Below are 54955 nucleotides of genomic sequence, written 5' to 3'. Positions count from 1 at the left end.
CGGCATCAGGATCACATCTCCGGTGCCCAGCGCGATCGGCGCACCGGCGGGTGGCACCAGCCAGCACGAACCCGCGAGTACCACGTGGAATCCTGTGCCCGGCACCAAGGGGTAACCGCGACCCCAGGGGGCGTGCCGAATGAACATGCCGCAGGTGGGGGCGCCTGTACGGATGGCGGTGATGGTTTCGCTGAGCACGTCCACGCCGCCAATCTACTGATCGATCGACCGGTGAGTCATTCGGACATCGGGGTGAGCCGGTGAGCCATTCAATCGTCACCGGGTTCGCCATAACTTCGTACTCATGACAAACACCGCGAAGCACTCGAACCCCCACCGCCCCGCCATCGCCGTGTATGGAGCCACCGGCCACACCGGCGGATACGCCCTGCACGAACTTCGCCGTCGTGGCATCACCCCGATTCTGGTGGGCCGCAACGAAGCCCGTCTGCGCGCGGCGGCCGCCGCCGCGGGCTTGCCCGACGCCGAAGTCCGGCTCGCCGACCTGGATGACTCGGCCGCTCTGACCGCCGCGTTCGCCGATGCCGACGTGGTCATCAGCACCCTGCCTGCCTACGTCACGTTCGGCGAACCGGTGCTGGCCGCCGCCATCGCGAGCGGCGCGCACTACACCGACACCTCCGGCGAGCAACTGTTCCTGGAGAAGGCGTTCCACGAGTACGGTCCACGTGCTGAAGCCGCCGGTGTGACGATCCTGGGCGGCATCACCAACAGCAACCTGCCCGGCGACCTGCTCGGTCACCTGGCCGCGCGGCAGGTGGCAGCACCGGCCGAGGTTGTGATGAGCCTGGTCACCCGGGGCGAGGGCGGAGGATCGCGGGGCAGCGCGGAAACCGTTCTGGCCGGGATGGACTGGTTCCGCTCGGGCGGCTGGCACTACGCGGACGGCGCGCTGCGCACCGGCCCGATCGATCGGCATACGCTGATGACCTTCCCCGGCGACGCGGAGCCGACCGTGGTCGCCAAATTCCAACAGCCCCCGGTTCTCACCATCCCCCGCCACACCGACGTGTCCTTCGTGGCAGGCGTCGTCGAAGCCGACATGCTCGCCCAGCTCGCCGGTTTCACCCCCGAACTACTGGATGCACTGCCCGAGCCGAGCACCGACCTCCGCTACGAGCTGGTGCTCGACGCCATCGGAGCCGACGGCACCACGGTGCGCGGCGTGCTCACCGGCCCGGACGCCTACCGCGACACCGCGATCATGGCCGTGGAGGCGGCCACACGCCTCGCGGCCGACGACTTCAAACCCGGCGCACTGGCCCCCGCCGAAGCCTTCGACCCCACTGAGTTCCTGAATTCCCTGGCCGTTCACGCCATCACGTGGCAGATCAGCCCAGTCCGGTAACCACCCGACTTCCGCTCACCTTGGATGCCAGCTGTTCACGCCGACAGTTGGAGTGCGTCGGGGATGACGGCGAATGACTGGTGCAGGCGTTCGAGGAGATCGGCTCGGCCCCCACTCGCGTCGGCGGCGACCCAGCCGCGGCCGGCGATGCTCCATGCCGTGGTGGTCAGCTCGGCGAGGACCCGGGGGCGCAGGTCGCTGCCGGGGAGGGCCAGCTTGTCCGATATCCTTTGGGCGACTTGGGTTTCCAGGCCGGAACGGGTGTAGTCGACGTGACCGAGCAGGCTGGGGGCGGTGAGGACCAGTTTGCGGGTGGCAACGTAGCGGACGTCCCAGTCGTCCGGGAGCTCGGCGACCGCGCCGGTGAGGATGTCGCGTAGGGCGGCGAGCACCGGGCCAGCGAGGTCGTGGGCGGTCAAGGCGTCAAGATAGCCAGCCCACAGCTCGGTTTCGGCCTCGACGGCCACGGCCTCCTTGGTGGGGAAGGCCCGGAAGAACGTACTGCGCGAGACCTCTGCCGCATCGACCAGTTCCTCCACGGTGGTCGCGGCGAAACCTTTCTCGGTGAACAGCCGTAGCGCGGCGTCGGCCAGAGCGCGGCGGGTGCGGAGCCGTTTGCGTTCACGCAGCGGTAGAGCGCGGTCGTCGATGGACATGCCGGAATCCTAGCTCTATACGAACCTCATGCACGAAAGAAACTCAGTTTAAATTGACGCTTGCACACGTATGGTACTGAGTGTCAGAATCATCCATGTCAACGAGCATCACCCCGCACAAGGAGAATCGCAATGAACACCACCGCCCCGGCCACCCTGAACCCGTCGGTCATCGGCCAGGCCGAGAAGCACCACACCGCGGTTCTGACCCGCGCACTGGCCGGTACCACGCTGGACGAAAAGCAGTGGATCGTACTCAACCAGGCCCTGGCCGCCGGTAGGCCGGTCGATCCGGCCGCCCACATCACCCGCGTCGCCGCCATGACCCAGTGGAATCCCGCCGACGCCGGGAATGCCCTGACCACACTGCTCGAAAGCGGCCTGCTGCGAGCGACTTCCGGTGATCTGGTCGAGCCCACCGAGGACGGTACGGCGCTCGCGGGCAAGGTCCGCGCCGAATCGGGCGCGATCGTGGCCGCCGCCTACGGCACGGTTGCCCCCGAGGATCTGGCCACCGCCGCCCGGGTGCTGACCACCATCACCGCCCGAATGGCTGAGGAACTGGCCCGTGCCTGAACCGAGATGCCGCCTCCGGTCCCCGTGACCCGCGCAGGTGCCGCACTAGGCGGCACATCAATCACTAAACGTCTCCACCACACCGACGAAAGAGGATGCCATGTCCACCCCTAGTTTGACCGCCGATCGCATCGAGATCGCCGACCTGTTCACGCGCTTCGCCCGCCTGCTCGACGAGCGACGGTGGGACGATGTCGGCACCGTCTTCGCCGACGATGTGAAAATCGACTCACCCCGAATTCAAGTCCGCGGTGTCGACAAGGTCGTCGACTACATGCGACAGGCTGAGGTCGATGGGGAACACACGCAGCACACGACCACTGACCTGCTGGTGAACGTGAACGGCGACCAAGCCACTGCCTCCTCGAACTCGGTTGTGTACTACTACCGCGACAGCCAGCCACCCCACCAGACAGGAAGCCTCCGACAGACCTGCACTGCCATACGGACGACCGCAGGCTGGCGACTCAGCGAGATACGAATCACGCCCGCCTGGATCCGCAAGGATTGACCACAGCCTCACCGATTGCAGCCGCGCAGAGGTGTTCCGCGAACCGGTCCGGTTCTTGCGGGTGGTGCCGGAGAAGCCCTTGTCGATGAAGGGTTCCTAGCAGGCACTTCCCGCGCACGGCTTCTCGCCGGCGAAGAGCTTTGCGATGAACGGGGTGCTGTCCGGCACCGAGGCGGCTACCGTGCCGCCGTGGTCGGTGGGGTAGGTGCGGAACGCGAAGTCCACCCCGTTCGCGGTCAGATCGGCGACCAGCTTCAGGGTCAGCGGGATCGGGACGTCCATGTCATTGAGCCCCTGCGCGATGAGCAGCGGTCGGTCGTAACCGCTGGTGGGGACAGAGATCATCGAGCGGCCCGCGTCCATCAACTCGGGTGTGTTCACCGACCGCGACAGCAGTTGCCCGATCGAGACGTCGGCGTACTTCGTGCGCGCTTCGCCGTAACAGAGCGAGGTCTCGATGTCGGCGAGCACGCTGCGGCCGAGGGGGCTGAGGTACGAGTCGATGTCCACGTCGGGTCGCGCCGCACGCAGCCCGACGAGGGCGTTGGCGATATAAACCGTGGTGCCCTTGAGTGGCAGCTTCGGGAACGCCGGTCCCCCGAGCGGCAGCAGCAACTCGATGTTCGAGGGCGCCCCGGTGGTCACCGCGCCGCGGTAGTCCAGCTCCGGGGCGTAGCGGGTGGCGATGTTCGCGGCGAACAACGTCGCATGACCGCCCTGCGACTGCCCCGTGGCGACCCAGGTCCGCGACAGCTCGGGCGTGGTTGTACGGGCCGCCCGCACCATGTCGATCACGCTGTGCGCAGCCGAGCGACCGTCCAGGTAGGGGTGCACGCCGGGGGTGCCGAGCCCGACATAGTCGGTCGCAACCACCGCGTAGCCCTGGGACAGCCAATGGCCGAGATGGGTCACCGCCCGCTCGGTGGGCGGATTGGCGCTGGGTGCGCACTGATCCGCGACTCCAGTGGTGCCGTGCGCATACGAGATCACCGGCCAACCGCCCGCGGGCGGAGTTCCCTCGGGCAGGTAAACGGCACCGGTGCTGAGCATCGGCTTGTCCAGAGGTCCCTGGGACCAGTACGTCAGCAACGACGACGTCGCAGCGCCGGGCAGCCAGCGATCCGGTGGAAGGTCCTGGCTACTCACGACAGATCCCGGCGCCATGTCCGCGTTTGCGGCGGGCGCGGCCACGGCGGGCGCCGCGGCCGACGCGGCGGCGACCAGCATCGCGCTCGCGGCAACCAGCAGGGTACGTAGTCGGTGGGTCATCACCATCTCCTCACGCCAGTGCGCCCGATCACAGTCGGCCCCGACCTCAGGACGATAGGTCAGATCGGATGATGCCCTCGCGTTGCCCAGATGACCTCGGCGTGTCGATCGTCTGCCGCCTCGGTGCAGCAGCGACGTGCGGAGACCCCGACGCGTTGCCGATCTGGCACTCGGTGATCTACCCGAGCGACTCGTCACAATGTCAGCCCATCGGGTCGTCGGGCCCGGCGCTGGCGAAGGGCTCGAACGGCGGCACCAGCAGCCCCCACCGGACGCATCGCCAACCCCCGCCCGCGGTCGGCACCAACTCCACGGTCTGGGTGTTGTCCAGATGCGTGTTCGCCGAGAACGCACCGTTGACACCCGCGAGGTGCGCCGCGACCAGTCGGATCGCGGCGCCGTGGCTGACCACCAGGACGTCGCCGGAGTCCGCCTCGGTCGCGTCGTCGTCCGGCCCCTCGAGGAACTCCTCGCGCAGCGAGCTCAGCACCGGCACGTAGCGCTCGAGGATGTCGTACCCGGACTCTCCGCCCGGCACCCGCACGCCCAGGTCGCCCGTATGCCAGGAGTGAAACACCCTCATGAAGAGCTCGTGCGACGCGCGGTCCGAGCGGTCCTCGAGTTCCCCCGCCTGCGCCTCGTGGATGCCCTCCCGCACCTGCACCGCGACACCCGATTCCAGCTCCACGAACCCGGCGGTCTGCCGGGCGCGCAACGCCGGGGACGCCACCAGCGCGCGCGGCGCCCGGCCTGCCAGCGCGACACCGAAGGCCTGGGCCTGACCCTCGCCGAACTCGGTGAGCCGAGCGCCGGGCAGCCGGGTGTCCAGGCGGCGCTCGACGTTCGCCTCGGTCTGGCCGTGCCGGACCAGGATCAGCTTGCCCGCCATCGCTATCGACGCCCTTCCGGCTCGCCGGACCGGATCCGGCGCAACCATTCGGTCGCCTCCTCATCCGACGGCGGTCGCTCCCCGCCGGGGGTCGCGGCGGGCCACGACCCGAGGAAGCGCACGTCGTGCTTGCGGTGCAGTGCCTTGAGGGCCTCGGCCACGGCGGTGTCCTCGATGTGTCCGATGCAGTCCAGATAGAAGCGGTAGGTGCCGAACTCGATTCGGGTCGGCCGGGATTCGATCCGGGTGAGATCGATTCCGCGGGTAGAGAACTCGGACATCGCGCTGACCAGTGAACCGGGTTCGTTGTTGAGCTGGAGCACGACCGCGGTGCGGTCCGCCCCGGTCGCTGCTGGGGTCGGGGCCGGACGGGTGACGAGCACGAATCGCGTTCGCGCGCCGTCGAAGTCGGCCACCGAGCCCGCGAGAACACTCAGTCCGAGCCGTTCACCCGCCAGCGCGGTGGATACCGCGGCATCGGCGATCCCCGCCGCGACATCCTCGGCCGCGCCGGCATTGGAGGACGCGGACTGGACATCGGCGTCCGGCAGATTTCGCTCGATCCACATCCGCACCTGCGCACCCGCCACCGGATACGCGCGGATGGAGCGCACCGCGTCGAGGGTGGTTCCGGCACGCCCCAGGATCGTAAAGCTCACGTCCAGTTCGGTTTCCGCGACGATCTGCAACCGGTGGCCGACCGCGAGGGCGTCCAGGGTCGGCGGCACCGGCCCCTCGACCGAACTCTCGATCGGCACGACCGCCCCGTCGACGAGACCCTCATGGACCAGCGCCAGCGCGGCGGGCGGGCTGGGAGCGGACACTCGCTCGACCGGACCGTCGAAGACCCCGTCCGATTCCATCTGGGCGAGGGCCATCTCGGTGAAGGTTCCGGATGGTCCGAAGTAGGCGATACGAGGCACACGACAAGGTTACGCACCCGTCGCGGCGCGAGCCCGGGTTCAGGGCAAGGCGGTGGCCGTGATCCCGTTGGCCGCGAGGTGATGCTCCGCCTCCTCGGCGTCCTCGACCTCGATGCTGAGCAGCACCGTGCGAAGCGCCTCGGCGGCGTCCTGGTTCAGCCCGGCCACCCGGACCGGGTCCGGGGCGACGAACGCGGTCCGCACGTCGTCCCCGCGCAGTGCCGCCACCGTCGCGGCGAGGATGGCGAGCGCCTCCGCCCCGGAGTTCACCCTGGCCACGAAGCCCGCGTCGGAATGGGCGAGCACCGCCAGGAAGTCGGCTACCTCGTCGGGGGTCGGCCCCGCGCGCAGGCCGGGGTGCGCGCCCGCGTCGGCGATCCGGGTGGCCACCTCGGCCGCCCAGCCCGCGTCGGCGGGTTCGTCGGGGGCGACGAACACCGCCAGGGGCGCCGTCAGCGGGCGTGGGTTCGATTCGCCGGCTTGCGCCAACTCGAGGGCGTCGTCGAGTTGGTCCATGCTGCAGTCGATTTCGAAGCGCGCCACCCCTGGCCCGTCCGAGCCGATGGCGTCGGGCGCGACGTCGAGCCGCACGACGACAGGATCATCGAACGAGCCCGAACCGAGTGCGCTCGCCGCCACCACCGGGGGTCCGAAGATCGCACCGGGACGCCTGCGCGCCGCCGCCTCCGCGTCCGGGCAGCGCTGCGAGAGCAGGCCGGCAAAGGGTGGCCGCCGATCGTTCGACGTCGGCGGATGCAGCGTGAGCAGGGTGGACACGGCCTCCACCGTAGCCGCAGGCGAAGACCTTGCGGGCCACCGGGCGGTGACGTAACTTAGGCATGGCTAACCTACTGTGATCGGCATCTCCATTGCCGCAAGTCAAAGGAAACGAGCGACACATGACTGCTGCCACCTCCACCCAGGGTCCGTCGACCGCGGAGCGGGTCCGCAGCGCCTGCGCCCGGGCGCAGCAGGCGGTGCTCGCCATCGACGGCAGCGATCCCGTCGAGGTGGACGTGCACCACCTGAGGGCCTGCGGCGACGTGGTGCTCACCGTCCGCACCGACTCGGTGGCCACCGCGCTGACCTGGCAGGCCGGCCGCGCCGGGCTGCCCGCGGTGCTCGAGCTCACCGACCTGACCCCGCTCTCCCTGCGGGAACCGGTGCGGTCGCTGGTCTGGCTGCGCGGCGCCCTGCACCCGGTGCCCGCGGAGGCCTCCCGCGCCCTGGCCGCGGCCGTCGCCGACGAGCGCCCCGACCCCGCGCTGCTCGACGTCGGGCACACCACGACTCTGCTGCGCCTGATCCTGGACTCGGCGGTGGTGGCCGACTCGCACGGCGCGGAACCGGTGCCGGTTGACGCGCTGCTCGCCGCCCGCCCCGACCCGTTCTGGGCCGTCGAGGGCCCCTGGCTCGAGCACCTCGAGTCCGACCACGGCGAGCTCGTCGACCAACTCGCGGGCCGGTTGCCGCGGGCGCTGCGCACCGGCCGCGTCCGGCCGCTCGGCATCGACCGGTATGGCATCCGGCTTCGGGTGGAGGGCGAGACGGGCGACAGCGACATCCGGATGGCGTTCACCGAGCCGGTCGACGACGCCGCCGACCTGAGCCGGGCGCTGCGCCTGCTGGTGGGCTGCCCGTTCGTGAACGGCCTGCGCGCCAGGCACTGACGCCTCAACCGTGCGCGTGTTTCACCCCGATCGGGGTACGACACGCGCACAGGCGGCGCAGCCGCGAATACCCTGAGCCGGTGACCCGGTTCGACGCCTGGCTCCGGCCGCCCCCGCACCCGCAGACCGAACCGCCGCTCGATGCCGCCGGCCGCCGCGCACTGTGGTTCGAGATCACCATCGTGCTGCTGGTCACCTTCGGACTCAGCGGGCTGTCCGGCATTCTCTCGCTGGTCGAGGACGCGCTCGCGCCCGGCGGACTCGCCGACCAGACGGTGGCGCTGAACGTGTCCCGATCCGAGCACGGCTGGATCGACCTCGGCCGCCAGCTGCTCGGCATCGTCAAGCTCTGCGCCTGGGCCGCGCTCGGCCTGTACCTGCTCTGGCGCAGCGGCCTCGGCCCGGCGAAGGTCGGGCTCGGCCGCCCGCGACCCCGCCCCGACCTGCTGCCCGGCGTCGGCCTGGCCGCGCTGATCGGGCTGCCCGGCCTCGCCCTCTACCTCGTCGCCAACGCGGTCGGCGCGAACCTGACCGTGCTGCCCAGCACCATCGAGGAGCACTGGTGGCGGCTGCCAGCGCTGCTGCTGTGGGCGTTCGCGAACTCCGGCGCCGAGGAGGTGCTGGTCGTCGCGTACCTGATCTCGCGGCTGCGCCGGCTCGGCTGGAGCGAGAACTCGTCGCTGCTGGCCTCCTCGCTACTGCGCGGCAGCTACCACCTCTATCAGGGCCTCGGCGGCGGAATCGGCAACGTCGTGATGGGTCTCATACTCGGCCGGTACTGGCAGCGGACCAACCGGCTGTGGCCGCTGATCGTCGCGCATTGGCTGATCGACGCGGTCGCATTCGTCGGGTACACAGCGCTGCGTGGCCACGTGTCCTGGCTGCCGTGACCCGTAGAGTCGAGCCGTGAACGGCGACAATCCCCAGTACCGCGACCCCCGCGACCCGCGGGCAGGCCACGGCGGGTCGTCGCGCAATCCGCAGCCGCCGCATCAGGGTCGTCCGGTGCCGCCCCATCAGCCGAGGCAGGGTCGTCCGGTCCCACCGCAGCAGGGTCATCCGGTGCCGCCGCGCCGCGTCCCGCCGCCCCGCCCGGGCCGGCCGATGCCCCCCGCCGAGGGCACCCAGGTGATCCGCCGCGACGGCCGCCCCGTGCAGCCTCCGCAGTCCCCGCGCGCGTGGTCGCAGGCTCCCGAACCCGGCCAGCGCGGCACCCGCCCGGCCGGACCGCAGCAGACCAGGGCCTACCGTCCGGAGGACCGCAACCCACGTTCGGCCCAGGGCGCCTCCCCCTACGCACCGACCCAGACGCCGCAGCCGTACGCCGACCCGCACCGCAGGCAGGCCGGACGCGCCGCCCCACCGGCCGCGCCGCCCCGCACCAGCCCGGCGGCCCCTCCGCAGCAGCCGCCCCGTCCCGCGAGGACGGGCCGAAAGCCGCACTGGGGCCGACGGATCGGACTGGTCCTGGTGGCGCTGCTGCTCATCGCGGGCGGCTCGGTCGTCTATCTGGACCGTGGCCTGAACCGGATCGACGCGCTCGCCGACTATCCCGGACGGATCGGCGACACCCCGGGCACCAACTGGTTGCTGGTCGGATCGGACAGCCGCACCGGCCTCACCCCCGAGCAGGAGCAGGAGCTGGCGACCGGCGGCGAGCTCGACTCCAAGCGCACCGACACGATCATCGTGGTGCACATCCCCAAGAGCGGGAAGGCCACGATGGTCTCCATCCCGCGCGACTCCTACGTGACCATCCCCGGCTGGGGCCAGGACAAGATCAATGCCGCCTTCGCGATCGACGGCGGCGGCCCGCAGCTGCTGGTGCAGACCGTCGAGGGCGCGACGGGCCTGCGGATGGACCACTATGCGGAGATCGGCTTCGGCGGATTCGCGGGCATCGTCGACTCGATCGGCGGCGTCAACATCTGCGTGCCCTATCCGATCGACGACCCGCTCGCGGGCATCAACCTGCAGCCCGGCTGCCAGGACCTGACCGGGGCGCAGGCCCTCGGCTTCGTGCGCACCCGGGCGACCCCGATGGCCGACCTGGACCGGATGAACAATCAGCGGGCCTTCATGTCCGCACTGCTCAAGAAGGCGACGAGCGTCGGCACGCTGATCAACCCGTTCCGGCTGTGGCCGATGGCGACCAAGACGGCGGCCTCGCTGCAGGTGGACGAGGGCGACCACCTGTGGAACCTCGCCGGGCTGGCCTGGGCCATGCGCGGCGATCCGATCACCACCACCGTGCCGGTGGGCGGCTTCGAGGTCGTCGACGTCGGCGACGTGTTGTTGTGGGACAGCGAGCGCGCCTCGGCGTTCTTCGAAGCCCTCGCCGAGGATCGTCCGGTGCCTGCGGAGTTGTTGACGACGAACTGACGGCGTGGTTCAGGTCCGCGCGCCGGTAATCTTCACGACCATGACCAACTCCCGGCAGCGCAGCGAGTTCCACGACCTTCTCCGCGAACAGGTGCGCAACGAGTTCACCGCCTCGCAGCAGTACATCGCGGTCGCGGTCTACTTCGACGGGAACGACCTCCCGCAGCTGGCGGCGCGCTTCTACGGGCAGGCGAACGAAGAGCGCAACCACGCGATGATGATGATTCAGTACCTGATCGACAACGACCTGGAGGTCACGATCCCCGGAATCGGCGCGGTGGTTACCGAATTCGAGTCGGTGCGGGCGCCGGTCGAGTTGGCGCTCGAGCAGGAGAAGCAGGTCACCGACCAGGTCACCAGGCTGGCCCGCACCGCCCGGGACACCGGCGACTACCTCGGCGAGCAGTTCATGCAGTGGTTCCTCAAGGAGCAGGTCGAGGAGGTCGCCTCCATGTCCACCCTGCTCACCATCGTCGACCGGGCGGGCGACAACCTGTTCAACATCGAGGACTTCGTCGCCCGCGAGATGAACTCGCCGGTGGCGGCGGATTCCGGCGCACCGAAGCCGGCGGGCGGCGCCATTTAGGCTCGACTCATTTAGGTTCGGCTCAATTAGGGAATACTGCCCTCAATAAGGCTTGACTTGGATGACATGCCGCCTGACCAGCGATATTGTCGGCGGCATGAGCGATTCCGCAGATACTCATCGGACCAAATTTCACGCGCTTCTGCATGATCAGATTCGCAACGAATTCAACGCCTCGCACCAGTACATCGCGACGGCGGTCTTTTTCGACAACGCGGATCTGCCCCAGCTGGCCAAGCATTTCTATTCGCAGGCCGTCGAGGAACGCAACCACGCGATGATGATCGTCCAGTACTTCCTGGATCGGGACATGACCGTGGAACTGAGCGGCGTCGATGAGTCGAAGACCCACTTCGGGGACACCCGCGAGCCGATCGCGCTTGCGCTCAAGCAGGAGAAGCTGGTCACCGACCAGATCATCCAGCTCGCGAGCACCGCCCGCGAGGAGGGCGACTACCTCGGCGAGCAGTTCATGCAGTGGTTCCTCAAGGAGCAGGTCGAGGAGGTCGCCTCCATGACCACACTGCTGGCGATCGCGGATCGTGCGGGCAACAACCTGTTCAACCTCGAGGACTTCGTCGCCCGCGAGATGAACACCGTGAAGGACACCGCGGGCGCGCCCCCTGCCGCAGGCGGTTCGATCTAAACGGTTCGAAGCGGACGCAGCGTCGCGGCCGAATGCGTGTGCCCCGCACACACATTCGGCCGTTCCTGTTTCAGTGCTGCCGGTCGGCGTCGTCGAGCGCCCGGCACAGCGCGTCCAGCACCCCCGTGAACGCATGCTCGGCGGGGGCGCCGTACCCGACGACCAGACCGTCCCGGCGCGAAGCGCTCGCGTCGGGATGCCGGAACGTCGACAATGAACCCACCGCAAGGCCTTCCGCGGCCGCGGCCGACAGGACCCGGCGCTCGGTGCCCTTCGGCAGTTCGAGCACCGCGTGCAGTCCCGCGGCAATGCCCGTCACCCGCACCCACGGCGCCCGCTCGGCGAGTGTCGCCACCAGCTGGTCGCGGCGACGGTGGTACCGGCCGCGCATCAGACGGATCTGGCGGTCGTATCGACCGGAGGCGACGAAGTCCGCGAGGGTCAGCTGGTCGGGCACGCTCACCCATCGTTCCCAGAGGCCCTTGGCCTCGAGCACGGGGTCGACGAGACGGTCGGGCAGCACCATCCATCCCAGCCGCAGGGCGGGCGAGAGGCTCTTGCTGACCGAACCCAGGTACACCACCCGATCCGGGTCCAGGTCCTGCATCGCCCCGACCGGCTGCCGGTCATACCGGAATTCGCCGTCGTAGTCGTCCTCGAGGATCAGCCCATCCGAGCGGCGCGCCCAATCGACCGCCGCCGCACGGCGTTCCGCGTGCAGCGGTCCACCGATCGGGAACTGGTGGGAGGGCGTGAGCAGCACGGCGCGCGCGCCGAGCGACGGCAATTCGTCGACCCGTGCGCCGTCCACGTCGACCGTCAGCGGCAGCGTGCGCACCCCCGCCCCGGCCAGCAGGTCGCGGTGCACGTGCAGGCCGTGGCCCTCGACCGCGATGGCACCACCGAGCAGCGGGGCGAGCAGAGTCAGCGCGTGCGCGACCCCCGAGCAGACCACGATGCGGTCGGGGTCGGCGCGCACGCCACGGGCGCGGGACAGGTAGTGCATCAACGCATTTCGCAGCTCGGGACGCCCTCGCGGGTCTCCCGGGCCAAAGGCGTCGCTTGGCGCCGCGGTCAGGGCGCGCCGCACCGAGGCCAGCCACGCGGCCCGGGGAAACGAGGCGGCGTCCGGCGATCCGGGCATCAGGTTGTGCGCCGGCCGGGCCACATGGGCGGGCCGCGGCGTTCCCTGGTGCGTCGGGGACGCCGCCCGCGGGGCCACCCGGGTGCCGGAGCCGCGGCGGGCGGTCAACCAGCCCTCCGCGACCAGCTCCGCGTAGGCGTCCGCGACGGTGTTGCGGGCGACGCCGAGGTCGGCGGCGAGCGTGCGCGAGGGCGGCAGCAGTGCGCCAGGCGCCAGCCGGCCGGAGCGGATGTCCTCGCGGAGGGTGGCCATCAGAGCCGAGCGGAGGCCACCGCGACCGCGGAGGTCCAGGTGCAGATCCAATCCCGAATTGGCCCATGATTCCACTGCTGAATTGAACCATTCAACCGGACCATTGTGCACCTAGAGTCGTTCCCATGACGACAACCGAGACCGCACAGCGAGTGAACATCTTCAAGCAGTCCCCCGAGGTCTACCAGGCGATGATCGCGCTCGACGCCGCCGCCAAGAAGGACCTCGACCCGGTGCTCGTCGAGCTCGTGCTCACCCGCGCCTCGCAGATCAATCACTGCGCCTGGTGCCTCGACATGCACACCCAGGACGCCCGCAAGGTGGGCATCAGCGAGCAGAAGCTCTATCTCCTCAGCGCATGGGAGGAGACGGTCGGGCTGTACACCGATCGGGAGCGGGCCGCGCTCGCCCTCACCGAGGCGGTGACCGTGCTGACCGACGGCTTCGTCCCCGACGCCGTCTACGAGCGGGCCGAGGAGCACTTCGACGACCGCGAGCTGTCCCAGCTGATCAGCGTCATCCTCACCATCAACGCCTGGAACCGGATCGCGGTCAGCACCCGCCGCGTCCCGCCGGTGCGGTAGGCAGCTCCGCTGCCCGTGCGCGTTTGACGGGTCCCTGGACCCGTCAAACGCGCACGGGTGCCGAAGGCGCCTAGCGGCGCACGCCCTCGTAGTAGCCGCGGATGTGGTCGACGATCCGGCTGCCCGCCAGGTCCGGATCGCCCGCATCGACCGCGTCGACCAGCCCGCGGTGCTCGTGCCGCAACCGCGTGCAGGTGGTCGGCCAGCTCGACGCGTCGACGCCGCCGACGACGTAGCTCTCGATCGATTCGCGCAGCCCGGCCATCATCGCGGCGATCACCTGGTTGCCCGCCGCGTCGGCCATCGCGACGTGGAACTGGGCGTCGAGGATCAGGAACTCGTTGGCCGACAACGCCGGATCGTCCATCGCGTCGAGCAGTTCCACCGCGACGGCCAGGTCCGGCGCGGGGCGGCGCATGGCCAGCGACCGCAGCACCTCCTCCTCCAGCACCAGGCGGGTCGCCACCACGTCCGACACCGGAAACCCCTGCGCCGCAACCTGCATCCGCATCAGCATCGTCATGCCGCCCGTCGGGCGCGAGACGATCATGGCGCCCGCATTGGGCCCGGACCCGGTCTGCGCCCTCAGCAGGCCGAGCGCCTCCATCACCCGCAGCGCCTCCCGCACCGAGGACCGCCCGACGCCGAGGTCGACGGCGAGGGTTCGCTCGCTCGGCAGACGCTGGCCGGGCAGTACCTCGCCCGAGACCAGCATCTCCTCGAGTCGGCTCAGTACCTGCTCCCAGGCTCGGGGGCTGGGCTGAGGCGAGCGCGACTGCGGTGACATGAGAGGTGAGCCTAGGGCGTGGGCCCGGGCCGCTGGATCACGGCAGCATCCAACCGAGGACCGGCGTGGACTGCAGGTACACCAGGGTGCACAGGAGCAGCAGCATCGCCAGGCTGTAGCCGATCACCTTGCGCAGCAGGATCGGCTCGCTGCCGGGCTGGCCCACCGCGGTCGCGGCGATGGTCAGGTTCTGCGGGCTGACCAGCTTGCCGACCACACCGCCCGAGGTGTTCGCGGACACCAGCAGGGTCGGGTCGATGCCCGCGGTCTGGCCCGCGGCCTGCTGCAGCTTGGCGAACAGCGCGTTGGCGGAGGTGTCCGATCCGGTCACCGCGGTACCGAGCCAGCCGAGCATCGGCGAGAAGAACGCGAAGATCGCCCCGGTGCCCGCCAGCCAGGTGCCGATCGCGACCGTCTGGCCCGACTGATTCATCACGTAGCTCAGGCCAAGCACGGTGGCAACGGTCGCGATCGCCAGCCGCATCTTCACCAGCGTCGTCCCGAACGCGACCAGGCCCATCTTGACGGTCATCGGGAACCGGCCGGCGCCGGTGAACAGGGTGTAGACGATGGTGACGATCACGCCGCAGATCAACAGCAGCGAGCCCGGGTTCGAGAGCCAGGAGAAGTTGTAGACCGCGCTGCCCGCCGGCTCACCGCTGCCGGTGAGCAGGTTGCCGTACAGCCCGGGCCACTGGACCTTCCGGTCGGTCCCGCTCAGCCACTTCGGCAGGTCGAAGCCGATCGTCCACAGCTTGGCGACGCCGAACACGACGACCACCAGCAGGTACGGGAACAGCGCCATGAACACGCGGGGGGCGTCGAGCGGCTCCGGTTCGACCTTCGAGCGCTGCTCGTCGGGCGTCGTGGGCGACCAGAAGCGGAGCATGATGACCGCGGCGGCCAGGCCGGCGAGGGAGGCGACGACGTCGGTGAGCTCGTAGGAGAAGTTGCTCGAGCACCAGAACTGCGCGAGGGCGAACACGAAACCCGTGACGAGCGCGATCGGCCAGGCCTGCTTCATGCCGCGCTTGCCGTCCACCAGGAACAGCAGCAGCAGCGGCACGAACAGCGCGAGCACGGGCGTCTGGCGGCCGACGACGGCGGCGATCTCGGTGGCGGGGATGCCGGTCAGGTTTCCGGCGGTGGTGATCGGAATCGCCATGGCGCCGAAGGCGACCGGGGCGGTGTTGGCCACCAGGACGGTGACCGCGGCACGGATCGCGGGCATCCCGAGGGCGATCAGCATGGCGCCGGTGATCGCCACCGGCGCACCGAAGCCGGCCAGGGCCTCGAGCATGCCGCCGAAGCAGAACGCGATGAGCATGGCCTGCACCCGCATGTCGCCGCGGCCGATCGAGTTGAACACCCGGCGCAGGTCCTCGAAGCGACCGCTGACGACGGTGAGCTCGTAGAACCAGATCGCGGTGACCACGATCCACATCACGGGGAAGAGCCCGAAGGCGATGCCCTGCGCCGCCGACAGTGCGGTCAGCGAGGCGGGCATGCCGAACCCGACGAACGCGATCACCGCGGCGGCCGCGAGCGCGCCGAGACCGGAATACCAGGCCTTCAGCTTGAAGCCGGCGAGCAGCACGAAGAAGGTCAGCAACGGGACGAGTCCGACAAGCGCCGACGCGGTGAGGTTGTCCGCCACGGCGGTCGTGGAGGGGGTGAAGGTCACCGCGAGTTGCTCGGTTGCCACATGTATCTCCTGTGAATTGCGCCGCTGCCGGCGGCGGTTCCCTGACGCCTATGTGGTCAGACCACAGGAAGGTACACCATGACCCACGTCACAATCCAGAGGAAACCGAAAGTTCACCCCTTGCCGTTGATTCTGTGTCGTACCGCACTGACCATGGGTTACTGTGGTCAGACCACAGAATCGATTTCGGAGATATCCCATGCGAATCGCACTGTTCGCCACCTGCATCGGGGACACGATGTTCCCGAACGCGGCCAAGTCCACCGCGTTGCTCCTCACCCGACTCGGCCACGAGGTGGTGTTCCCGCCCGGCCAGACCTGCTGCGGCCAGATGCACATCAACACCGGATACCAGCCGGGCGCGCTGCCGCTGGTGGAGAACTACGCCGAGAACTTCGGCGACGCCTCCATCGACGCCGTCGTCGCGCCGTCGGGCTCCTGCGTCGGCTCGGTCCGCCATCAGCACGAGATCGTCGCGTCCCGCTACGGCAGCGCCGGACTCTGCGGGCGGGTCGAGACCGTCAAGGCCAAGACCTACGAGCTCTCCGAACTCCTCGTCGACGTGCTCGGCGTGACCGACGTCGGCGCCTACTACCCGCATCGGGTCACTTACCACCCCACCTGCCACTCGCTGCGGATGCTCCGCGTGGGGGAAAAGCCGTTGCGGCTGCTGCGCGCGGTCCGAGAGATCGACCTCGTCGAGTTGCCCGCGGCGGACGAATGCTGCGGCTTCGGCGGCACCTTCGCGATCAAGAACGCGGAGACGTCGACGGCCATGCTGGCCGACAAGATCCGCAACGTCTCCGACACCGGGGCCGAGTTCTGTTGTGCGAGTGACTCGTCCTGCCTGATGCACATCGGCGGCGGCATGTCGCGCCTGCAGATGGGCACCAAGACCGTCCACCTCGCCGAGATCCTGGCGTCGGTGGAGACGCCGGTCGAGGCGCGGGCATGACGGGCACGAGTCTGGGCCTGCCCGCGTTCCCACCGCGCGCACCCAAGGGCGCCGGCTTCCTGCGCGGAACCGAGAAGTTCCCCGACGCCGCCCATCACGAGCTGGCCAACGCGCAGCTGCGCCGGAACATCGGCAAGGCCACCCACACCATCCGGGCCAAGCGCCTGCACGTCACGGGCGAGCTGCCCGACTGGGAACAGTTGCGCGACGCCGGATCCGCGATCAAGACCGATGCCATGAACCGCCTGCCGGAGCTGCTCGAGCAGCTCGAGACCGCGGTCACCGCGCGCGGAGGCGTGGTGCACTGGGCGTCGGACGCGAACGAGGCCAACGAGATCGTCACCCGGTTGGTGCGCGCGACCGGCTCCCCCGAGGTCATCAAGGTCAAGTCGATGGCCACCCAGGAGATCGCCCTCAACGAGCACCTCGAGGAACAGGGCATCCACGCGCACGAGACCGACCTGGCCGAGCTGATCGTGCAGCTCGGCCACGACAAGCCCTCGCACATCCTGGTCCCCGCGATCCACCGAAACCGCTCGGAGATCCGCGAGATCTTCCTGCGGGAGATGGCGGGCGTCGACCCCGCCCTCGACGACAACCCGGCACACCTCGCCGCGGCCGCACGAAAGTTCCTGCGGCACAAGTTCATGACCACCCCCGTCGCCATCTCCGGCGCCAACTTCGCGATCGCCGAGACCGGCACGCTCGGGGTGGTGGAGTCGGAGGGCAACGGCCGGATGTGCCTGACGCTGCCGCAGACGCTGATCACCGTGATGGGCATCGAGAAGGTGCTGCCGCAGTACTCGGACCTCGAGGTGTTCCTGCAGTTGCTGCCGCGCTCGTCGACCGGGGAACGGATGAACCCGTACACCTCGATGTGGACCGGTGTCACGGCCGGTGACGGCCCGCAGGAGTTCCACCTGGTGCTGCTCGACAACGGCCGCACCGCCGCCCTCGCCGACAAGATCGGCCGGGAGGCGCTGAACTGCATCCGCTGCTCGGCCTGCCTGAACGTGTGCCCGGTCTACGAGCGCACCGGCGGCCACGCCTACGGCTCCACCTACCCGGGACCGATCGGGGCCGTGCTCACCCCGCAGCTCGCGGGCATGGAGGACAGCGACGATCCCAACTCGACGCTGCCGTTCGCGTCGAGCCTGTGCGGGGCTTGCTTCGACGCGTGCCCGGTGAAGATCGACATCCCGTCATTGCTGGTGGAACTGCGGCACCAGAAGGTGGAGAAGTCCGGGTTCGGTGCCGAGGCGGCCGCGATGAAGGCCGCGTCGTTCGCGATGTCCTCGTCCGGTCGCTTCACCGCGGCACAGAAGGCCGCGGGGCTCGGGCGCCTGATCGCGGGCAAGAAGGGCAAGATCTCCACCCTGCCGCCGCCGCTGAACGGGTGGACAGCGGCCAGGGACATCCCGGCGCCGCCGCAGCACACCTTCCGGCACTGGTGGGACTCGGACGAGGGCCGCGCGGAGATCGCGGCCGCACGACCGGAAGGAAAGGGTCAGGCATGAGCTCACGTGAGGTGATCCTCGGTCGCATCCGGGACGCGCTGACGCTGGCACCACCCGCGGCACAAGAGATTCCGCGGGACTACCGGACCGGCCGCACCCTGCCCGACGACGAGCGCCTGGACCTGCTGGTGGACCGCCTGGAGGACTACAAGGCGCGGGTGTACCGGTGCGACGCCGCCGGACTGCCCGCCACCATCGCCCGCGTGCTCCACGACAGCGGCGCCGCGCGGGTGGGAGTGCCTGCCGGACTGGATGATTCCTGGCTCGCGGAGTTCGACGGCGAGATCGTCGTCGATTCCCCCGACGTGCCCGCGCCGGAACTGTCCTCGCTGGACGCGGTGGTGACCGCCTCGACCGTGTCCTGCGCGGAGACCGGCACCATCTTCCTCGACGGCAGCCCGGACCAGGGGCGCCGGGCGCTGACCCTCGTGCCGGACCTGCACGTGTGCGTGGTGCCGCTCGCGACCGTCGAGGTCGGCGTGCCCGAGGCGATGGCACGGCTGACGCCGGAGCGGCCGACCACGATGATCAGCGGCCCGTCCGCGACCTCGGACATCGAACTCGAACGCGTCGAGGGCGTGCACGGTCCCCGCAACCTGCACGTCGTGATCGTGCGCTGACGCGCCCGTGCGCGTTTAACGGGTCCAGAGACCCGCTGAACGCGCACGGGCAGCGGAGCTGCCTAACGCAGGGTGACCTGGCGGCCACGCAGACCGTCGCGCGAGCGAATCTCCTCGGAGGTCAGCGGCGCGTCGACGGCCAGCGCGTCGGCCAGCCGCTCGCCCAGCTCGGCCGTCGCGGGCGCCCATTCCTGGGCGTGCCGCTCGGGGTCGAGGTCGAACACCGGCACCAGCAGGCCGTGGGTGCGGAAGGAGCCGGCGTACCGGGACCCCTCACCGAGGTGCAGTCCGCCGGCCGCGTGCACCCGGGCCAGGGCCAGCATCAGCTGATCCTCGTCCTCGGGGCGCACCCAGCGCAGGTGCGCCTTCTCGCCCGCGTCGACCCACCACGCGGCGACGACGCCCTCGCTGTCGAGACGGGCCGACGGCATGATCACCGAGTTGGCCTGCTCGACGGTGGCGGCGACCTCAGGGGCGGGTGTGACGCCCTCCGGGATCCACCAGTTGAAGTCCTGGTGGACGCTGATCTCCAGCAATGCTCCCGTGTCGATCAGGTCGCCCAGGCGCGGCCCGTCGGGCTGCGCGTCGGCCGCGGCGAGCGACTGCCCCGGCTCCGCGGTGACGGCCCAGTTGACGGCGGCGGCCAGGTCGGCCGACAGATCCGCGGACTGTCCCGGCACCTGCAGGCCCACAAAGCCTGTCGCGGCGGCGGTGCCGCCAGATGACGCGGCGGCGGCCTCGTCGCGGACCAGTCCGGCGACCGCGCCGGGCAGCACCGTCGCGGCAACGACGGTGCGCTCACCGCCGGTCAGCGGCAGCGTCGCCGTGGCGGACGGGACGAACTCGCGCATCGCGACCAGGTCGCACTCGGCTGCCAGGCCCTCGAACGGCCGCGGCACCGTGGACGCCGCGGCGCTCTCCTGGGCGGCGCGCCTCTCGGCGAGCTTGGCCGCGCGGTTGCTGCCGGGCTTCGGACCACTGTTTCTTTTGCTCTTACCCACGTCGGGAAACCTACACGCCGCCACTACTGCGCGAGCCACTCCTTGGTCCGGCCCGGATGGTTGGTGGCGATCCAGCCGACGCCGAGCTCCCGGCACAGCCGCACGTCGTCGAAGTCGTCGACCGTCCAGCAGTAGGTGGCCCGGCCCGCCGCGGCCGCCCGGTCCACGATCTCCGGGTGCTCGCGCAGCGACTTGATGGACGGACCGACCGCGGTGGCACCGACGGTGGTCGCCGCCCCGCCGCCCAGGTACCGGGACGACTCGCCGAGCAGCACCGTGGGCAGCAGCGGGGCCGAGCGGCGGATCCGCCAGACCGCGGCCGCCGAGAACGACATGATGACGGCGCGGGAATGGTCCGCGGAGGCGGGTGCGGAGAGCCCGAACCGGGACAGCTCCGCGAGCACCTTGCTCTCCACCAGCCCGCCGTAGCGGACCGGGTGCTTGGTCTCGATGAACAGCTTGGTCGGGCGGCTGGTGTGGTCGAGCACCAGTGAGATCAGCTGGGCGAGGGTGAGCACCGGCTCCCCGTTGGCGCCGAACTCGAGTTCGCTGAGGTGCCGGAGCGTCATCTCGCTGACCAGCCCGGAGCCCGAGGAGGTGCGGTCGACGCGACGGTCGTGCACGCAGACGAGGTGCCCGTCGCGGGTCAGCCGGACGTCGCATTCCAGGCCATCGGCGCCCTGCTCCAGGGCCAGCTCGTATGCGGCGAGGGTGTGTTCGGGCAGGGCCGCGGACGCGCCCCGGTGCGCGACCACGCGGGGACCGCGGTCGGAGCTCACGGCGCCGCCGCTTCCACGCGTTCCGGCGCCGAGATTTCGGGCGGCCGGGTCGCCGATGGCCGGGCAGCCTCGGGCACCGCGACCAGCCAGCGGGTCAGCTCGCGCGGCTTCCCGGTCGGGCTCAGACCGTCGACGCGGCGGATGATCAGCAGCGTGAGCGCCGCGACCGCCACCGCCACCAGGTCCGTGACCGCCGCCAGCAGGACGCCGTCCGCCTGGGCCTGCAGGGAGTCGCGCATGCGCCACAGCAGGTTCACCGCGAACAGCGCGCCGCCGCAGGCCCAGGTGACCCACCACACCCGAATCAGCTTGCGCGTCTCCGGGTCCGGCTCGTTCAGCTCGGTGAGGAACACCCCCGGCATCGCCAGGTTGACGACCGGGACCAGGCAGCCGAGGGCAACCGTCGACGGTCGGCGCGGGTCGACGTGCCCGGTGCGGGCGTAGGCGCGGCGCCGCGCCCCCACCAGCCAGGCGACGACGGCAACGGCCGCGCACACCGCGACGACCGGGGCGAGCAGACCGGCCGCGGCCACCAGCCCGTCGGAGACGGCGAGCAGCCCCGGCCCGATCAGCGTGGTCCGGTTGCGCAGCAGCAGCGCGTAGCGGAACAGTTCGGCCAGCGCGCCCAAACCGAACAGCACCGCGGCGGCAGCGAGCAGGGCCGGGGCCAGCTCGGCCAGCCGCTCGCGGCGGCCGGGTTCGGGTTCGGACGCCGACGCGGGGGGCACGTCGAGCAGGCCCCAGCGCGGGATCTCGCGGTAGGCAGGCGGGGTCGGGCCCCGCGGCGGGCGGGACGGACGCACCCGGGACGACGGTTGCCCGGGCGTGCGGGCGACCCACCGGAAGTTGCGCCTGCTCGGCGGTTCCGGACGGTTCGGGTCCGTCGGTGAGAGCAGGACGCCGTGGCAGCGCGGGCACCATTGCGCCGGGCCGCCGACGACCGGCCATCGGGCGGCGCATCGCGCGCAGACCTGAACGGTGCTCATCTAGTAGATCTTCGCCGACCCGCCGCCATCGACGGTCAACGGCCGGCCGCACTTCTGCCAGGCCACCATCCCGTCGCTGACGTTCACCGCGTCGAACCCGGCCTGGTTGAGGTACTCGACGACCCGGAACGACCGGCCGCCCGAACGGCAGACGACGTACACCTCCGCGTCAATGTCGATCTCCGCCATCCGGCCAGGCACGTCGACCATCGGGATGTGCAGGGCGCCGGGGGCGTGCCCGTCCGCCCACTCGTCGTCCTCACGCACGTCCAGCAGGATCACCGAGTCGGACAGCTCGGCCGGCACCTCCGCAGCGGGCACCGAGGGCACATCACCAAAGCTCACACCACCGATACTGTCACGTTCGGCCGCACCCCGTCGGCGGAGCCGCGCTCGGTTTCGACATGCCTTCGCGCCGCGACCGCTCATGCGGCAGGCTGGCACACATGGAGCTGAGAATCTTCACCGAACCCCAGCAGGGCGCCACCTACGAGCAGCTGCTTCGCGTCGCGCGGGCCGCCGAGGACCTCGGCTACGGCGCGTTCTTCCGATCCGACCACTACCTGGCGATGAACTCCGAAGGGCTGCCAGGCCCGACCGATGCCTGGATCACCCTGGCGGGCCTCGCCCGCGAGACCTCCACCATCCGGCTCGGCACGCTGGTCACCTCCGCGACGTTCCGCTATCCCGGGCCGCTGGCGATCGCCGTCGCCCAGGTGGACGCGATGAGCGGCGGCCGCGTGGAGTTCGGCCTCGGCGCCGGCTGGTACGAGGAGGAGCACCTCGCCTACGGCATCCCGTTCCCGTCGCTCAAGGAGCGGTTCGACCGGCTCGAGGAGTCGCTCGCGGTGATCACCGGCATGTGGGAGACCCCGGTCGGCGAGACCTTTTCCTACGAGGGCGCGCATCACCGCATCCTCGATTCGCCTGCCCTGCCGAAGCCTCATCAGCACCAGGGCCCGCCGATCGTCATGGGCGGCATGGGCAAGAAGCGCACCCCGGCGCTGGCGGCCCGCTACGCGGACGAGTTCAACCTGCCGTTCGTCTCCCTCGACGACACCTCCACCCAGTTCGAGCGGGTGCGCCAGGCCTGCCGTGCGATCGACCGCGATCCCGCCGAGCTCGCCTACTCCAATGCCCTTGTCCTCTGCTGCGGCCGCACCGAGAGCGAGCTCGCCGCCCGCGCCGCGAGCATCGGGCGCGAGGTCGCCGAGTTGCGGGAGAACGGCGCGGCCGGTTCGCCCGCCGAACTCGTGGACAAGATCGGCCGGTACGGCGAGCTCGGGGCGAGCCGGATCTACCTGCAGACCCTCGACCTCGACGACCTCGACCACCTGGAACTGGTGGCGACCGAGGTGCTGCCGCAGCTCCGCTGAACGTCGAACGGGCGGTTGCCGGGGACGTCACTCGACGGTCTCTCCCGGCAACCGCCCGTTCGTCGCGAGCGCGGGATCAGTGCGGCGGCAGGATGTCCTTCTGCGCGGGCACCTCGTCCTGCTTCAGCAGGCCGATCGGGCAGCTGACGCCGGTGGCGTGCACCGGGCAGTACCCGCCGGGGTTCTTCGCGAGGTACTGCTGGTGATAGTCCTCCGCGTAGTAGAACTCACCGAGCGGGGCGATCTCGGTGGTGATCGCGCCGTATCCGGCGTCGGCCAGGCGCGCGCCGAACGCCTCCGCGGTTGCGTCCGCGACCGCGGGCTGCGCGTCATCGGTGGTGTAGATCGCCGACCGGTATTGCGAGCCGTGGTCGTTGCCCTGCCGCAGGCCCTGCGTCGGATCGTGGTTCTCCCAGAACCGTTGCAGCACACCCGCATAGCTGATCACCGTCGGATCGAAGACGACCAACACCACCTCGGTGTGCCCGGTCCGGCCCGAGCAGACCTCCTCGTAGGTGGGGTTCGGGGTGACGCCGCCCGCGTACCCGGCCGCGGTGCTGTACACGCCGCCCTGTTGCCAAAACTCCTTCTCGGCGCCCCAGAAGCAGCCCATGCCGACGACCGCGGTCTGCATTCCCTCCGGGAACGGCGGGGTCAGCGGGTGCCCGTTGACGTGGTGGGCGTCGGGGACCGGCAGCGGCTGCACCCGCCCGGGCAGCGCCTCCCCCGCCGCCACCATCACGGATTTCGCGGCCGCGCGGCCGAGGATGTCGTCGTACCAGGACATGATCCGATGCTACGCGCGGACGCCGCGGCGACAGTTTCTGTGGTCGATCCGCCGACTCGGCACCCGTGCCCGTCGGTAAGCTCGCCGGTGCAGTGGGGGGACCATCCGTGGCAGGAGGCCCAGATGTCATCCAAGGAACCGATGTCACCTCGGGAACCCGAAGGCGACGGACAGCGGTCTCCGTTCCCGCCGCCGTTCAAGTGGAGCGCCCCCCAGCCGACGCAGAAGCCCACGCAGCGGCTACCCGGGCAGCCGCGGCCCGCGGCGGTGCGAACCCAGTCGCCGCCCGACGTCCCGCGGCCCGACGCCCCGCAGCCGCCCGACGTCCCGCGGTGGACCGCGCCACCGAGCCCGCCGGCGCCCAAGCCGAGCCAGCCCGCACCGCCGAGCCCGCCCCCGACACCGGCCGCAGCCGCGACCCCGACAGCGGCGCCCGCGACCCCGCCGCCCGACTCCGAGTTCGGCGCGCCCCCGGTCAGTCCGCCCTGGCTCGCACCGGAACCCACCGCCGTGCGCGGGCAGCAGGTCCGGCGCGGGCGTCAGTCGGTCGCGCCCGCGGTGCTGATCGGCCTACTGGTCCTCGCGATCGTCGGCATCGTGGCAGTCGTCGTGCTCTGACCGGACGCTCCGAGGCGGCGCGACTGCTCGCCGATCCACCGGCTCGATGGCACCTCCACGAACCGGTACAGCAACTCCGCGGCCCCGGCCGTCACCAGTAGGAACGCGAGCACCGCACCCGTCGTCCCCAGGTAGCCGACGGCGTTCTCGTACACCCGGTAGAGGATCAGCGTGTGCAGCAGGTAGATCGCGTAGCTGCGGGTCGCGGTCCAGCGCACCAACGGCAACCGGCCGACGTACCCGTCGTACCTCACCAGCGCCAGCACCGCGCAGCTGACCACGAACATCGTCCACAGGTAGCGATCGCCCGCCCAGTACACGTGGCTGTCGGTGGCCAGCCGCACCACCTCGGCCTGCGCCAGGGTCGCCACGAGCAGCCAACGCCAGCTCGCCAGCCGCGCCCAGCCGAGGTAGATGATCTGGCCCATGAACACCGCGGGCAGGGTCGCGGCGACCTTGGAGAGCATCGGGACCGCGTAGGGCTGCGGCACGTAGAGGTTGTAGAGCAGCACGGCGCTGCACAGCGCCGCACCGGCTAGGGGCACCGCGATCGGGATCGACCTGAGCAGCGGTCGGGCCGCGACGCAGTACAGGTAGAACAGGACCTGCACCACCAGGGTCCAGGTCACCCCCAACACCGCGACCTCGGGCGTGAGAAAGAACCCGCCGAGCACGAAGCTGAGCGCCGCCTCGGAGTTCGAGATGCCGTCCTGGCCGCTGAACATCCCGTTGACGCCGAGACGCACCAGCACGATGGCGAGCAGGATCGCCACCCAGAGCGCGGGCAGCAGTCGTCCGATCCGGTTGAACAGGAAGCGCCCGGGGGTGTGCCTGGTGGCCGAGGCGGTGAGCATCAGGCCCGTGAGCGTCATGAAGATCGCGACGCCGACGAACGAGAGGTGCTGGTTCAGTCCCGCGCCCTTGACCAGCGCCGCATAGACGCCGTCGATCAGCCACCAGCCGGTACCGAGGTCGTCGATCAGGTAATACGAGATGTGCGAGTAGATGACGGCGAGCACCGCGATCGCGCGCAGCAGGTTGGCCCCGGCGAACTCGATCCGGGGCCGCGAGGACGCGCGCACGGGAACGTGTTGCAGTCGGAGCACTGCGCAATATTAAGGTTCTGTTCACCCGCCGGACGAATCGGTGTCCGAATTTCGGCGTCCGTGGTGGGTCACTCGCATCCGCGCCCGCGTGCTCGCAAATCTTGCGGACGGTGTACGAATGAGATTGGGTTATGCCCGAGAAGGATCGACCCAAAATCGACTTGGTACACGCCGGGCGTGCGCGCCCGTAAGGAAGGGACCCTCGTGTCTGTCTACTCGCTGCCTGAACTGCCCTACGACTACGCCGCCCTCGAGCCGCACATCTCCGGCAAGATCATGGAGCTGCACCACGACAAGCACCACGCCGCCTACGTCGCGGGTGCCAACGCAGCCCTCGACAAGCTCGCCGAGCTCCGCGCCGCCGACGCCGTCGCCCCCGTGGTCAACCTGCACGAGAAGAACCTCGCCTTCCACCTCGGCGGCCACACCAACCACACCGTCTTCTGGAACAACCTCAGCCCCGACGGCGGCGACAAGCCCGAGGGCGAGCTCGCCGCGGCCATCGAAGACCAGTTCGGCGGCTTCGACGCCTTCCGCACCCACTTCAACGCCAACGCCAACGCCATCCAGGGCTCCGGCTGGTCCATCCTCGCCTGGGACTCCATCGGCCAGCGCCTGATCATCGTCCAGCTCTACGACCAGCAGGGCAACATCTCCATCGGCCTGACCCCCCTGCTCATGCTCGACATGTGGGAGCACGCCTTCTACCTCGACTACCAGAACGTCAAGGGCGACTACGTCAACGCCTTCTGGAACATCGTCAACTGGAACGACGTCTCCGCCCGCTTCGACCGCGCCCGCACCCAGACCGCCGGCCTGATCGTGTAGCGCGGCTTCGCCCCGTGCGCGATTTGTACCCCGACCGGGGTAAGAATCACGCACAGTCCGACCACTCCGCCGCGCCCGACAATCGGGCGCGGCGGAGTCGTTTCCGGCGAACGGTCGTATCGTTGAGGGATGGACACCCTCATCGAGGGTCTCGCGTTCCCCGACGGGGCACGCTGGCACGACCGGCACCTGTGGTTCTCGGACACCCACGCCGGTGAGGTGTTGGCGTACGACCCGTTGACGGGCGCGCTCAACACGATGGCCGAGGTGCCCGGTCGACCCGCCGGCCTGGGCTTTCTCCCCGACGGACGGCTCCTGATCGCCTCCACCCGCGACCTGCTCGTGCTGCGCCGCGAATCGGACGGCAGCCTGGTCGTGCACGCCGATCTCTCCGGCATCGCCACCTGGCATCTGGGCGACATGTGCGTCGACCGCCTCGGCCGCGCGTACGTCGGCAATGTCGGCGACGGCAGCGATCCCCCGCGGGCGCCGCGGCCCGCCGACCTGGCGATGGTCGAACCCGACGGCGCCGTCCACGACGTCGCGACCGCGATGGTGCTGGCGGGCGGCATGGTCGTGACCTCCGACGGCACCACCCTGATCGTCGCCGAGACCCGATCAACCCCCGGCCGGTTGACCGCCTTCACGATCGAACCCGACGGCAGTCTCGAACAGCGGAGGGTGATCGCCGAGTTCGACGCCACGGTGTGCCCCGACGGCCTCACGATCGACGCCGAGGACGGCGTCTGGGTGGCCTCCCCGTTCGGCGACGAGATCTTCCGCGTCGACGCGGGCGGCGCCATCACGGACCGCCTGCCCGCCCCGCACCCCTACTCCCTCGCGCTGGGCGGGTCCGACGGCCGCGACCTGTTCGTCTGCGCGTCCGAGACGTGGATTCCGGAGGAGGCCGAACGCGACCGCAGCGGTACCGTCCGGCGGATCCGGGTGCAGGTCCCCGCCGCACAGGCGTAGCGCACGGCGGTCCCGCTGGCACTCGATCCCGCTTGTCTGCCAGCCGAGTTCGGCGCATCCTGGAGTTGTCCCCGGTGGAACTGCCGGGGCGTCGTCGCACGGAAGGGGACGGACATGACCCAGCACGGTCACATCGGCGTCGCACCCTTCCATGCCGCGGGCGCGCTGCGCGGGTTCATCATCTCCGGCCGGTGGCCCGACACCACCAAGGAATGGGCTCAGCTGCTGGTGCTCGCCGTCCGCATTGCCTGCGTACCCGGATTGCTGCCCACCTCAACGATTTTCGGCGCGCACGAGGATCTTCCCGACGATCCGGAGCCCGGCACCGTCGGACTGGTGGTGGCGGAGGGACCGGTTATCGGCGAATCCGCGGTCACGCCAGGATGTTTCGCGGAACATCAGCCTCCGGCCCTGCTGGTGCTGCACCCGCCGTCGGAGACCATGCCCTCGTTGCCGGAGTGCGTGGGCGCGGCCTCGGGCTGCCTGCTGCTGCCTGGCGTGCCGCACCTCGGGCTGGACCACCGGGCCGCCTGGGTCGAGGCGGATGCCGACGGCACCGTGACGTCCATGGTCAGCCGGATGAGCCTCGATCCCAATACGGACCCCGACACCGCTGTTTTGGCCATGCTGCTGGCGGCCTGACGCAAACCGGAAGATCAAAGTTTGGTCTCCCAAACTTGTTGTGCGCTTTGCGATCTCGCGAACCTCGGGTAGTCTTACGCACAGCGAAGGGGAGTAGCCCCCAATCGAGCAGTCGACATACTGGCCAGCATCACGAGATTTGATGCGCCCGGCTGCCCGAACCGGCGCCGTCGTTCACGCGACACGCACCGGTGGGCGAGACCTTCGGCTGTCGACGTCCAGACGTCGGCGGCCGGAGGAACAGTTCCCAACATCCTCCGAAACCAGATATCGGAGGAGGTCCGCATGCTTGCCGCGCTGCTGCTCAGCTTCGGCGTCATCTTCGTCGCCGAACTCGGCGACAAGTCCCAGCTCATGGCGATGACGTTCGCCCTGCGCTACAAGTGGTGGGTCGTCGTCGGTGGCATCACCGTCGCCACCACCATCGTGCACCTGGTCTCGGTCGGCGTCGGCCACTCCCTGGGCGCCGCCCTCCCCACGAACCTGATCAGCATCGTCGGCGGCATCGCGTTCGTGATCTTCGCCCTGTGGACCCTGCGCGGCGACAGCCTCAGCGACGACGAACAGAACAAGGCCGCCCGCGTCGGCACCTCCGCATTCCTGGCCGTCGCGTCCGCGTTCTTCCTTGCCGAGCTCGGCGACAAGACCATGCTCGCCACCATCACCCTGGCCGCGGACAACGACTGGGTCGGCGTCTGGATCGGCTCCACGGTCGGCATGGTCGCCGCGGACGCGCTGGCCATCGTGGTCGGCGCCGTCCTCGGCAAGCACCTGCCCGAACGGTTCATCCAGCTCGGCGCCGCGACCCTGTTCCTCGTCTTCGGCGTGATGCTGCTGCTCGAGGGCCTGTTCCCGGGCACCGCTGCCGGCCCGATCGTGGGCGGCGTGATCCTCGCGGTCGCCGCCGCGGCGGGTGGGGTCCACTGGGCGCGGTCCCGGCGGGACGCCGCCCTACCTGTCGAGGGGACTCCCGAGCCCCTCGACAGGTAGGCGCCGGACGACGATCAGGAACCCGTGCTCCCGGTACCACCGCCTGCCGGGAGGACCCGGGTGTTCCCACTCGCAACCCACCCATCCGACGCGGGGACTCCAGTGCCGGTGAAGGTGAATCCATTGGCGCCGTCGAGAGCCTTGTCGGGTGCCTTGTACTCGAACACGAGACTGACGCTACCGCCTTCGAACTTGCCTCCGTTGCGCCCCGGCTGCAGCGCCCAGCCCCCCTCCGGCGCCGTGACCGTGACCTTCCCGGTGACGGGATCCACCGCCACTGTCGAGGGCAGGTCCACCAAGGGCCCCGGAGGCGTTTCTGTCGGTGTATAACCGGTCACCTTCACCCCCACGAACTCAAAACCCTCTGGCGGAAGGTGGGTAACACTCGTGACGTCCACGTTCACTTCCGGTGCGGCAACCTGGAATGCCGCCTCCTGGGCGACGACGACTGCGGTGAACGTCGCGTCGGCACCCGGATCGACCTCCTTGACACCGAAGTACGCGCCCTTGTAGTTGCCGAGCATCCCGGAATCCGCGAAGCCATTGCGGTAGCACGGCCCCAAATCCGGGAATTGCGGGCTGTGGTCATTGCAAGGGCGCACCAGGTTCTGCCATATCTCGTCCGCCCACCACGTCTGCCCGGCCGCGGTCCCCGCACCCATCAGCGCCCCGCCCGCGACGATGGTCAGCGCCGCGAGCACCGACCCACCCGCACGCACCAGATTTCCAGCCATCGACAATGTCCCCTTTCCATGGAGAGCCGGCCCATCGCCCGCCCCAATAGCTCGCCCAGCGTAGGGGGCGTCACACCACACCGCGCCGGAATCGCACACTCGTTTTGCGCAGGTCATAGGGTTAAACGCTGCCTTCGACGGCTACTCGCCGACCGACGTCCGGCGACCTGGCGCGACCGTCGCGTTCGTGCGAGCACCCGCGGTCAGACGGTGCATCAACCGCCACCACCCGGGACCACGACGGAACAGGAGGGGATCGCCCGGACCCCGTGGACGCAGTGCAGGTACAGCGGGCGCGAACGTCTGGTACCCGGTCGACGGAACCGGACCGACTTGTCCCTGACGGAAGCAACCGCCGCGGTGAGGTGTTGTATCGGGCATGACCAAGTCCGCTGCCGCCACCGCTCGCCACAGGATCGCGGCCGAGCAGGCCGCCACCGTGCACCGGATCGAATCTCTGACCGCCCGGTTGGCCGACATTCTGGACGGCTCGGAGCTGACCGTGAACGACGACGAGCACGACCCGGAGGGCTCGACGATCGCGTTCGAACGGGCCCAGGTGGCCTCGCTGCTCGCGGACGCGCGGCAGGACCTCGACGAACTCACCGGGGCCGAACACCGTCTCGACGCCGGCACCTATGGTGCCTGCGAGAAGTGCGGGCGCCCGATCGGCGACGAACGGTTGGACGCCCTCCCCGCCGTGCGGCGGTGCATCGACTGCGCCTGACGCACCGCCGCCAAGTGGTCAGGAGCCGGGGCTGCCGACCGAGATTCCTGTCAGTTGATTCTCATGGCGTCCGATCCGGTCGGGGTGCAACCTTTGGCCGTACATCCCGTCTCGCTGGAGCCGGCCTGAATCAACAGGTCATGCAGCGCTAGAAGAAATACATCTCCAGGGCTGACGCCGGCCGCGAGAGCCGCCGACGCGGTGTCCCCGCCGAGATCCTCGGCCGACGCCGTGCCCCCGCCGAGTGCCAGACCGCCACCGAGCAGAGCGGTCGCAAGAAGGAGGGACGCGCCGCGACGCGCCAGTGTTCGCAACATTCAGCTTCCTTTGTTCGATTTGTGTGTTCGATTTGGTGAAACGGGGCGACCTCACCCATCCGGCGCCCTCGACCGCGTCGCATAGGAACGGCCGGCCTGCGCGTGAGCGAATCCGACTACCCATTTTTCGCAGGTCAAAGCGTCATACGGAACCCGCCCGGCACCGGGCGACAGGGTGTCCCGCCCAGCACCGGGTCGACGACCGCAGCTACGGGGTCTGCGTTATGTGCGGACGCCCGATCGGCGCCGAACGACCGCTCCCGACAGAGCCGAGCTTGACATTCCGCTGAATCCGATAGATGCGGTCAAACGGGTCCTGACCGACAATCAGCACCTAGCCACGGACGGGGGGAAACGCTGTTGCCGGATCGATCCCCTGCAACCACGCGGTGAATCTCTCCAAATTGGACGGCGGGGTTGCGGGGCAACTCCATCCCGCACATCCGATCCAGATGTCGCTCTGGTCGATGGAGCCGCCCACAATCCCGAGCGTGATCACTCCCCCGAAGAAGACCTCCTCGACGGAGCCGACCGCGCCACCCGCGAGATCGTCGGCCGACGCCGTGCCCCCGCCGAGGGCCAGACCGCCGCCGAGCAGAGCCATTGCGGCAAAGACGGACGCGCCACGACGCGCCAGAGTTCGAGACATGAAGATTCCTTACGAAGGAGTGTGATGACGGGGCGGCGACACCCGTCGGACGCCCCCCGACCGCGCCAGCATAGGGTCCGTCCACCCCTCCGACTGCCGAATTCGAAAATCGGTGTCTTCGCAGGTCAAACGTTATACACAACGGGTGCGCCCGAGGGGATCGACGCCACGATCGCCCCATTCGGTGAACCGTCGTTAACCAGACTCACGGCCGGGCGCTATCGTTGCGGTCACGACCGGCCGGCCAACGGTGGCCGCCAGAAAAGGGGATCGACTGTGGAAATCCAGGGAACCGCTGCACTGGTCACCGGAGCTGCCTCCGGCCTCGGCGCCGCCACCGCCAAGCGCTTCGCGGACGCGGGCGCCACCGTCTTCGGGCTGGACCTGGCCCAGTCCATCGAGCGCGCCGGCGACAGCGTGCCTGCCGGCGTCACCCTCATCCCCACCGATGTCACCAGCGGCGACGAGGTCCAGGCCGCGGTCGACCAGATCGTCGCCTCCGGCGTGCCGCTGCGCACCGTCGTCAACTGTGCGGGCGTCGGCTGGGCCGGCCGCATCCTGTCCAAGAACGGCCCGCACGACCTGGAGCTGTTCCGCACCGTCATCACCGTCAACCTGCTCGGCACCTTCAACGTGATGCGCCTGGCCGCCGACGCGATCGCCAAGACCGACACCGTCGACGAGTCCGGCCAGCGCGGCGTCGTGATCAACACCGCCTCGGTCGCCGCGTTCGAGGGCCAGATCGGCCAGATCGCCTACTCCGCATCCAAGGGCGGCGTGCATGGCATGACGGTCCCGGCCGCCCGCGACCTGGCGCAGTTCGGCATCCGCGTCAACACGATCGCCCCCGGCATCATCGACACCCCGATGCTCGCGGGCGTCACCGACGAGTACCGCAAGGGCCTCGAGGCCGGCGTGCCGTTCCCGTCCCGCCTCGGCAACCCGTCCGAGTACGCGCAGCTCGCGCAGATGATCGTCGAGCACGACTACCTCAACGGCGAGACGATCCGCATGGACGGCGCGCTGCGGATGGCGCCGCGGTAGGAAGTCGCTACGCGCGGTGGTGCGCTCGCGGAGGTCAAGGCCTCCACAAGCGCGCCACCGCCGCCTCTTTGCAGACTGCCGCGGACCGACTAAGAACCGAACAGCGACGACATCCATTCGGTAAACGTCACTGGACCGTTGCACTGTGGAGGCAACGACGACGTACATCCGGTAGTGATATCGAGCGAGCCAGTCAGTGGCGATGACCCGAACACGCCGCCCGGGAGTTCCTCGGCCGTCGCTGCGCCCCCGCCAACGGCCAAACCACCGCCGCACAGCGCCGCGGCAATGAGGACGGACGCGCCGCGGCGCGCCATGGTTCGAAACATGCAGACTCCCTCGTTCAAGGCGTGATGACGGGCGCTCACCTTCATCGAGCGCCCCAGACCGCGCCAGATTACTTGCCAGTCCCCCCACCGTCTGCCGAATCTGAAGTCGATGTTTCCCCAGGTCAACCGTTATACGCAACCCAAAATTCGGTCGGATCGACGAGGTCACTCGCAGTCAGCCCTGAACCTGGCGGGAACCTCATGCACGCCGCCTGCCGGTCGAATCCGCCTGGCATCATCGACCGCGGCATCCCGTCGGCGCGGCCGCCCCACGACGCACCAAATCCCTCGACGTGCATCCTCTCACCTCGAAAAGCCTTGCTGGATAGGCTCTTCCGGACAACCACGATGCCGCACCGTCGCCAAGGTGGGTGGTCGCGCCAATGCAGCGCGACTACCCACACCGGTCAGGAGGAGAAGTACGGCAGAATGCCTGTGCGATAGACGTCCGCGAGGAACTCGCCGACAACCCCCGGGAAGATCGGTGTGTCGTTGGCACATCCACCATTGCCATCCTCGATGCAAGCCGCATTCGCGGTCCCCGCCCCGACGACCCCACCCGCGACAACCCCACCGACCACGATCGCGACGGCACCGATCATCGACGCACCCCGACGCACAATGTTCTTACCCACGAAGGAACTCCCCGTTCTCCGAGCAATGATGAGCGCCCAACCGATTGGACACCCCAGACGGCGGCACATTAGCGCCCACCGCCCCCACCCACACCGGATATCGGAGAATCACATACTCGCAGCTCAAGCGTCTAACGCAACCCTTTCGCCTCCTCGGCAACAGGCAGCGAAGCTACCCGTGCGCGGTTGACGGGTCCAAAGACCCTTCATCCGCGCACGGGTGCCGCAGGCGCCTACAGGTCCGCGGCCAGCGGCACCTCGGCCACGGCGCGGTCGGTCATCCACTCCCGCAGCACCCGCGTCGCCTGCACGTCGTCCTCGTTGTAGACGTACAACCGCTCACGCTGAGTGAGATCGGGCTCCCCGTCGTAGCCGACCGCCTCCCGGTACCAGCTCATCGACGCCTCGCCGCTCGCGTCCGCGTCCCGCCAATGGAATCCGGCCACCGGTGCAATCTTCTTGAGCCCCTTGCCGTTCGGGCAGATGAACTGGTCGCTCACCGCCTGGTAGACATCCACCCACTCCGGGCTGTCGATGAAGGCGCGGATCTGCGCGACCGTCGGGATGCCCGGCATCCCCGCGAACCGGGTCGCCGAGTCGAGCAGCCACTTGTCTTCCGCCGCACGGGAATAGCAGTACGCGGCGAAGGTCTTGCCGTCGGCGACGGTCGCGTCCCGCACCCCCATCAGCCAGCCCCAGAACTCCGCGAATGACCGGCCCTCGTCCCGGGTCGGCAGGGGGTCCCAGGTGACGAACGGCCGGTACGGCTGGGTGACCCCGTCCGCGGTCAACAGCGTGCCCCACAGGTAGGCCCCGTGCTCCTGATAGCTCTCCATGTCCACGTCGACCTCGACATCCGCCCGGCGCACCGTGACCTCGGACTGCCGCCGCACCAACGGGATCCCGCCCAGCCAGGCCTTCGCGATCACCACCACGTCCGCGAACCCGTTGCCCTGCCACTCCTCCGGCGGCGGTCCGTCCCAGTCCGCCAGGTCGTCGATGGTGTAGACCCCGGCCGCCCGCAGCGCCTCGGCCCGCGAGCCCGTCGCGACCAGGCTGACGTCCCGCGCGGCGGTGAGGTTCTCCTTGCATCGCGTCCACCAGGGGCAGGACCGGCACTCGCCGATCTGCGACGGGGAGGTGAAGCGGTCGCCGCGCGCGACGGCCAGGCGGTCGGCGAACCGCTCGTCGTACACGTCCATCACCGCGGCCAGGTCGTGCACGAGGAAGCGCTCGCCGCCGTACCCGATCACCCCGCCGAGCATCGACGGGCTGGCCACCCCCTGCGCCTGCAACATCCGGTGCAGGTGCGCGAGGCGAAGCTGATCGCGGAGCTGGGCGCGCACCTTCCGGTCCGGGTCGACGCCCGGCGCCCAGTCGTCCAGGCTGGAGGTGACCGCGCCGCTGCCGGGGTCGGTGACCTTGTGGTTCACCACGATCGCCGGGATGTACCCGCCGCGGTCCGCGTCCCGGATCAACAGCTCGGCCCGCCCGCGCCTGCCGGTGTCGAACTCGAGCGGCAACACCGCGCCCCAGATCCGATCCGCCCCGTCGGCGCACGCCCGCAGCGTCGCCGCCGCCCGCTCGCGTGACGGTCCGGACTGATCGATCAGCACCCAGCTGTGTCCGCCGGGCGCCATCAATCGTCGGAGCATCGCCTCCCGGTGCGCCTGCGCCGATTCGCGGCGCTGCTGAACTCCGATGTCCTCCGGCGCCGACGCGATCATCTCCGGGTAGGCCGAATCGAGATGGACCCGGTGGCGGCACGTGGTCAGCGTCCTGGGATCGATGAGCACCGGCCGAGTGCCGTTGCGGCTCGGCTCGTCTTCCTGGTGCGGATCCCGAGGGTCCTGCGAATAATTCACGATGTCGAGATTATGGTCCGTCGCACCGACAACCCGCACCGCGCTGGCCGATACCGTCGCGGATAGGCTGTCGGGGACGGGTGTGCCGGAGCTCGAGCGCCAAGATGAGGGGCCTTACGCATGGGTTTGTTCAGGAAACGCAAGACACGCGCGACCCGGCGTGCCGAGGCGAAGGCCCTCAAGCACAAGGCCAAGGTGGAGGCGAAGCTCGGCGCCCGCAACGACCGCAAGAAAATGCGGACCGAGGCCAAGTCGGCGAAGAAGGTCGAGAAGGCTCAGCTCTCGACGCTGAAGGCGCAGGAGAAGGCCGCCACCCGCGGCAAGCTGAGCGTCGGCCAGGTCCGCAAGTACCTCGGCATCGCCCGGCTCCTGACCCCGGTGCTCGCGCCGCTCGTCTACCGCGGCGCAACCATGCTGCGCGCGCAGCTCGACCAGCAGCGCGCCAACAAAATGGGCATCGCCGCCGAGGAACTCGGCACCTACACCGGGCACGGCGCCCAGCTCAGCGCCCGGATCGCCGGAGCCGAACGGTCCGCGAACACCATCGCCGCCCAGTTCCCCGACGCCGAGACCGCCCGGTTCACCGCCGCGGTCCTCGGCCGGCTGGCCGAGCTCAGCACGGCCGTCCGCGCCTCCGAGCAGATGCCGGCCGCGCGCCGCAAGGCCGCCCACCACGCGATCTCGGCCGAGCTGGACGGCGTCGAGGCCGACCTGCTCGCCCGCCTCGGCGTCCGCTGACCCCAGCCGCACCCCCGCCCCGATGCCGACCACCCGCCCCGACCACGCGGCCCGCCTGCGACATGCGGCGGCGCCCGCGGCCCGCCTGCGCGGCGCCGCGGTCGGCGCGCTCACCGCGGCGCTCGCCGTCGCCGGGCACGGGGTCGCGGGCGGCGGATACCCGGATTCCTCGGCCCTGACGCTGCTCGTGCTGTGCTGCGCCGCGGTCGGCGCGGTCACCGGCAGCCTGCGCGGCGGGCGGGTCGCGCTGCTCGGGGCGCTGGCCGCCGGGCAGCTCGTCGGCCACCTCGCGCTGTCCACGGCCCTCACCGCGCACCAGCCGCACGGTCCCGAGCTCTCGCCCCGCGGGCTGACGATGCTCGCCGCACACGCCGCCGCGACGGCGGTGTGCGCGGCGCTGATCCTGTCCGCCGAGGCGCTGTACGGTCCGATCACCCGGGTGTTGCGGACCCTCACGCGCCGGTGGAATCCACTGCCGCGCATCGACTTCTCGCTCCGCATCGCGCCCGCCGCCGCCGTCCCGACGGCCGCGCCGCTCGACTTCGGCATCTCGAGACGGGGACCGCCCACAGCGGCGTCCGCCTAGCGGGCCTCGGCGACCCGGGCCCGCCTCCCCCACCTCTCGAGAGAAACGAACCACACATGACCACCCTCTTTTCGCGTGCCCTCCTCACGGTCGGCGCCACCGGCGGCGTGCTGCTGCTCGGCACCGGCATCGCCGCCGCGCACGTCTCCGTCAGCGCCCCCGGCGCCGAGCAGGGCGGTTACACCGTCCTGAACTTCAAGGTGCCCACCGAGTCGGAGACCGCGGGCACCACGAAGCTGACGGTGACGCTGCCGAACCTGAAGTCGGCGCGCACCGAGCCGATGCCGGGCTGGACCTCGCAGGTCACCAAGGACGCCGCCTCCGGCGAGGCCACCTCGGTCACCTGGACGGCGGATCCCGGCGTGAGCGTCGGCCCCGGCCAGTTCCAGCAGTTCGTGCTGTCCGCCGGGCCGCTGCCCGCGCAGGACGAGGTGTCCTTCGTCGCGGCCCAGACCTACAGCGACGGCCAGGTCGTGAACTGGGATCAGCAGCCCGGCCCCGACGGCAGCGAGCCCGACAAGCCGGCGCCGGCCCTGACGCTGGCGCCTGCGTCCGAATCCGAGGACGGCGGCCACGGCGCCGCGACCGCGGCCGCCACGTCCACCGACAGCGATGGCGTCGACACCACCGCCCGCTGGCTGGGCGGCATCGGCCTGGTGCTGGGCGCGCTCGGCGCAGCCCTCGGCGTCGGCGCGACCGTCCGCGGTCGGCGCTCGTGAACACCCGGGTCCGCGTCCTGGTCGTGACGATGATCGCGGCGGCTGCCGCGCTGCTCGGCACGGGCGTCGCCAGTGCGCACGCGGTGGCGACCGGGTCCACCCCGGCGGACGGCTCGTCCGTCGCGGCTGGTCCGGAGCTGGCCGTCGTCACGTTCAACGAGCCGATGCAGTCCAGCTTCGCCACGCTCACCGTGGTCGGCCCGGACGGCAACCTGTGGTCGAAGGGCGAGCCCACCGTGCAGGGCCCCTCGGTCAGCGTCCCGGTCGGCGAGCTCGGCCCGACCGGCGTCTACACGGTCGCGTACCGGGTGACGTCCGCGGACGGCCACCCCGTCAGCGGCACCCGCACGTTCACCCTGACCGAACCGGGTTCGGGCACGCCCGGCCCGAAGCCGGGTGGTGACGCGGGCGCCACCGAGGGCGGCGACGCGGACGGGCTGCCGATGTGGCCGTTCATCGTCGCCGGGGTGCTGGTGTTCGGCGGCGGACTGGCCTTCGCGCTGCGCAGGCCGCGCGAGCAGGGCTGACGACGGTGGGTGCGGCGGGCGGGGCGACGCGGTGGCGGATCACGCCGCCCGCGCTGCTGCTCGCCGCGCCCGCCGGCCTCGCCGGGGTCGGGTTGGCCTGGCTGCTGGCCGCTCCGGCGGGCCCCGACCCGTCGAGCCTCATCCGGGTGCTCGCCGTCCTCCTGGGGTCGGCGGTGCTGGGGCTGGCCGCGCTGGAGTGGCTGCAACGGTCGGACCGGCGACCGGTGATCCCGCGCGCCGAACTCTGGCGACCGGTCGCGGCACTGGCCGGGGCCTGGACGCTGGCCGAGGTCGCCCTAGTGGTCGCCGCGGCGGCGGAGACCACCGAGACCGGGGCGGGCGCGCTCTCCTCGACCACGTTCGGCAGGTTTCTCGGCGACATCAGCGCGGGCCAGATCGGCGCGGCGACCGTGGCCTGCACGGCGGCGATCGCGGTGATCGCGGCACTGGCGTTCCGGCGGCACGCGGACTGGCCCGTCACCCCGGTGGCGGTGCTCGCCGCGGTGGCGCTGGCCGCCCGTCCGGTCACCGGACACATGGCGACGCAGGTCCTCGGGTCGCTTCTGGGTGCCGCGCACGCCCTGGCCGCGGCGCTGTGGCTGGGCCCGCTCGTCGCGATGGCCCTGCTGCTGCGGGCGCGGGGCGCCTGGGCCACGCTGCTGCCGCGCTACTCCGACCTCGCGTGGCGGTGCGTCGCGGTGCTGGCGGTGACCGGCGTGATCGACGCCGCGGTCAGGCTCGGCGGCCCTGGCGCGCTGGTCGGCACTGGCTACGGGCGGATCGTGCTGGCCAAGGCCGCGGCGCTGCTCGCGCTCGGGGCGCTCGGCTGGTGGTGGCGACGGACCTGGGTGCCCGCGGCGGGCGCGCACCGCGTGCAGGCCGACGACTCGCTGCGCCGTGCGGTGCTCGAGGTGCTGGCGATGGCGGTCGCGTTCGGCCTCGCCGCAGCGCTCGCCACCACCGCCTGACGCGGCTGCGCCGCCCGTGCGCGCGTCGTACCCCTATAGGGGTGAAAATCACTCACAGCCGCCGAAGGCGCTATAACGGTTCCATGCCCTCCGAACAGGATGTTCGCGCGCTGATGCTGGCCCTCCCCGAGGCGGAGGAGATCGTCGTCGACAACTGGGGCAGCCAGCCGACGTTCCGGGTGCGCAGGAAGATGTTCGGAATGGTCGGTTACGGCGCCCCGACGGTGTGCCTGAAGGCGACCCGCGACGACCAGGCCGCGCTGCTGGAGGAGGACCCCGAGACCTTCCTGGTCGCGCCGTTCTTCGGGCGCTGGGGCTGGATCGACGTCGTCCTCGACCGGGTGGATCCGCAGGAGCTCGCCGAGCTGGTCGAGGAGGCCTGGCGGCTGACCGCGCCGAAGCGGGTGGTCGCGGCCTACGACCGGAAGCACGATCCGATCTGAGCGTCGGGCCTGCGCCGAGGTCGGACCATCACGACACGCGGCCGCGCACCAGCCTGGCGTAGGCATGGTTGACGTCGCCCTCGGCGACCAGGCGGAGCCGGTCGCCGACGACGGCGCGGGGGGTCCACACCTCCGGACGAGCCCGCCCGGCGTGGTCGGCGATCAGTTCGGCCGCCCGATCGGCGCACCGGGCGGGCTGCGGCGTGCGGCCGACACCGAGACCGCCGAGGATCACCAGGTTGCCGGGCGTGCGCCCGTTGACACCCAATGACCAGCCGAAGTGCCGGTTCCAGGCGAGCACGGCCTGCTGGCCCGGGAAGTGGGCGATCTGGCTCGGCAGCGTCACGACCGCGTCGAAGGCGCCGCCCTCCGGCCACTCGACGGATTCGGCGCCCAGCGCCGTCGCCACCGCGCCGACGTAGTCATCGACGTCGCAGGTGGCACTGGCCGCACTGTTCATCCTGCTCCCCCTCCGCAGTACCCGTGGGCCGGGAATCCGACACGCTGGGGAAATCGCGTCTCCGGCCGGCTTCGTTACGGCGAGTTGGCCGAGAACGGTCGAAGCCGGCGGCGTGGGTGCATCCCACACCGCCGGCTTCGGCTGGTGACCGCTCCCGCGGTCGTCCGGGTCAGCGCCCGGGGACGTACTGCAGCACCTTGATGAACGGCGCCAGCACCTTTGCCCACACCTTCGGCGGAAGCCCGCGGGGCCCACCGAGATTGAGCAGCCGTGTGGTCGCGACGGTCTGCGACTCCGTGTACTTGAGCATCCCGTCGACACCGTGCCTGCGGCCGACGCCGGAGACGCCCATGCCGCCCATCGGCGCGGCGGTGCTGCCCCAGGCCGGACCGTAGCCCTCGTCGACGTTGACGGTGCCCGCGAGCACCCGGGCCGCGATGGCCTCGCCCTCGGCCTTGCTGCCCGCCCAGACGCTGGCGTTCAGGCCGTACTCGGTGTCGTTGGCGCGCGCGACCGCCTCCTCCACGTCGGCGACCGGGTAGATCGACACCAGCGGGCCGAACGTCTCGTTCCTGGCGCACTCCATCTCGTCGGTGACGCCGGTGAGCACCGTCGGCTCATAGAACAGCGGGCCCAGGTCCGGGCGCGCCTTGCCACCCGCGACCACCGTGGCACCCTTGGCGACCGCGTCGTCGACGTGCAGGGAGACGGCCTTGACCTGGGCCTCGGAGACCAGCGAACCCATCTCGATGCCGAACTCGTAGCCCGGAGCCAGGGTCATCTTCTTGACCCGCTCGCCGAAGAGCTTGGTGAACTCGGCGGCGACCGGCTGCTCGACGTAGATCCGCTCGATGGAGATGCACAGCTGTCCCGAGTTCGAGAAGCAGGCACGCACGCCAGCGTCGGCCACCTCGCGCAGGTTCGCGCCCTTGGTGACGATCATCGGGTTCTTGCCGCCGAGTTCGGCGGAGAAGCCGATCAGCCGGCGGCCTGCCTGTTCCGCGAGCAGCTGCCCGGTGGCGGTGGAACCGGTGAACATCAGGTACTCGGTGTTCTCCACGATCGCGGTGCCGACCACCGACCCCTGCCCGGGGACGACGGCGAACAGGTCCCGCGGCAGCCCGGCCTGGTACATCAGCTCCACGCACGCCAGCGCGCAGTACGGCGTCTGGCTGTCCGGCTTGATCACCACCGCGTTGCCCGCGAGCAGGGCGGCGATCGCGTCGGAGACGGCGAGCGTCATCGGGTAGTTCCACGGCGAGATGACGCCGACGACGCCCTTCGGGTGATGCCGGACGACGGTCTTGGTGAGACCGGGAAGCATGCCCTGCACGCGCTTGGGCTTGAGCGCCTTCGGGGCGAGCCGGGCGTAGAAGCGGGAGGTCATCGCGATGTCGAGGACCTCCTCCAGCGCGGCCGCCCTGGACTTGCCGGTCTCGGCCTGGGCCATGTCCATCAGCGCGTCACGGTTCTCCAGCACCAGCTCGCGGTAGCGGTGGAAGATCCGGGCGCGGTCGGCCGCGGGGCGCCTGGCCCACTCCCGCTGGGCGACCCGGGCGCGCTCGATCGCCGCCTTCGCGTCGTCGGCGGTGCCGACCGGGACGGTCGCCAGCTCGCGGCCGGTGAAGGCCTCGACGACGGATCGGGTGGGTCGACTCGCCGCGTCCGGGATGGCGATGAGGTCGGCGAGCCGCGCAAAGGTCGCGGTGGACGGAGCAGGCATTTCGTACCCCTACTGGTGAGTAGTTCTTGCAGTTACACACAACCTACCCGGTCCGTGTCCGGGGTCACAGTGGCAGGAGCGCTACGGCGTCACCGGGAGTCCGGTGGTACCGATGACCGCACCGTCACCGACCGGCACCAGCCCGTCGTCCGCGAGCCGTGCGCCGAAGTAACCGACCTCGTCGTCGCGCACCACCACCCGCTCGTCTCCGCGCCCGCGCAGCACCGCGCCGATCAGTTCGTCCATCGGTGCCCTCGTGGAGCCGGCGATCTCCACGACGCCGCGGGGCTCTCCGGCCGCCACCTCCGCCACCAGCCGCGCGACGTCCGCGGCGGCGACGGGTTGGAACAGGATGTGCGGCAGGTGAACACCGTCGTCCCGCGTCCCGACGTCCGCGATCGTCGCGATGAACTCGTGGAACTGCGTCGCCCGGAGGACGGTCGACGGGACCGGGCCCGCCGCGATGATCTCCTCTTGACGGACCTTGCCGTCCAGGTAGCCCACCGTGTCGGACGGCACCAGCCGGTCGACCCCGACGATGGACAGAGCGACATGGTGCCGCACTCCCGCGACGGACTCGGCGGCGATCTGGTTGGCGGTCGAGCGCGCGAAGAAGTCGACGACGACGGGTCCGTCGTACGACGGCGGGCCGGTCACGTCCACCACCACGTCGGCGCCCGTCAGCACCTGCGCGAGCCCGTCTCCGGTCACGGTGTCCACTCCCGTCGACGGTGCCGCCGCCACGACCTCGTGCCCCTGCTCTCCGAGCAGGTCCACGACCTGACGGCCGATGTGCCCGGTTCCTCCGACGACGACTATTCGCATGATCCTGCCTCTCGGTGGATCTACCCGGATACTTCGAATCCCGGCTCGACGATACTCGGCGGGAATCCATTGAGCGGCACGAGCGGATCCTCTTTTCGGGCGAGATGGTTCGCGAAGCCAACCACGAATGGTGTGTTCGCCGAGCCGAATTCGTGGTCGCCGTCCCGTTTCCCGCACGATCCGAGCAGCGCACCCCGATTCACCTCACCGCGGCTCAGCGGCGTCGGGCAGCCCAGGCCGTCCGGCTGCCGCGGAACCTGAGGTCGGTGCGCCGCTGCAGCGAGCCGGGGTGGTCACCCGCCAGGAGCTGGTCGAGGGCGTCGAGGTCGTCGGCGGCGAGACTGTCACCGAGGGAGGCACGGACGCGAGTCAGGAAGGTGTGCGCGTACCGCGCCATGCTCGCCTGCGCGGGACTCGCATCGAAGATGAACGTGCGCTGCTCGGCGATCTCGAACCCGGCCGCCTCCAGGTGCGGCCGCCAGTCCGGGTGCGCATTCCAGTTCGCCAGGGCGATGGCCTCGTGGCATCGCGATTCCAGTCCGGGTCGGCCCACACCCACGTCGTCGGGCAGGAAGCGCGGCAACGCGTCCATCTCGACGACCGCCAGCAGGCCGCCCGGGTTCAGTGCGTCATAGATGTCGCGGAGCACCCGGTCCGGGTCGGCGACGTGATGCAACGACAGCGCGGCCCAGGCGACGTCGACCGTGCCGACCGCGGGCCACCCTGCATCGAGGTCGGCCTGCACGACGCGCAGCCGGTCGGCCAGACCGCCCCCGCGTGCGGACGCCAGGAGGCGCTCGAGCATCACCTCCGACGAGTCGATCGCGATCACCTCGGCCTCGGGGAACCGGCGGGCGAGCGCCAGGGTGCCGGTGCCCGTCCCGGCACCGATGTCGGCGACCGCACGCGGGGCATCGGGGGCGTGCCGGCCCACCCAGTCCGTCACCTCACCCAGGGCGGCGGCGTGCACCTCCGCGTCCAGGTCCAGCATGTCCGCCAGGCCCGCCTCGTCGTGGTGTCCGTGGTGGTGTGCGTGGCGATGGGAGTGCTGTGTCATCCCTCCACTCTAGGGCGATCATGCTCTCAGGGCATACAGTCTTGCTCATGACGCAAGAAGTCGCGATGGACGCCCTGATCCGCCAGCGCATCCGCGGCCTGCGGCTGGCCCGGGGCTGGTCGTTGGACGCCCTCGCCGCACGCTGTTTTCTCAGCCCCTCCACCCTGAGCCGCATCGAGACCGGGCACCGCAGGATCGCCCTCGATCAGCTGGTCCCCATCGCCCGGGCCCTGGGCACCACCCTCGACCAGCTGGTCGAATCGGCCGACGACGAGGACGTGGTGATCCGTCCGCAGCCCGAGCACACGCGGGGGGTGACGACCTGGCTCCTCTCCCGCGATCGCGCCCTGCCCGGTGTGACCGTGGCGAAGATGCGCATCACCCCGGAACGGCCGACCGGAGCGCAGCAGCTGGGTGTGCACCCCGGCCGCGACTGGTTCACCGTGCTGTCCGGCACCGCCCGGCTGCACCTGGGCGAGCGGACACTCCTGGTCCAGGCCGGCGAGGCGGCCGAGTTCTCCACCATGGTCCCGCACGCCATCGGGGCACACGAGGGTCCCGTGGAGATCCTCACCATCTTCGACCGGGACGGGGAGCGCGCCCACCTGCACGGCGCGGCCGATTCACCGCACGCGGAATTCGTGACTGGCTGACGCTCCCGCCAGCCCGTCTGACGCGACTAAGCTGGGCAAATGGACCTACCGGTCACCCGGTACGTCGACCGAGACGGCCACGCTCTCGCCTATCAGGTGATCGGCGAGGGCGGCGCAGATGTGGTCTGGTTCCTCGAGATCGGGCTGCACCCCGACCTGATGTGGACAGACCCACACCTCCACTACCTGTTCGAGCGGATGACGACCTTCGCCCGAAACGTGGCGTTCCAGCGCCGCGGCTTCGGGCTGTCCGAGCCCGTCGATCACATTCCGACGCTCGAGCAACAGGCCGACGACGTACTGGCGGTGATGGACGCCGTCGGGATGGACCGTGCCACCCTCGTCGGCATCGGCAGCACCTGCGGCGCGCTGGCGCTGGTCGCGGCCCGGGCGCCCGAACGGGTTGCCGGCCTGGTCCTCCAGGAGCCTTTTGTGGAGGGTGTGCTCCGGGAGCGCGATGGCCTGCCGCACGGCTGGGACGAGCCGGGCCGGGATCGGTGGGTCGAGGGGTGGCGCAGCGTCTACGACCACTGGGGATCGGGCGAAATCCTGGAAATGTGGGACCCCACCCAGGACTCCCCGTTCAACCGACGCCTGATGGCGCTGCTCGAGCGCTGCTCCGCGACCCCCGCCGCCGCCCGCGCACACCTCGAGTGGCTCTTCCGGATCGACTTCTCCGACACGCTGCCCTCGATACAGTGCACGACGCGGGTTCTGCACGCGGCCGCGTCCCCGGTCCCCGAGGGCGTCGCGCGGTACGTGGTGGAGACGATCCCGCATGCCAGCCTGCACATCCTGCCCCCTACCGCACCCGGATCCTCGCTCGGCGAGGCGTGGATCCCGGTGGTCGACCACGTCGAGCAGCTCGCCACCGGGGTCAGCAGGCCGGTCGACGCCGACCGCTTCCTCGGCTGCGTGCTGTTCACCGATGTGGTTGATTCGACGGTGACGCTGGCCCGGATCGGCGACGTCGCCTACCGCGACGTGCGGGCCGCCCACGAGCACCAGGTCCGCGACGAGGTCGAGCGGGCCGACGGCCGCCTCGTCAACGTCGTCGGAGACGGCACCTTCAGTGTCTTCGACGGGCCCGCCGAGGCGGTCCGCTGCGCCGCCCGCATCTGCCGGTCCGCATACGGCCTCGGCATCGAGGTGCGATCCGGGGTCCACGTCTGCTCGGTAGAGCGCAGTGGCCTTGACCTGACCGGGATGACCGTGCACATCGGCGCCCGGATCGCCGCCGCCGCGGGACCGGGCGAGGTGCTGGTCTCGCGCACGGTCCGCGACATGGTGGTCGGGTCCGGGCTCTCCTTCGTCGACCGCGGCGACCACGAGCTGAAGGGCGTGCCCGGGCGATGGCCGCTGTACGCCCTGATCGACGGCGACCACACCACAACGGCCGCTTTCCGAAAACCGCTGAACCTCAACGCGATCGACCGGGCGATTCTGCGGACGGCTCGCCGCGCACCGCAGGTGCTCCGGGCTGCGGCCGGCATGGCGAATGCCAGGCAGCGCCGACAGTCCCGCCGTCCCGGGTGACGCGACTAGGCTGGGGAAATGGACCCGCCGGGGACCAGGTACGTCGAGCGCGACGGTCACGCGCTTGCCTACCAGGTCGTGGGCGAGGGCGGCGTCGACGTGGTCCTGTACCTCGAGATGGGCCTCCATCCGGACCTGATGTGGACCGACCCGCACATCAATCATCTCTTCGAACGCGCTACCACCTTCGGCCGCTCCGCGTGTTTCCAGCGCCGCGGGGTCGGCCTGTCCGACCCCGTCGACCGCATCCCCACCCTCGAGGAGCAGGCCGACGACGTCCTCGCCGTCATGGACGCGGTCGGTATTCGCCGCGCCACCCTGGTCGGCATGGGCAGCACCTGCGGCCCCCTGGTGCTGCTGGCCGCTCGCGCGCCGGAGCGGGTGGCCGGGCTGATCCTGCACCAGCCGATCATCGAGGGCGTGCTCCGCGCCGGCCCAGACATTCCGCACGGCTGGGACCCCGACACCCTGAGGCGCTATGTCGCGGGGTGGCGCGCCGTCTGCGAGAACTGGGGGTCGGGCCTGCTCATGTCGATGTGGGATCCCAGTCAGGATTCGCCGTTCAACCGGCGGCTGCTGGCGCTGCTCGAGCGCAGCGCGGCATCCCCCTCGTCCGCCCACGCCCACCTCGAGTGGCTGTTCCGGATCGACTGTTCCGACGCGCTGGCCTCCGTTCAATGCACCACGAGGGTGCTCCACGTCGCGGCGGGTTCGATGCCCGAGGCGGTCTCGCGGTACGTCGCGGACACGATCCCGCACGGCGCGCTGTACACGCTCGCCCCCTCGGCACCCGGCTCCTCGCTCGGCGAGGCCTGGGTGCCGATCGTCGACCACATCGAACAGGTCGCCACCGGCGCCGTGCGACCCGTCGACGCCGACAGACGACTCGCCTCGGTGCTGTTCACCGACGTGGTGGGGTCCACCGAGATGCTCGCCCGGATCGGCGACCACCCGTACCGCGACCTGCGGGCCACCCACGAGCGGCAAGTCCGCAACGAGGTCGAGCTCGCCGGCGGCAGGCTCGTGAACGTCGCGGGCGACGGCACCCTCAGCGTCTTCGACGGCCCCACCGCCGCGGTCCGGTGCGCGCGCACCGTCTGCCGCCAGGCGGCGGACCTGGGCCTGAACCTGCGGGCGGGCGTACACGCCGGCGAGGTCGAAGGGGTCGGTGCCGAACTTACCGGGATCACCGTGCACATCGGCGCGCGGATCGGCGCCGCGGCGGGCCCGGGCGAGGTGCTGGTCTCACGGACTGTGAAGGACCTGGTGGTCGGGTCCGGGCTCTCCTTCGCCGACCGTGGCCCGCACGAACTCAAGGGGATCCCCGGCCGGTGGTGGCTCTACGCGCTCGCCGCCCCGGGTGCCGCCGAGGACGCAGAGCCCTGCCCCGTCACGCGGAAACACTTGGACCTCAATATGATCGATCGTGCCGTCCTAAGAACGGCGCGCCGAGCCCCGCAGATACTCCGGACGGCGGTCGGTATCGCCAATGCGCGTCAGCGGCGCCGATCCCGGCGATGAGTCACGGGCCAACCGCGACTCATTGCCAGGCTCACTTGCCCTCTCGAAGCGTGATGGAGGTGATGGCGACGCCGGTCGGCGACGCCGGATCCGCCGCGGTGGTGAAGGTGTGGCGGTAATGATTGGCGCCGTTGTCGGGCCGCCGATCGAACACGTCGACCACGTACCTGCCCTCACCCATCCGCTTCGCGAGCACGCAATGCGTTGTGCCGACGGGGATCTGGGCGATGCCCTGCCCGATCTGCTCCGCGCTGGCGACGAGTGCGTTGGGCGCGACGTAGGTGCGGGCGAGGACACCGTCGCGGGCAACGTAATACGCATCCTCGAATCCGGCGATCGCGGCCGCGCCGCGATCCGACGAGTCGGGGGTGACCAATTCACCGTCGGCGAATCCGTCACACCACGTCGGATCGTCGGGCTCGTCGGCCGCGGCGGACGAAGGGCCCGGCGAGGCCGTGGCGTCCGACGACCCCCGGTCCGCCAGCAGCAGCGCGGTCGCCGCCCCACCCGCGACGACCACCGCCACCGCGGAGGCCAACGCCAGATCCACCCGGTGCCGCCGCAGCCACCCCGGCGGGGACTGCGGCGGGACCCATCCCGTGTCCACGACCGGCGGCGCACCCTCGTGCGGTTTGTCGAACCAGGAACCGGGTGCGTCGGGGTCGGCGGTGCCCGGCTTCGGACCGGCTATCGGGACCCACGGGGGCGGACGACGCTGATCGGACGACTGATCGCCGAACCGACCGCCGGGCGGCGTCTGTCGTGTGCCCACGGTGTCGGACCTCCTGTTGCCGGTGCGCTGGCTGCACAGGCGACCCTAGTGCCTCCCGCCCGAAGTCCATTGAGGACTTCGGGCGCGCGAGACTAGACGGCCAGGCCGTCCCGGCCTGCGGCCAGCGCCTCGCCTGCCATGCCGGCGACGGGACCGAACGCGTGATTCAGCTCCACCGCGGCGGCGTCGAGCCCGGCGATGACCTGCTCGCCACCCGGCTGGGCGAGGGTGGCCTCGCGGGCCGCGACCGCCTGGCTGGTGACCTGGTCCGCGAGCTGCGGGGCCGCGACGACCGCGTCGACAACGGCAGCGGCCGCGGCGGGCTGCTCGATCGCGAGCCGGGCGTACTCCTCGGCGGCCCGCAGCTTCAGGGCCGCGGCGTCGGGCTCGGTGACGTTCGGCAGGACGAACTCGGTCGGGGTGCCGAGGCTGTCGCCCGCGCCGAACGCGGTTCCGGCGAAACCACCGGCCACGCCACCGACGACGGCGCCCGCCGCGGCGGCCGGGATGCCGACCGCCGCGGCACCGACTCCCGCCCCGATCGCGGTGCCGACGGGACCGGCGGCGACCCAACCGATCCCGGGCACGAAGGCGTTGCCCACGCCCACACCGATGTTGCCGCCGATGGTGCCGCCCACGAGGCCGCCGACGGTCGCGACCGGGACGCCTGCAACGAGGGCACCCGCGACCGCACCGGTCGCCGCGCCGCCCACGGTGGCAGCGGCGATCCGGTCGCTGCGCTCGGCGTCCACGCCGATGGACTTCCAGAACGTGTTGACCTGCGCCTCGATCACGGCGGAGGTGTTGTTGGTGCGGTCGAGGTACTCGTCGGAGAGCCAGTTCGGCTGATCGGAGACGAAGTCACCGATCCGCAACCGCTCCTTCGGCGCCTCGATCGGGGCCACCACCTCGACCGCGACGGGCAGGTGCAGTTCCTGGATCTGGACCGGCGCGACGGGCTCGGTGTAGTCGTAGGTCGGCACCGGCCGGGTGGGCACCTCCGCGTACTCGACCGGCGGGGCGATCCAGTACGTCTTCGGCTCCTCGACGACCGGCTCGGCCTCGGGCGCGGGCTCGGGCGCGGCCTCCGCCACCACGCCGGGCTGCTCCGCCTCCGGCACCACCACGCCCGGCTGTGCGAACGCCGGTCCGGCGCAGGTGATCGCGATCGCCAGCGGGATCACTCCCACCACCGTCGCGCGCTCGCTGCGCGCGCGATGACGGGCGCCTGTGTGGTGCTTCATGGGTCTCCTTCAATCTTTCGTGGCGTTAGCGCCACCACCTGAGGTCGCGCGCGGCGCCGTCGATCGGCGTGGCCGCGGTTGGATGACGTGGGTTCGGGTCAGCCAGGAAGAGTGGAATCCGGCAGGCGGAAGGCACGAGCCTCAACCGCGCGTCGCGGGAAGCTGTGGATGACGTGCTCCGGCGCCAGGCGCGCGGCGATTCCCCCGACGTACATATTCCCCCCGGAATACGGTGCCGGCTCCCAGGCGGAGCCGGACTTGCTGCTGTGGTGTCTCCGGGGCCGCCACACCAAGCCGCCGGATCTCCCGGATGGGAGCAACTCAGAAATTTAGGACACGTACCGGTCGGTATGCAAGTTGCTCCCGCGATCTCATTTCGGGCGCGCCGGGTTTCAGCGCCGAGATCGCGGCGCCCACGCATGACCCGTGCGGCCGTTCGGTTCGGGCCGCGAGTGCCCTACCCTGTGACCATGTCCGACCAGCGCAAACCCACCTTCACTCAGTACCTCGGCTACCTGTTCGGACGAACCCTGCCCGACTCCATGCGGGACTGGGTTCGCAATGACCTGGTCGGCCCCGGCGCCTCGGTGCGCTATGTGCTGCGTTTCACACTGCCGCTGATCCCGCTGTTTATGGCGTTCTACTTGCTCATCCCCGGCGAGCGCTGGATTCCGCTCGCGATGATGGCGCTGCTGCTGTTCCCGGTGCTGTACTTCGCGATCGCGCTGATGAACATCTACCGCAGGCACCGGCTGCTCGCCCACGGACTCGACCCGGCACTGCTGGGCGAGAAGGCGCAGCGCCGGGCGGACAGCACCCGCGACGACTATGAGCAGCGCCACGGCCGCGGCGGGTCCGCGGCGAACTAGGCTGTTTGCGTTCAACACACGAAGGGAAGAACAGATGACTGAGCAGGTAGCGACCGCAGATCTGGCCGACGAGATCGGCCCCGACATCCGCAGCTGTGACACTCAGTTCATCCAGTTCGGCGGCCGCGCAGTGTTTTCCGGCCGCATCACCACCATCAAGTGCTTCCAGGACAACCTGCTCGTCAAGCAGACCCTCGGCGAACCCGGCAACGGCGGCGTGCTCGTGGTCGACGGCGACGCGAGCGTGCACACCGCGCTGGTCGGCGACATCATCGGCGGCAAGGGCGTGTCCAACGGCTGGGCGGGCGTGATCGTCAACGGCGCGGTGCGCGACTCGGCGATCCTGCGCACCCTCGAGATCGGCATCAAGGCGCTCGGCACCAACCCGCGCAAGAGCACCCAGACCGGTTCCGGCGAGAAGAACGTGCCGGTCTCCTTCGGCGGCGTCACCTTCAACCCCGGCGAGATGGTCTACAGCGACGACGACGGCGTCGTGGTCCGCGCCGAGGCGTAGTCCCCGGCCCCACGCCGAGTGTGCAGTTTTCGGGGCATCGGCCGAGTGCGCCGCCGACACCTGCACTCTCGCCATCCGTTCAACCCGAAGCGGCGCCCGTGACGACAGTTGTGGGCGCCGCTTTGTCGTCCCGTCGCTGAAACCGAGTCCTGCCAGGGCGAATCACCAGGGCCCCGATCCGCGACCGATCGCGCGATAGCCCCGCGGCCACGCTTCGCACGTGGTAGAACGTGTTCCAGTTTCAGCGTCGCCCATCCGGCGGCCGCTGCCAGGAACGCGGCCCAGCGCCGGCCGCTCGCGTGATGAAGGATCTCGATGCACTGGTACACCGGGAACACCGCCTACGACACCGTCCTGACGATCGCATTCGCCTTCGCGGCGTTCGTCATCGTCGGCGGCTTCTTCGCCCAGAGTTCGTACGGCCGCTTCAGCTCGACGAACCTCGGGTTCAACCTCAACCCGAAACTGGGGTGGTGGCTGATGGAGATCCCCGCGACGGTGGTGTTCGCCGTCTTCTACCTGACCGGCCCGAACCGGTTCGAGCCCACCTCGCTGGTCCTCGCCGGGATCTGGCTGCTGCACTACGCGAACCGTGGCTGGTTCTTCCCGCTGTCGATCAGGCAGGTCCCCGGCAAGCGCAGCACCTTCAACATCTCCGTCATCGGCATGGGCATGCTGGTGACCTGCATGCACGGCTACCTCAACGGCGCGTTCTTCAGCCAGGACTACCTGGGCCAGTACGGGACCGAGTGGCTGACCGACCCCCGCTTCCTGATCGGCGTGGTCATCTACCTGTTCGGGTTCGCCCTGCTGGTCTCGTCCGAGTCGATCGTGCGCAACCTGCGCGACAAGAAGAACCCGGGCACGACCGAGTACAAGATTCCGTATGGCGGCGGGTTCCGGTTCGTGACCAGCCCGGCGTACCTGGGCGAGCTGATCGCCTGGGCCGGCTTCGCGCTGCTGACCTGGTCGCTCGCCGGCCTCGTCATCTTCCTGATCACCGCGGGCAACCTGATTCCCCGGGCCATCGCGACCCACAAGTGGTACCGCGAGAAGTTCTCCGACTACCCCACCGACCGCAAGGCCCTCGTCCCGATGGTCGTCTGATCGCCTGCTTCATCGCCGAGAGTGCAGTTTTCGGGGCATCGCCCGAGTGGGGTGCCGACAACTGCACTCTCGGCGCGTTGCCGCGGTGACACAAGCTGAACCCCTAGCGCGACACCCGCACGCTGATCCCGCCGAGCTCCACCACGTCGCCCTCGTGCAACTGGCGACCGCGCCGGACCTCTTCCTCGCCGTTCACGCTGACCAGCCCGTCGGCGATGACGGCCTTGGCGTCGGCACCTGATTCGATCAGGTTCGCCAGCTTGAGGAACTGGCCGAGGCGGATCGACTCGTCGCGGATCGGGACATCTTCGGGCGCAGGCACGCGTTCATCATCCCCCACGAGACCGGAGAACCCTTCACACTGAGTTGATGACGCCGACCACCACGACCGAGACGTCGCTCGAGTCCGCTCATCCACCGGCCCGCGCGCTGGCGCGCCCGACCAACGGACGCCTGGCGCAGGTCCCCCACATCGCCGGCCTGATCCTGGGCATCTTCGCGACGCTGGTCTTCCTGTGGAGCCTGTCCCCCGTTCTGCGGCACCTCATCCGGGTACCGCGCGAGTACGTGGACACCTACTACTTCGACGCCCCGGACACCAGCTTCGCCTGGGCGCTGGTGGTGGGTCTGCTCGCCGCCGCGATCGCCAGCCGCAAGCGGATCGCCTGGTGGTTCCTGACGATCTACCTCGCGTTGTTCGCTCTGCTGAACCTCGCCGAGGTCGTCGCCGAGCGCAACGTGCACGCCGCGGTGGCACTGGTGGTGCACCTCGCCGTACTCGGCCTGCTGATCGCCGCGCGCAAGGAGTTCTACACCCGGGTCCGGCGCGGGGCCGGCTGGAAGGCGCTCGGCGTCCTGATCCTCGGCCTCGCCGTCGGCGTCCTGCTCGGCTGGGGCGTCGTCGAACTGTTCCCGGGCACGCTCCCCTCGGAGCAGCGGTTCCTCTGGTCCCTCAACCGCGTCGCGGGAGTCGCGGCGCTCGACAACGAGCAGTTCGACGGCCGCCCACACGGATTCGTCAACACCCTGCTCGGCCTGTTCGGCGCCCTCGCCCTGCTGGCCGCGGTGGTCACCCTGTTCCGGTCCCAGCGCGCGTCGAACGCGCTCACCGGCAGCGACGAGTCGGCGCTGCGCGGCCTGCTCGCGCGCTCCGGCGCCGACGATTCCCTCGGCTACTTCGCCACCCGCAGGGACAAGGCGGTCGTCTTCGCGCCCAGCGGCAAGGCCGCGGTCACCTATCGGGTCGAGCTGGGCGTCTGCCTGGCCAGCGGCGATCCCATCGGCGACGAGGAGGCCTGGCCGCACGCCATCGACGCCTGGCTGGAGCTGGCCTCGACATACGGCTGGACCCCCGCGGCGATGGGGGCGAGCGAGCTCGGCGCCACCGCGTACAACCGGGCCGGTCTCACCGTCCTGCAGCTCGGCGACGAGGCGATCCTGCGCACCCGCGAGTTCAACCTGAACGGTCGCGAGATGCGCCAGGTCCGGCAGGCGGTGAACCGGGTTCGCAAGCAGGGCATCACCGTTCGGATCCGACGGCATCGCGACATCCCGCCGGAGGAGATGGCGCAGGTGATCGCCCGCGCCGACGACTGGCGCGACACCGAGACCGAACGCGGCTTCTCGATGGCGCTCGGGCGGCTCGGCGATCCCGCGGACGGCGACTGCCTGCTGGTCGAGGCCGTCGAGGAGCACGACGACGGCGACACCCCCGGCGACGTGCAGGGCATGCTGTCGCTGGTGCCATGGGGCGCGACCGGCGCCTCCCTCGACCTGATGCGCCGAAACCCTCAGGCGCCCAACGGCGTTGTGGAGCTGATGGTGTCCGAGCTCGCCGCAGGCGCCGATCGGTTCGGCGTCAACAAGGTCTCGCTCAACTTCGCCGTGTTCCGCTCCGCATTCGAGGAGGGCAGCCGCATCGGCGCGGGCCCGGTGCTCCGGGTCTGGCGCGGAATCCTGCTGTTCTTCTCCAAGTGGTGGCAGCTCGAGGCCCTGTACCGCTCCAACGTGAAGTACCAGCCGGACTGGGAGCCGCGGTACCTGTGCTTCTCCGACAACCGGGTACTCCCGAAGGTCGGCATGGCGTCCGCGGTCGCCGAGGGCTTCGTGACCCTGCCGCGGCTGCGCCGCCACGACATCAGCAAGCACACCGGCACGCACGTCGCGGTGCCGCAGTCGGTGACCGCGGCCGGGCTGCTGCACACGGACGGCAGTGCGCCCGACGACGTCGCCGCGCTGCCCGCCGACAGCGGCGGGCCCCGTCGCCCGGAACAGGTCCGGGTGCGGATGGACAAGCTGGGCCGGATGGCCGAGGAGGGCATCGACCCGTACCCGGTCGCCTATCCGCCGACCCACACCGTCGCAGGGGCGGCGGCGTCACCGGAGGGCACCCGGGTCCGAATCTCCGGGCGGCTCATGCGGATCCGCGCCTACGGCGGCGTCGCGTTCGCCGAGATCCGCGACTGGTCCGGCGACCTGCAGGTGCTGTTCGACCGGACCGCCGTCGGCGACCGGCTCGACGAGTTCACCGCCGACTTCGACCTCGGCGACCTCATCGAGGTGAGCGGCACCATCGGACGCAGCCGCAAGGGCGAGTTGTCCCTGCTCGCGGCCGAGTGGCGGATGAACGGAAAGTGCCTGCACCCGCTGCCGGACAAGTGGAAGGGGCTGTCCGACCCGGAGACCCGGGTGCGCCAGCGCTATCTGGACCTCGCCATCAACCCCGAGGCCCGCGACCTGCTCACCGCCCGCAGCGCGGTGGTGAAATCGCTGCGGGACTCACTCACCTCGCGGGCGTTCCTGGAGGTCGAGACCCCGATCCTGCAGCAGGTGCACGGCGGCGCGAACGCCGCGCCGTTCATCACCCACATCAATGCCTACAACCTGGACCTGTACCTGCGCATCGCTCCGGAGCTCTACCTGAAGCGGCTGTGCGTGGCGGGCATGGAGCGGGTCTTCGAGATCGGCCGGGTGTTCCGCAACGAGGGCGTGGACTTCAAGCACAACCCCGAGTTCACGATCCTGGAGGCGTACGAGGCGCACAGCGACTACGAACGCATGATGGTGCTGTGCCGGGAGCTGATCCAGGCCGCGGCGGTCGCGGCGCACGGCCGGGAGATCGTGCTGCGTCCCGGACCGGACGGCGAGCCCGTCGAGATCGACATCTCCGGCGACTGGCCGGTCAAGACCATGCACGGCGCGGTCGCGGAGAAGCTGGGCGTCGAGGTGACCCCGGAGACCCCGCTGGAGGAGCTGCGGCGGCTCTGC

At 70.3% G+C, this 54955-nt stretch carries 60 protein-coding genes (2 of these 60 only partly in view); 33 read left to right on the top strand and 27 right to left on the bottom strand.

Going from position 1 to position 54955, the window contains the following annotated elements; all coding sequences use genetic code 11:
* Window positions 1-204, bottom strand: the start of a protein-coding gene (locus ACFXMV_RS02955) for an AraC family transcriptional regulator (RefSeq protein WP_378502591.1). Its footprint begins 711 nt before the window's first position; 204 of the gene's 915 nt are visible here — the first part of the coding sequence; its start codon is at window positions 202-204; its stop codon lies beyond the left edge, outside the window.
* A gap of 100 nt (window positions 205-304) precedes the next feature.
* On the opposite strand from ACFXMV_RS02955, the gene ACFXMV_RS02950 reads away from it, so the two are divergent.
* Complete coding sequence (locus ACFXMV_RS02950; protein ID WP_378502592.1) at window positions 305-1369, top strand: saccharopine dehydrogenase NADP-binding domain-containing protein; 1065 nt, start codon at window positions 305-307, stop codon at window positions 1367-1369.
* A gap of 35 nt (window positions 1370-1404) precedes the next feature.
* On the opposite strand, the gene ACFXMV_RS02945 is transcribed toward ACFXMV_RS02950, so the two are convergent.
* Window positions 1405-2025, bottom strand: a complete 621-nt coding sequence (locus ACFXMV_RS02945) for a TetR/AcrR family transcriptional regulator (RefSeq protein ID WP_378502593.1) — start codon at window positions 2023-2025, stop codon at window positions 1405-1407.
* Window positions 2026-2157: 132 nt separating this feature from the next.
* Between ACFXMV_RS02945 and ACFXMV_RS02940 the strand changes: the two genes are divergently transcribed.
* Both ACFXMV_RS02940 and ACFXMV_RS02935 read left to right on the top strand, forming a co-directional pair.
* A complete protein-coding gene (locus ACFXMV_RS02940) occupies window positions 2158-2601 on the top strand; it encodes a hypothetical protein (protein WP_378500310.1) in 444 nt (147 codons plus the stop codon).
* 100 nt (window positions 2602-2701) lie between these two features.
* Complete coding sequence (locus ACFXMV_RS02935) at window positions 2702-3112, top strand: nuclear transport factor 2 family protein (protein ID WP_378500309.1); 411 nt, start codon at window positions 2702-2704, stop codon at window positions 3110-3112.
* A 96-nt stretch (window positions 3113-3208) separates the two neighbouring features.
* On the opposite strand, the gene ACFXMV_RS02930 is transcribed toward ACFXMV_RS02935, so the two are convergent.
* From ACFXMV_RS02930 to ACFXMV_RS02915, 4 genes are all read right to left on the bottom strand, one after another.
* Window positions 3209-4381 (bottom strand): lipase family protein, encoded by a 1173-nt coding sequence (locus ACFXMV_RS02930; RefSeq protein ID WP_378500308.1) that lies wholly within the window; start codon window positions 4379-4381, stop codon window positions 3209-3211.
* Between the two features lie 202 nt (window positions 4382-4583).
* On the bottom strand, window positions 4584-5270 hold the full coding sequence (locus ACFXMV_RS02925; protein WP_378500312.1) for a histidine phosphatase family protein: 687 nt from the start codon (window positions 5268-5270) through the stop codon (window positions 4584-4586).
* A 2-nt stretch (window positions 5271-5272) separates the two neighbouring features.
* Entirely contained in the window at window positions 5273-6193 is a 921-nt protein-coding gene (gene pheA, locus ACFXMV_RS02920; RefSeq protein WP_378500307.1) for a prephenate dehydratase, read from the bottom strand.
* 39 nt (window positions 6194-6232) lie between these two features.
* On the bottom strand, window positions 6233-6970 hold the full coding sequence (locus tag ACFXMV_RS02915; RefSeq protein ID WP_378500306.1) for a hypothetical protein: 738 nt from the start codon (window positions 6968-6970) through the stop codon (window positions 6233-6235).
* Between the two features lie 122 nt (window positions 6971-7092).
* Between ACFXMV_RS02915 and ACFXMV_RS02910 the strand changes: the two genes are divergently transcribed.
* The 5 genes from ACFXMV_RS02910 (at window position 7093) to ACFXMV_RS02890 (ending at window position 11477) form a co-directional block, all read left to right on the top strand.
* The gene (locus tag ACFXMV_RS02910) at window positions 7093-7863 is read left to right on the top strand and encodes a DUF2470 domain-containing protein (RefSeq protein ID WP_378500305.1); all 771 of its coding nucleotides are present in this window, start codon (window positions 7093-7095) and stop codon (window positions 7861-7863) included.
* 80 nt (window positions 7864-7943) lie between these two features.
* Window positions 7944-8753, top strand: coding sequence for a CPBP family intramembrane glutamic endopeptidase (locus tag ACFXMV_RS02905; protein ID WP_378500304.1), 810 nt, complete (start codon window positions 7944-7946; stop codon window positions 8751-8753).
* 238 nt (window positions 8754-8991) lie between these two features.
* Window positions 8992-10245: an LCP family protein gene (locus tag ACFXMV_RS02900; RefSeq protein WP_378502742.1), complete on the top strand. Its 1254-nt coding sequence runs from the start codon at window positions 8992-8994 to the stop codon at window positions 10243-10245.
* 28 nt (window positions 10246-10273) lie between these two features.
* A complete protein-coding gene (locus tag ACFXMV_RS02895) occupies window positions 10274-10831 on the top strand; it encodes a ferritin (protein ID WP_378502474.1) in 558 nt (185 codons plus the stop codon).
* Window positions 10832-10928: 97 nt separating this feature from the next.
* Complete coding sequence (locus ACFXMV_RS02890; protein ID WP_378502594.1) at window positions 10929-11477, top strand: ferritin; 549 nt, start codon at window positions 10929-10931, stop codon at window positions 11475-11477.
* A 70-nt stretch (window positions 11478-11547) separates the two neighbouring features.
* On the opposite strand, the gene ACFXMV_RS02885 is transcribed toward ACFXMV_RS02890, so the two are convergent.
* Window positions 11548-12948 carry a PLP-dependent aminotransferase family protein gene (locus ACFXMV_RS02885; RefSeq protein ID WP_378502289.1) on the bottom strand — a complete coding sequence of 467 codons (1401 nt, stop codon included), beginning with the start codon at window positions 12946-12948 and terminating at the stop codon, window positions 11548-11550.
* Between the two features lie 50 nt (window positions 12949-12998).
* Between ACFXMV_RS02885 and ACFXMV_RS02880 the strand changes: the two genes are divergently transcribed.
* On the top strand, window positions 12999-13457 hold the full coding sequence (locus ACFXMV_RS02880) for a carboxymuconolactone decarboxylase family protein (RefSeq protein WP_378502290.1): 459 nt from the start codon (window positions 12999-13001) through the stop codon (window positions 13455-13457).
* 70 nt (window positions 13458-13527) lie between these two features.
* Here the strand turns inward: ACFXMV_RS02880 and ACFXMV_RS02875 are convergent, their stop codons facing one another.
* Together ACFXMV_RS02875 and ACFXMV_RS02870 are read right to left on the bottom strand one after the other, a co-directional pair.
* On the bottom strand, window positions 13528-14244 hold the full coding sequence (locus tag ACFXMV_RS02875; protein ID WP_378501897.1) for a FadR/GntR family transcriptional regulator: 717 nt from the start codon (window positions 14242-14244) through the stop codon (window positions 13528-13530).
* 37 nt (window positions 14245-14281) lie between these two features.
* Window positions 14282-15949: an L-lactate permease gene (locus tag ACFXMV_RS02870; protein WP_378501898.1), complete on the bottom strand. Its 1668-nt coding sequence runs from the start codon at window positions 15947-15949 to the stop codon at window positions 14282-14284.
* Between the two features lie 199 nt (window positions 15950-16148).
* On the opposite strand from ACFXMV_RS02870, the gene ACFXMV_RS02865 reads away from it, so the two are divergent.
* Genes ACFXMV_RS02865 through ACFXMV_RS02855 form a run of 3 tightly spaced genes read left to right on the top strand, consistent with a single transcriptional unit; the run spans window position 16149 to window position 19041 of the window.
* Entirely contained in the window at window positions 16149-16904 is a 756-nt protein-coding gene (locus tag ACFXMV_RS02865) for a (Fe-S)-binding protein (protein WP_378502595.1), read from the top strand.
* Window positions 16901-18421 (top strand): LutB/LldF family L-lactate oxidation iron-sulfur protein, encoded by a 1521-nt coding sequence (locus tag ACFXMV_RS02860; RefSeq protein WP_378502596.1) that lies wholly within the window; start codon window positions 16901-16903, stop codon window positions 18419-18421. Before ACFXMV_RS02865 ends, ACFXMV_RS02860 begins: the two co-directional genes overlap by 4 nt.
* Window positions 18418-19041 (top strand): lactate utilization protein C, encoded by a 624-nt coding sequence (locus ACFXMV_RS02855; RefSeq protein WP_378502211.1) that lies wholly within the window; start codon window positions 18418-18420, stop codon window positions 19039-19041. The genes ACFXMV_RS02860 and ACFXMV_RS02855 overlap by 4 nt, the downstream gene beginning before the upstream one ends.
* Before the next feature lie 62 nt (window positions 19042-19103).
* Here ACFXMV_RS02855 and ACFXMV_RS02850 read toward each other — a convergent pair whose 3' ends face one another.
* The 4 genes from ACFXMV_RS02850 to ACFXMV_RS02835 are packed head-to-tail and all read right to left on the bottom strand — an operon-like array spanning window position 19104 to window position 22152.
* The gene (locus tag ACFXMV_RS02850; RefSeq protein WP_378501453.1) at window positions 19104-20042 is read right to left on the bottom strand and encodes a DUF5926 family protein; all 939 of its coding nucleotides are present in this window, start codon (window positions 20040-20042) and stop codon (window positions 19104-19106) included.
* Between the two features lie 23 nt (window positions 20043-20065).
* Window positions 20066-20821: a glycerophosphodiester phosphodiesterase gene (locus ACFXMV_RS02845; RefSeq protein ID WP_378501454.1), complete on the bottom strand. Its 756-nt coding sequence runs from the start codon at window positions 20819-20821 to the stop codon at window positions 20066-20068.
* On the bottom strand, window positions 20818-21807 hold the full coding sequence (locus tag ACFXMV_RS02840) for a DUF4328 domain-containing protein (RefSeq protein ID WP_378502597.1): 990 nt from the start codon (window positions 21805-21807) through the stop codon (window positions 20818-20820). The genes ACFXMV_RS02845 and ACFXMV_RS02840 overlap by 4 nt, the downstream gene beginning before the upstream one ends.
* Entirely contained in the window at window positions 21808-22152 is a 345-nt protein-coding gene (locus ACFXMV_RS02835) for a rhodanese-like domain-containing protein (RefSeq protein ID WP_378501457.1), read from the bottom strand.
* A 101-nt stretch (window positions 22153-22253) separates the two neighbouring features.
* Here ACFXMV_RS02835 and ACFXMV_RS02830 point away from each other — a divergent pair, with 101 nt between their 5' ends.
* Window positions 22254-23183 (top strand): LLM class F420-dependent oxidoreductase, encoded by a 930-nt coding sequence (locus tag ACFXMV_RS02830; RefSeq protein ID WP_378501458.1) that lies wholly within the window; start codon window positions 22254-22256, stop codon window positions 23181-23183.
* A gap of 76 nt (window positions 23184-23259) precedes the next feature.
* On the opposite strand, the gene msrA is transcribed toward ACFXMV_RS02830, so the two are convergent.
* Window positions 23260-23970: a peptide-methionine (S)-S-oxide reductase MsrA gene (msrA, locus tag ACFXMV_RS02825; protein WP_378501854.1), complete on the bottom strand. Its 711-nt coding sequence runs from the start codon at window positions 23968-23970 to the stop codon at window positions 23260-23262.
* Window positions 23971-24093: 123 nt separating this feature from the next.
* On the opposite strand from msrA, the gene ACFXMV_RS02820 reads away from it, so the two are divergent.
* Entirely contained in the window at window positions 24094-24588 is a 495-nt protein-coding gene (locus ACFXMV_RS02820; RefSeq protein ID WP_378501853.1) for a hypothetical protein, read from the top strand.
* Here the strand turns inward: ACFXMV_RS02820 and ACFXMV_RS02815 are convergent.
* Window positions 24510-25646: an acyltransferase family protein gene (locus ACFXMV_RS02815; protein WP_378501855.1), complete on the bottom strand. Its 1137-nt coding sequence runs from the start codon at window positions 25644-25646 to the stop codon at window positions 24510-24512. The two genes, ACFXMV_RS02820 and ACFXMV_RS02815, sit on opposite strands and share 79 nt — an antisense overlap.
* A gap of 252 nt (window positions 25647-25898) precedes the next feature.
* Here ACFXMV_RS02815 and ACFXMV_RS02810 point away from each other — a divergent pair, with 252 nt between their 5' ends.
* From ACFXMV_RS02810 to ACFXMV_RS02795, 4 genes are all read left to right on the top strand, one after another.
* On the top strand, window positions 25899-26522 hold the full coding sequence (locus ACFXMV_RS02810; RefSeq protein ID WP_378501852.1) for a superoxide dismutase: 624 nt from the start codon (window positions 25899-25901) through the stop codon (window positions 26520-26522).
* Window positions 26523-26651: 129 nt separating this feature from the next.
* A complete protein-coding gene (locus ACFXMV_RS02805; protein ID WP_378502598.1) occupies window positions 26652-27494 on the top strand; it encodes an SMP-30/gluconolactonase/LRE family protein in 843 nt (280 codons plus the stop codon).
* Between the two features lie 114 nt (window positions 27495-27608).
* The gene (locus ACFXMV_RS02800) at window positions 27609-28136 is read left to right on the top strand and encodes a peptidase (RefSeq protein ID WP_378502125.1); all 528 of its coding nucleotides are present in this window, start codon (window positions 27609-27611) and stop codon (window positions 28134-28136) included.
* A 285-nt stretch (window positions 28137-28421) separates the two neighbouring features.
* Entirely contained in the window at window positions 28422-29126 is a 705-nt protein-coding gene (locus tag ACFXMV_RS02795) for a TMEM165/GDT1 family protein (RefSeq protein ID WP_378502599.1), read from the top strand.
* Between the two features lie 14 nt (window positions 29127-29140).
* On the opposite strand, the gene ACFXMV_RS02790 is transcribed toward ACFXMV_RS02795, so the two are convergent.
* Entirely contained in the window at window positions 29141-29827 is a 687-nt protein-coding gene (locus tag ACFXMV_RS02790; protein ID WP_378502600.1) for a hypothetical protein, read from the bottom strand.
* A gap of 412 nt (window positions 29828-30239) precedes the next feature.
* Between ACFXMV_RS02790 and ACFXMV_RS02785 the strand changes: the two genes are divergently transcribed.
* Window positions 30240-30587 carry a TraR/DksA family transcriptional regulator gene (locus tag ACFXMV_RS02785; protein ID WP_378502399.1) on the top strand — a complete coding sequence of 116 codons (348 nt, stop codon included), beginning with the start codon at window positions 30240-30242 and terminating at the stop codon, window positions 30585-30587.
* 50 nt (window positions 30588-30637) lie between these two features.
* Here the strand turns inward: ACFXMV_RS02785 and ACFXMV_RS02780 are convergent, their stop codons facing one another.
* The gene (locus tag ACFXMV_RS02780; protein ID WP_378502601.1) at window positions 30638-30904 is read right to left on the bottom strand and encodes a hypothetical protein; all 267 of its coding nucleotides are present in this window, start codon (window positions 30902-30904) and stop codon (window positions 30638-30640) included.
* Window positions 30905-31238: 334 nt separating this feature from the next.
* Window positions 31239-31553: a hypothetical protein gene (locus ACFXMV_RS02775; protein ID WP_378502292.1), complete on the bottom strand. Its 315-nt coding sequence runs from the start codon at window positions 31551-31553 to the stop codon at window positions 31239-31241.
* A 276-nt stretch (window positions 31554-31829) separates the two neighbouring features.
* On the opposite strand from ACFXMV_RS02775, the gene ACFXMV_RS02770 reads away from it, so the two are divergent.
* Window positions 31830-32597 (top strand): SDR family NAD(P)-dependent oxidoreductase, encoded by a 768-nt coding sequence (locus ACFXMV_RS02770; protein ID WP_378502291.1) that lies wholly within the window; start codon window positions 31830-31832, stop codon window positions 32595-32597.
* Between the two features lie 736 nt (window positions 32598-33333).
* On the opposite strand, the gene ACFXMV_RS02765 is transcribed toward ACFXMV_RS02770, so the two are convergent.
* Window positions 33334-33561 carry a hypothetical protein gene (locus ACFXMV_RS02765; protein WP_378502506.1) on the bottom strand — a complete coding sequence of 76 codons (228 nt, stop codon included), beginning with the start codon at window positions 33559-33561 and terminating at the stop codon, window positions 33334-33336.
* Window positions 33562-33794: 233 nt separating this feature from the next.
* Window positions 33795-35357 (bottom strand): TM0106 family RecB-like putative nuclease, encoded by a 1563-nt coding sequence (locus ACFXMV_RS02760; protein WP_378499444.1) that lies wholly within the window; start codon window positions 35355-35357, stop codon window positions 33795-33797.
* Between the two features lie 189 nt (window positions 35358-35546).
* On the opposite strand from ACFXMV_RS02760, the gene ACFXMV_RS02755 reads away from it, so the two are divergent.
* The 6 genes from ACFXMV_RS02755 (at window position 35547) to ACFXMV_RS02730 (ending at window position 39407) form a co-directional block, all read left to right on the top strand.
* Window positions 35547-36164 carry a DUF6474 family protein gene (locus ACFXMV_RS02755; protein ID WP_378499441.1) on the top strand — a complete coding sequence of 206 codons (618 nt, stop codon included), beginning with the start codon at window positions 35547-35549 and terminating at the stop codon, window positions 36162-36164.
* A gap of 22 nt (window positions 36165-36186) precedes the next feature.
* Window positions 36187-36750 (top strand): hypothetical protein, encoded by a 564-nt coding sequence (locus ACFXMV_RS02750; RefSeq protein ID WP_378499440.1) that lies wholly within the window; start codon window positions 36187-36189, stop codon window positions 36748-36750.
* A gap of 56 nt (window positions 36751-36806) precedes the next feature.
* Window positions 36807-37469 (top strand): YcnI family protein, encoded by a 663-nt coding sequence (locus tag ACFXMV_RS02745; protein WP_378499439.1) that lies wholly within the window; start codon window positions 36807-36809, stop codon window positions 37467-37469.
* A 29-nt stretch (window positions 37470-37498) separates the two neighbouring features.
* Window positions 37499-37996, top strand: coding sequence for a copper resistance protein CopC (locus tag ACFXMV_RS02740; RefSeq protein ID WP_378499443.1), 498 nt, complete (start codon window positions 37499-37501; stop codon window positions 37994-37996).
* Complete coding sequence (locus ACFXMV_RS02735; protein WP_378499442.1) at window positions 37993-38964, top strand: CopD family protein; 972 nt, start codon at window positions 37993-37995, stop codon at window positions 38962-38964. Before ACFXMV_RS02740 ends, ACFXMV_RS02735 begins: the two co-directional genes overlap by 4 nt.
* Before the next feature lie 83 nt (window positions 38965-39047).
* Window positions 39048-39407 (top strand): MmcQ/YjbR family DNA-binding protein, encoded by a 360-nt coding sequence (locus ACFXMV_RS02730; RefSeq protein ID WP_378499438.1) that lies wholly within the window; start codon window positions 39048-39050, stop codon window positions 39405-39407.
* Between the two features lie 28 nt (window positions 39408-39435).
* Here ACFXMV_RS02730 and ACFXMV_RS02725 read toward each other — a convergent pair whose 3' ends face one another.
* The 4 genes from ACFXMV_RS02725 to ACFXMV_RS02710 form a co-directional block, all read right to left on the bottom strand.
* Window positions 39436-39867: a DUF6292 family protein gene (locus ACFXMV_RS02725; protein WP_378499437.1), complete on the bottom strand. Its 432-nt coding sequence runs from the start codon at window positions 39865-39867 to the stop codon at window positions 39436-39438.
* A 169-nt stretch (window positions 39868-40036) separates the two neighbouring features.
* Window positions 40037-41590, bottom strand: a complete 1554-nt coding sequence (locus ACFXMV_RS02720; protein WP_378499436.1) for a succinic semialdehyde dehydrogenase — start codon at window positions 41588-41590, stop codon at window positions 40037-40039.
* A gap of 81 nt (window positions 41591-41671) precedes the next feature.
* Window positions 41672-42415: an SDR family oxidoreductase gene (locus ACFXMV_RS02715; protein ID WP_378499435.1), complete on the bottom strand. Its 744-nt coding sequence runs from the start codon at window positions 42413-42415 to the stop codon at window positions 41672-41674.
* 214 nt (window positions 42416-42629) lie between these two features.
* Window positions 42630-43472 (bottom strand): class I SAM-dependent methyltransferase, encoded by an 843-nt coding sequence (locus ACFXMV_RS02710; protein WP_378499434.1) that lies wholly within the window; start codon window positions 43470-43472, stop codon window positions 42630-42632.
* A 47-nt stretch (window positions 43473-43519) separates the two neighbouring features.
* Between ACFXMV_RS02710 and ACFXMV_RS02705 the strand changes: the two genes are divergently transcribed.
* The 3 genes from ACFXMV_RS02705 to ACFXMV_RS02695 are packed head-to-tail and all read left to right on the top strand — an operon-like array spanning window position 43520 to window position 47182.
* Entirely contained in the window at window positions 43520-44125 is a 606-nt protein-coding gene (locus ACFXMV_RS02705) for a helix-turn-helix domain-containing protein (protein ID WP_378499433.1), read from the top strand.
* A 39-nt stretch (window positions 44126-44164) separates the two neighbouring features.
* Window positions 44165-45661: an adenylate/guanylate cyclase domain-containing protein gene (locus ACFXMV_RS02700; protein WP_378499432.1), complete on the top strand. Its 1497-nt coding sequence runs from the start codon at window positions 44165-44167 to the stop codon at window positions 45659-45661.
* An 18-nt stretch (window positions 45662-45679) separates the two neighbouring features.
* The gene (locus ACFXMV_RS02695; RefSeq protein WP_378502602.1) at window positions 45680-47182 is read left to right on the top strand and encodes an adenylate/guanylate cyclase domain-containing protein; all 1503 of its coding nucleotides are present in this window, start codon (window positions 45680-45682) and stop codon (window positions 47180-47182) included.
* A 31-nt stretch (window positions 47183-47213) separates the two neighbouring features.
* Here the strand turns inward: ACFXMV_RS02695 and ACFXMV_RS02690 are convergent, their stop codons facing one another.
* Together ACFXMV_RS02690 and ACFXMV_RS02685 are read right to left on the bottom strand one after the other, a co-directional pair.
* Entirely contained in the window at window positions 47214-47954 is a 741-nt protein-coding gene (locus tag ACFXMV_RS02690; RefSeq protein ID WP_378498774.1) for a hypothetical protein, read from the bottom strand.
* Window positions 47955-48046: 92 nt separating this feature from the next.
* Window positions 48047-49198 carry an insoluble domain protein gene (locus tag ACFXMV_RS02685; protein ID WP_378498773.1) on the bottom strand — a complete coding sequence of 384 codons (1152 nt, stop codon included), beginning with the start codon at window positions 49196-49198 and terminating at the stop codon, window positions 48047-48049.
* A gap of 470 nt (window positions 49199-49668) precedes the next feature.
* On the opposite strand from ACFXMV_RS02685, the gene ACFXMV_RS02680 reads away from it, so the two are divergent.
* The 3 genes from ACFXMV_RS02680 (at window position 49669) to ACFXMV_RS02670 (ending at window position 51688) form a co-directional block, all read left to right on the top strand.
* On the top strand, window positions 49669-50067 hold the full coding sequence (locus tag ACFXMV_RS02680) for a DUF5313 family protein (RefSeq protein ID WP_378498772.1): 399 nt from the start codon (window positions 49669-49671) through the stop codon (window positions 50065-50067).
* A gap of 34 nt (window positions 50068-50101) precedes the next feature.
* The gene (rraA, locus tag ACFXMV_RS02675; protein ID WP_378498771.1) at window positions 50102-50581 is read left to right on the top strand and encodes a ribonuclease E activity regulator RraA; all 480 of its coding nucleotides are present in this window, start codon (window positions 50102-50104) and stop codon (window positions 50579-50581) included.
* A gap of 315 nt (window positions 50582-50896) precedes the next feature.
* Window positions 50897-51688, top strand: a complete 792-nt coding sequence (locus ACFXMV_RS02670; protein ID WP_378498770.1) for a methyltransferase — start codon at window positions 50897-50899, stop codon at window positions 51686-51688.
* A gap of 103 nt (window positions 51689-51791) precedes the next feature.
* On the opposite strand, the gene ACFXMV_RS02665 is transcribed toward ACFXMV_RS02670, so the two are convergent.
* A complete protein-coding gene (locus ACFXMV_RS02665; protein WP_378498769.1) occupies window positions 51792-52010 on the bottom strand; it encodes an RNA-binding S4 domain-containing protein in 219 nt (72 codons plus the stop codon).
* A gap of 47 nt (window positions 52011-52057) precedes the next feature.
* On the opposite strand from ACFXMV_RS02665, the gene lysX reads away from it, so the two are divergent.
* A protein-coding gene (gene lysX, locus ACFXMV_RS02660) for a bifunctional lysylphosphatidylglycerol synthetase/lysine--tRNA ligase LysX (protein WP_378498768.1) crosses the window boundary here: on the top strand, window positions 52058-54955 show its 5' portion. It continues 450 nt past the right edge of the window; 2898 of the gene's 3348 nt are visible here — the first part of the coding sequence; its start codon is at window positions 52058-52060; its stop codon lies beyond the right edge, outside the window.

Source organism: Rhodococcus sp. NPDC059179 (genome assembly GCF_042754885.1).
Taxonomy (GTDB): Bacteria; Actinomycetota; Actinomycetes; order Mycobacteriales; family Mycobacteriaceae; genus Rhodococcus_G.
Note: the sequence above shows the minus strand (reverse complement) of the source record. Positions and strands in the feature narration are given on the sequence as shown.

What these genes read in the sequence shown, in the direction of transcription:
- ACFXMV_RS02705 (WP_378499433.1), top strand. Translation starts at nt 43,520, where the DNA reads ATGACGCAAGAAGTCGCGATGGACGCCCTGATCCGCCAGCGCATCCGC.
- ACFXMV_RS02715 (WP_378499435.1), bottom strand. Translation starts at nt 42,415, where the DNA reads ATGCGAATAGTCGTCGTCGGAGGAACCGGGCACATCGGCCGTCAGGTC.
- ACFXMV_RS02685 (WP_378498773.1), bottom strand. Translation starts at nt 49,198, where the DNA reads ATGAAGCACCACACAGGCGCCCGTCATCGCGCGCGCAGCGAGCGCGCG.
- ACFXMV_RS02725 (WP_378499437.1), bottom strand. Translation starts at nt 39,867, where the DNA reads ATGAACAGTGCGGCCAGTGCCACCTGCGACGTCGATGACTACGTCGGC.
- ACFXMV_RS02950 (WP_378502592.1), top strand. Translation starts at nt 305, where the DNA reads ATGACAAACACCGCGAAGCACTCGAACCCCCACCGCCCCGCCATCGCC.
- ACFXMV_RS02925 (WP_378500312.1), bottom strand. Translation starts at nt 5,270, where the DNA reads ATGGCGGGCAAGCTGATCCTGGTCCGGCACGGCCAGACCGAGGCGAAC.
- ACFXMV_RS02775 (WP_378502292.1), bottom strand. Translation starts at nt 31,553, where the DNA reads ATGTCTCGAACTCTGGCGCGTCGTGGCGCGTCCGTCTTTGCCGCAATG.
- rraA (WP_378498771.1), top strand. Translation starts at nt 50,102, where the DNA reads ATGACTGAGCAGGTAGCGACCGCAGATCTGGCCGACGAGATCGGCCCC.
- ACFXMV_RS02860 (WP_378502596.1), top strand. Translation starts at nt 16,901, where the DNA reads ATGACGGGCACGAGTCTGGGCCTGCCCGCGTTCCCACCGCGCGCACCC.
- ACFXMV_RS02780 (WP_378502601.1), bottom strand. Translation starts at nt 30,904, where the DNA reads ATGTTGCGAACACTGGCGCGTCGCGGCGCGTCCCTCCTTCTTGCGACC.
- ACFXMV_RS02740 (WP_378499443.1), top strand. Translation starts at nt 37,499, where the DNA reads ATGATCGCGGCGGCTGCCGCGCTGCTCGGCACGGGCGTCGCCAGTGCG.
- ACFXMV_RS02935 (WP_378500309.1), top strand. Translation starts at nt 2,702, where the DNA reads ATGTCCACCCCTAGTTTGACCGCCGATCGCATCGAGATCGCCGACCTG.
- ACFXMV_RS02785 (WP_378502399.1), top strand. Translation starts at nt 30,240, where the DNA reads ATGACCAAGTCCGCTGCCGCCACCGCTCGCCACAGGATCGCGGCCGAG.
- ACFXMV_RS02855 (WP_378502211.1), top strand. Translation starts at nt 18,418, where the DNA reads ATGAGCTCACGTGAGGTGATCCTCGGTCGCATCCGGGACGCGCTGACG.
- ACFXMV_RS02745 (WP_378499439.1), top strand. Translation starts at nt 36,807, where the DNA reads ATGACCACCCTCTTTTCGCGTGCCCTCCTCACGGTCGGCGCCACCGGC.
- ACFXMV_RS02755 (WP_378499441.1), top strand. Translation starts at nt 35,547, where the DNA reads ATGGGTTTGTTCAGGAAACGCAAGACACGCGCGACCCGGCGTGCCGAG.
- ACFXMV_RS02800 (WP_378502125.1), top strand. Translation starts at nt 27,609, where the DNA reads ATGACCCAGCACGGTCACATCGGCGTCGCACCCTTCCATGCCGCGGGC.
- ACFXMV_RS02795 (WP_378502599.1), top strand. Translation starts at nt 28,422, where the DNA reads ATGCTTGCCGCGCTGCTGCTCAGCTTCGGCGTCATCTTCGTCGCCGAA.
- ACFXMV_RS02945 (WP_378502593.1), bottom strand. Translation starts at nt 2,025, where the DNA reads ATGTCCATCGACGACCGCGCTCTACCGCTGCGTGAACGCAAACGGCTC.
- ACFXMV_RS02750 (WP_378499440.1), top strand. Translation starts at nt 36,187, where the DNA reads ATGCCGACCACCCGCCCCGACCACGCGGCCCGCCTGCGACATGCGGCG.
- ACFXMV_RS02805 (WP_378502598.1), top strand. Translation starts at nt 26,652, where the DNA reads ATGGACACCCTCATCGAGGGTCTCGCGTTCCCCGACGGGGCACGCTGG.
- ACFXMV_RS02880 (WP_378502290.1), top strand. Translation starts at nt 12,999, where the DNA reads ATGACGACAACCGAGACCGCACAGCGAGTGAACATCTTCAAGCAGTCC.
- ACFXMV_RS02820 (WP_378501853.1), top strand. Translation starts at nt 24,094, where the DNA reads ATGTCATCCAAGGAACCGATGTCACCTCGGGAACCCGAAGGCGACGGA.
- ACFXMV_RS02700 (WP_378499432.1), top strand. Translation starts at nt 44,165, where the DNA reads ATGGACCTACCGGTCACCCGGTACGTCGACCGAGACGGCCACGCTCTC.
- ACFXMV_RS02710 (WP_378499434.1), bottom strand. Translation starts at nt 43,472, where the DNA reads ATGACACAGCACTCCCATCGCCACGCACACCACCACGGACACCACGAC.
- ACFXMV_RS02730 (WP_378499438.1), top strand. Translation starts at nt 39,048, where the DNA reads ATGCCCTCCGAACAGGATGTTCGCGCGCTGATGCTGGCCCTCCCCGAG.
- ACFXMV_RS02680 (WP_378498772.1), top strand. Translation starts at nt 49,669, where the DNA reads ATGTCCGACCAGCGCAAACCCACCTTCACTCAGTACCTCGGCTACCTG.
- ACFXMV_RS02670 (WP_378498770.1), top strand. Translation starts at nt 50,897, where the DNA reads ATGCACTGGTACACCGGGAACACCGCCTACGACACCGTCCTGACGATC.
- ACFXMV_RS02890 (WP_378502594.1), top strand. Translation starts at nt 10,929, where the DNA reads ATGAGCGATTCCGCAGATACTCATCGGACCAAATTTCACGCGCTTCTG.
- ACFXMV_RS02910 (WP_378500305.1), top strand. Translation starts at nt 7,093, where the DNA reads ATGACTGCTGCCACCTCCACCCAGGGTCCGTCGACCGCGGAGCGGGTC.
- msrA (WP_378501854.1), bottom strand. Translation starts at nt 23,970, where the DNA reads ATGTCCTGGTACGACGACATCCTCGGCCGCGCGGCCGCGAAATCCGTG.
- ACFXMV_RS02875 (WP_378501897.1), bottom strand. Translation starts at nt 14,244, where the DNA reads ATGTCACCGCAGTCGCGCTCGCCTCAGCCCAGCCCCCGAGCCTGGGAG.
- ACFXMV_RS02830 (WP_378501458.1), top strand. Translation starts at nt 22,254, where the DNA reads ATGGAGCTGAGAATCTTCACCGAACCCCAGCAGGGCGCCACCTACGAG.
- ACFXMV_RS02720 (WP_378499436.1), bottom strand. Translation starts at nt 41,590, where the DNA reads ATGCCTGCTCCGTCCACCGCGACCTTTGCGCGGCTCGCCGACCTCATC.
- ACFXMV_RS02840 (WP_378502597.1), bottom strand. Translation starts at nt 21,807, where the DNA reads ATGAGCACCGTTCAGGTCTGCGCGCGATGCGCCGCCCGATGGCCGGTC.
- ACFXMV_RS02865 (WP_378502595.1), top strand. Translation starts at nt 16,149, where the DNA reads ATGCGAATCGCACTGTTCGCCACCTGCATCGGGGACACGATGTTCCCG.
- ACFXMV_RS02940 (WP_378500310.1), top strand. Translation starts at nt 2,158, where the DNA reads ATGAACACCACCGCCCCGGCCACCCTGAACCCGTCGGTCATCGGCCAG.
- ACFXMV_RS02695 (WP_378502602.1), top strand. Translation starts at nt 45,680, where the DNA reads ATGGACCCGCCGGGGACCAGGTACGTCGAGCGCGACGGTCACGCGCTT.
- ACFXMV_RS02930 (WP_378500308.1), bottom strand. Translation starts at nt 4,381, where the DNA reads ATGACCCACCGACTACGTACCCTGCTGGTTGCCGCGAGCGCGATGCTG.